Raw genomic sequence first — 57,034 nt, forward strand, 5'->3', positions numbered from 1 at the left:
CATCACCACGCCGGTCATCACGAAGAGCGGCACCGCCAGCAGCGGAAAGGAATGGGTCACTGCGACGATGCGCTGGACGAAGATCTCGGGCGGCATGGCCCCGGAGAACAGGAAGAATGACAGCGCCGCCATGCCGATGGCAAAGGCCACCGGAATGCCGATCGCGATGCCCAGCAGCAGGATGAGGATCGGCGCAAGGGTCACAGGATTTCCTCCCCGCCATCAAAGCCCGGCCGTTCGATCAACCCGACAAGCCGCAGCAGGGAAGTCACCGACATGCCCGCGAAACAGATCGTGGTCGCCAGATAGACATAGCTGAACGGGATATTGAGCACCGGCGATGGCCGCGAGGCCCCCTTGCCCATCATCACGACGCTCAGATAGGCGACATAGACGAAAAAGCCGAGCACCAGCAGATCGCCGACCTGAAGCGCACGGGTGCGCCAGCCGCGCGGCAGCAGATCGATCAGCAGGGTTACCCGGATATGACGCCCGTCGCGCAGCGCGGTCATCGCTCCGATGAACACCACCCAGGTGAACAGGATGCCCGACAGTTCGGTGGTCCACACGGCGGGTTTTTCGGTGACATAGCGGGTCATGACGCCCCACAGCACCGACAGGACCAGAAGTGTCAGGGCCGAAAAGGATATGGCATCCTCAAGCCGGCGAATGATCTTGCCCAGCGGTTTCATTGCGTTGTCCTCCCATGCTGCGCGAGTGGCCGCGGCAATCGCGCGGCCAGTCACCTGTTGCGGTCAGTTGTCGAGGATCGCGCGCACCTGCGCATAGAGCCCGTCCGACCAGTCGGGGAACTTGGTATAGACATCGGCGGTTGCGGCCTGGAACGCGGCAACATCCACATCGCGGTTGAAAGTGACCCCCTCGGCCTCGAGTTTGGCGATCCATTCCTCCTGGCTGTTCAGCATCAGGTCGGTCATGAAGGCCCCGGTCTGGTCGGCCTCTTCGAGCATGATGGTGCGGATATCCTCGGGCAGGTTGGCGAACTGGTCGGCATTCATCATCAGGCCGGTAAAGCCCTTGAAATGCCCGGTGAGGGAAATCACCTTTTTGGTTTCATGCAGCTTGGCCCCGTAGATCGAGGGCAGCGGTGCTTCCGCGCCATCGACGACACCCGAGGACAGCGCCGAATACACCTCGCCCCAGGCAACCTGGGTCGGGCGCGCGCCCATCGCGTTGAAGGTTTCCACCCACATGATGTTCGGCGGCGTGCGGAAGGTCATGCCGGCGGTGTCGTCCGGCGAACTGATCGGCTTGTCCGACAGCATGTGCCGCGACCCGAAGAGCCAGTTCAGCGACAGCAGCTCAAGACCGGATTCACTGCGCAGCCGGTCCTTCATGCCGGCATAGAGGTCGGAGTCGACGATTTTCTGGAAATCGCGCGGGTCCTCCATCAGGTAGGGGCCGCCCAGCACGCCGAAATCGGCCACGAAATCGCTCAGATAGCCGGGGTCCGAAATGGTGATGATCGGCGCGCCGGCGCGGACCTGTTCAAACACCTCGGGGTTGGAGCCCAGCTGGGCATTGGCGAAGATCTGGATCGCGACCCGGCCGTCGGTGCGCTCTTGCACGTTCTTGACGAACTCTTCCATCGCGTTCTGCAGCGGCTCCTTGTCCGACGTCACATGCGCCAGCCGAAAGGTGTAATCCTGGGCCGTTGCGGCCAGCGGCAGGATGGCGAGCGCCGCGGCGGCAGCAATGGAACGGCCAGCAAGGCCAAGGGTGAACGACATGTTTTTCTCCTCCGTGTTGATATGCCCCGGATTGCGCCGCGGCGGACGATGCGGAAGTGGCCGCACCGGTTGACGAGGGTGGCATAGCACGCCGCTTTCTAATTTGAAAGTAATTTTTATACTTGCAAAATGACAACGGATCATGTGACAACCTCCCCCACCGGCAGGGAGGAGCACGCAAATGCAGTTGAGGGGAATGACCTGGGATCACCCGAGGGGCTATGACCCGGTTGTGGCGGCGTCGCGGCAATATGCGCAAGACACCGGTGTCGAAATCCACTGGGACAAGCGCTCGCTTCAGGCTTTTGCCGACGCCCCGATTGCCGAACTGGCGGCGGCGTATGATTTCATCGTGCTGGATCACCCGCATGTGGGGCAGATCGCCGAGACCGGGGCGCTGCTCGCCCTGCCCGGCGATCTTGACCCTGGCGCATCGCTGGGCGGATCGGCGGAGAGCTATGTCTGGGGCGGTCAATGCTGGGCCTATGCGCTGGACGCGGCCTGCCAGATGGCGGTGCACCGTCCGGATCTGGGGGTGCCGGTCCCGGTGACATGGGAAGACCTCATGGCGCGCGATGCCGCGAAATACCGGGCCCTGACGCCGCTCTTGCCGGTGGATGCCTTTGACATGCTGATGACACTCGTGGCCGGTCGCGGGGAAGAGCGCTTGGCCGCCAACCCGGAACGGTTCCTGTCCGATCGCAACGGGGCCTATGCGCTCGGGGTGCTGCGGGCGCTATATCACCTTGGCCCGGATGCGCAGGTCGAGATGAACCCGATCGCGGTGCTCGAAACCCTGTCGGGCGAGGACGAGTTTGCCTGCTCGCCCTGCCTCTTTGGCTATGTCAACTATGCGCGCCCCGGATTCCGCCCGCATCCGCTGGAATATTTCGACCTGCCGCTCTGTGCCGGGCATGACCGGCCGCGCGGGATCCTGGGCGGGGCGGGTATCGGCGTGTCGGCGCAGACCCGCGCGCCGGATGCCGCCATCGCCTTTGCGCGCTGGATCACCTCGGCAGAGGTGCAGGCCGGGCTTTACCTCGGCAATAACGGCCAGCCGGCCAACCGCCACGCCTGGATCGCCCAGGCCGCCAGCCCCGACGTTGCCGGCTTTTTCCGGGGCGGCTTTCACACCATCGACAATGCCTGGACCCGTCCGCGCGATCCGTGGTTCCTCGGCTTTGTCGATGACATGTGTGAAATCATGCCGGATTTTTTTCGCAAGAACATACCGGTCGACAGCTTTCTTGACCGGATGAACGTGCTGTATCGCGACCACCTCAACAGGAGCTGACCATGCCAAACGCCATCATCACCGGGGGCAACAAGGGATTGGGCCTGAGCCAGTCGAAACGGTTTCTGGCCGCCGGGTACGACGTGTTCGTGGTGGCCCGCAGCCGGGGCGAGACCGATGCGCTTGGCAAGGGCGCGCGGTTCATCGAATGCGATGTTGCGGCGGATCGCGAGGCCACCTGGCTGGCAGAGCTCCACGCGGCGCATGGCCCGATTGCCGCGCTGGTGAACAATGCCGGGGTGCATCTCAAGAAACCGGTCTGGGACGTCGCCCCGGACGAGCTGGACAAGGTGCTGGATGTCAACCTGCGCGCCATGTTCGCCGCCTGTGGCCGCTATGTCGCGCTGCATCGTGACACCGGGGGCGCGATCGTCAATATCGCGTCGATGGGCGGGCTCATGGCGCTGCCCTCTGCCGCCGCCTATGTCACCGCCAAGACGGCGGTGGTGGGGCTGACCCGGTCGGTTGCGGTGGATGCGGCGCCGTTCGGGATCCGCTGCAACGCGGTCAGCCCCGGGTTCATCGATACCGACATGACGCGGGCGATCCTGGCAAAGGACCCGGCCCGCCGCGACAAGATCGAGGGGCGCATCCCCGGACACCGCTTCGGCACGCCCGAAGATGTCGCCAATGCCATCTTTTATCTCGCCTCCGATCAGGCGGCCTATGTCAACGGCGTCAACCTGCCGGTCGACGGCGGCTATGCCATCGGGTTCTGAAGGAGCCACCCCATGTCACCGATCCAGACCAGTCTGACCGCCGCCAAAGAGGTCGCCAGCGCCGCCCAGACCGCCGAGGGACCGATTGCCGGGGGGCATGTGCGTCTCAGGCTCGCCATGGCGAGCCTCTGCGGCACCGATCTGCACTATTACGCCCATTTCGCCAATGCCGGGTTCCTGTTGCAGAACCCGGTGACACTGGGCCACGAAGCCTGTGCCCGTGTGATCGACGCCAATGGTTCCGGCCTGCGTCCGGGTCAGCTCGTTGCGTTGAACCCGATCATGAACTGCCAGGTTTGCGAGGCCTGCGAGCGGGGCGAGGAAAACCTCTGCACCGCCAAGAAATTTCCCGGCTCGGCCACCACGGTTCCGCATCTGGACGGGTTCTTTCGCGACATCATCGACCATCCGGCGCGGTGCTGCCGGCCGGTGGGCGATGACGTCGATCCACGGCACCTGACCTTTGCCGAGCCGCTCGCCTGTGCCCTGCATGCCCTGAACAAGGGGGGCGTTGCCGAGGGGCAGGACGTGCTGGTCACGGGGTGCGGGCCGATGGGGTTGCTGGCGATTGCCGGGGCCGCGGCGCGCGGGGCGCGGGTGACGGCGCTGGACCTGCGGCCACAGGCGGTCGAGGTGGCCCGCAAGGCTGGCGCGGCAACCGGGCTTGTGGCCGGGCAATTCGACGATTCCGACATCGCCGGCCGGTTTGACGTGGTGGTCGAGGCCAGCGGTGCCATTCCCGCGTTCAACGCGGCGCTCAAGGCGGTGCGTCGCAAGGGGCGGGTGTCGATCCTGAGCAATATCCAGATGCGGGCCGCCGAGGTGATGCTGCATCTCATCATGCTCAAGGAAATCGAAATCGTCGGTTCGTTCCAGTTCAACCGCGAGTTCGAAGAGGCCGTCGGGCTGATCGAATCCGGGGCCATCGATTTCGACGTGTTGACGGCGCAGATCTTTCCGCTCGCCCGCGCGGGCGAGGCGCTGGAGCTGATGTCGTCGGGACAGGCCTATGGCAAGATCCTGTTGGCCGGAGAGGGCGCATAGCCGCCCGGCATATCGCGACAGACAGCGGAGAATCGTCATGTTCTACAAATGCTTTATCGATAACCAATGGATCGAGGCCTCGGACGGCGCAAAGATGGATGTGGTCAACCCGGCCACGGGCGAGACCTGGGCCGAGGTGCCGGCCTGTACCCCGGATGACGTGGCGCGGGCGCTGGAGAGTTCGCGGCTGGCCCAGCCCGGTTGGGCGCTGCTGCCGCCGGTCGAACGGGCCGGGCATATCACCGCGATTGCCGATGGTATCGCGCGCGAACGCGACCTGTTCGAAGACCTGCTCGTGCGCGAGCAGGGCAAGACCCGCGCCGAGGCCGCGGGCGAAGTGACCGACACGATCCGCTATCTGACCTATTCCGCCGAGGCGGCCCGTCGGCTGCGCGGTGACATCCTGCCATCGGACAACCCGCGCGAGCAGCTGTTCATCTACAAGGTGCCCTACGGCGTCACGCTGGGCCTGTGTGCCTATAACTATCCGCTGGCCCTGATCGGTCGCAAGATCGGCCCGGCGCTGGTGACCGGCAACACGATGATCCTCAAGCCGCACGAGGCGACGCCGGTGACGGCGTCGGTGTTCTGCCGCATCGTCCAGGAGGTCGGGCTGCCGCCGGGGGTCATCAACATGCTGACCGGCACCGGCCAGGCCGTGGGCGCGCCGCTGACGCAAAGCCCGGTGGTGCGGATGATCACCCTGACCGGTTCGATCCGCGCCGGTCAGAGGATCGCCGAGGCATCGGCGCGCAACATCACCGCGCTCTCGCTCGAACTGGGGGGCAGCGCGCCGTTCATCGTGCTCAGGGATGCGGATATCGACCGGGCGGCAGAGGCGGCGGTGGTCGCGCGGTTTGCCAATGCGGGCCAGGTCTGTATCTGCAATGAAACCGTGCTGGTGGAAGAGGCGGTTGCCGATGCGTTCACCGAACGGTTGCTGTACCACGCGGCCAGGATCCGCCCCGGCGATCCGGCCACCAACGCGGGCATGGGGCCGATCACCACGCCGGAGGCCCTGCGCCGGGTCGAGCGGATCGTCGCCGACAGCGTGGCCGAGGGTGCCACTGTCGCCCTGGGCGGCGGACGGCCCGAGGGCGCGGCATTTGCGCGGGGCAACTGGTTTGAACCGACGGTGCTGGTGAACGCGACCCCGGACAGCACGGCGGTGCGCGAAGAGATTTTCGGGCCGGTGCTGCCCATCGTGCGGGTTGCCGATTACGAAGCGGCGCTTGCCATCGCCAATGCCCGACCGGACGGGTTGTCGGCCTATCTCTGGACCCGCGATCCATCGGTCTACATGGATGCGATCCAACGGTTGGAAACCGGGACGATCTTTTTGAATACCGGCATCACCGGCTATGTCCAGGGCTATCACAACGGCCACAAGCTCAGCGGGCTGGGCGGAGAAGACGGGAGCCATGGGATCGAGGGTTACCTGCAAAAGCGCACGGTCTACATGGCCTATTGAGCGGCCTCGGGCCAAGCCGCGCGCAATGCCCTAACCGCGCAGCAGCAGCGTTGCGGCAAAGCCGTGATCGCGGCCACGCGCCTCGGGTTCCTGCCCGGTGATCATGTCGACCGTGCAATCGGCGAGCTCGTCCACCGGCACCCGGATCGTGGTCAGCCCGCCCCGGATCCAGGAATAGAACTCCGGATCGCCATATCCCACGAAAGCCAGCCGCGCGCCCAGGGCATCGCGTTGGATCAGCGCCTTGAGCGCGCCATTGGAGATTTCGAACCCGGCGCAGAGGATCGCGGTGGCGTCGGTCTGATCGAGGATATGCCGGGCCAGCCGGTCGCCCATTTCCAGCGAGGGCGGCTCGAGCAGGCAGAGTGCGGGGTCTTCGGCAATGCCGGCGGCGCGCAGGCCGGCCCGGTAGGCGGCGAAGCGTTCCCGTCCGGACGACAGGGTATCGGGCGCCCCGAGATAGGCAATGCGGCCATGCCCCTGCCGATGCAGGTGCAGCACCGCGTCTTGCAGGGCCCCGGCATCATCCACCAGCACCGCGCCCAGCACCCCGTCATGGTCGCGCCGGCGGATCAGCTGCACCATGTCGATCCCGTGATCGGCGATCTCGGCGGGCACGGCATTGGCATCGGGCAGCGGCGCGGGCACCGTGACCACGGCCCGTGCCTGAACCTCGCGCAGGCGGGTCATCGCCAGCCGTTCGGTATCGAAATCGTCCTTGGTCAGGTGAATGATCAGCTGCAACCCGTGGGCCTCGCAGGATTCAGCGAGCGAATTGGCAAACCGCGCGTAGAAATCATTGGTGATGTTGGGGATCAGCAGGCCGACAATCGGGCTCAGATCGCCGCGCATGGCGCTGGCGGCGGCGCTGCGCACATAACCCAGTTCCTGGGCGCGCCGGATCACCGTGTCCCGCGTCGCCTTGAGCACGTTGGGATTGCCCGACAGGGCCCGCGACACCGTCATGTGCGAAATCCCGAGATCCTCGGCGATGGATTTGATCGTGACGCGTTTGGACATGGCCTCTCTCCCAGGGTTGGCGACGCCGGGCGGCTGCCGCCGACAGGTTGCACTGTCTTGACAATTCATCGCCCGATGTGCATGTGTTCACGTGAACATTGCCACGGAGTCGCGCAAATGACCAGCGATATCGAAACCAGGTGCCGGGCCTTGGTCCGCGATCTTGAATTGGGCCAGCCCGAACAGGTCCGCAACGTGACACCGCTGACCGGCGGGGTTGCCTCGGACATTGCCCGGTTTGATCTGGCGGGCAAGACGATCTGCGCGAAATTCGCCCTGCCCAAACTCAAGGTCGCCGAAGACTGGCACGCACCTGTGCACCGAAACGCGGCGGAATATGCTTGGCTGCAATTTGCCGCGAATGTCAATCCGGCCGGTGCGGTGGCGCTGTTCGGCCGCTCGCCCGAACAGCACGGGTTTGCCATGGAGTTCATTGCCGGTGCCGATGTCTATCTGTGGAAGGACGCGCTGTTGCGGCAAGCGCCGGACCGGGACGAGGTGACGGCGGTTGGTGATCTGCTGGGCCGGTTGCAGGCCGCGTCCGCCGCGCCCGGTTTCGAGACCGCCGCCTTTCACAACCGCGATGATTTCCGCGCTCTGCGCATCGAGCCCTACCTGACCTTTACCGCGACGGTGCATCCGGATCTGGCCCCGGTCCTGAACGGGCTGGCGGAGATGCTCTATGCGGCGGATGCGGTGCTGGTGCATGGCGATGTCAGCCCCAAGAACATCCTGCTGCGCGGGTCCGGTCCGGTGTTTCTGGATGCCGAATGCGCGACGATGGGGGATGCGAGCTTTGATCCGGCCTTTTGTCTCAACCACCTGGTGCTCAAGGCGGTGCATCTGCCTGCCTCGCGCGACCGGCTGCTCGGGTCGGTCGAAACATTCCGCGCGGCCTTTGCCCGGCACCTGGACGCGGCAAGCGGTGCGGCGGTCGAGGCGCGGATCGCCCGGCTGCTCCCGGCGCTCATGCTGGCAAGGATCGATGGCAAATCGCCGGTGGAATACCTGTCAGAGGCCAGCCGCGCGATCGTGCGCGACATGGCGATCGACCTGTTGCAAACCCCCGAGACGCGGCTCGCGGAGCTGGTCGGCCGGGTGCGCGCGCGGCTGGATCAGCTCCAGCCGCCGTCCACCACAACCGCCTGATTGGTGATTGCCCGTGCCGCGTCCGAACACAGGAACACCACCACATCGGCGATATCCTCGGGCTGGGTGAACCGCTTGAGGCACTGGCGTTCCATCACCTGCGCATGCAGCTCGGGGGTCAGCCATTTCTCGACCTGCCGTTCGGTTTTGACAAAGCCCGGCAGCACACAATTGACCCGGATGCCATCCGGTCCCGCCTCGCGGGCAAGCGCATGGGTCAACCCTTCGATCCCGGCCTTGGCGGTAACATAGCCGACCGCATCCGCCAGCCCCTCGCGCCACGCGATCGAGCTGAAATTCAGGATGACCCCGTGGCCCCGCGCCCGCATTCCCGCAAGTACCGCCTGCGCGCAGAAGAACTGGTGATCAAGGTTGACCGCCAGCGTGGCACGCCAGCTTTCGGGGGTGACATCGGCGCTCTGGTGGCGGGTGTCATTGGCCGCCGAATTGACCAGCACGTCGATGCCCTCGTCGCGGCTGATCGCGGCCAGCAGATCCTGTACCGCCGCCAGGTCCGTCAGGTCAAGCGGGCGAAACCGCACCGCCGCGCCCAGCTCATCCGCCAACGCCGCACCGGCATCGGCATTGATGTCAAGGAACGTGACGCGCGCGCCCTGCCCCGCAAAGGCCCGGACAATCGCCGCGCCGATCCCGGTTGCCCCGCCGGTGATCAGCACATGCCGGCCCGCAAGACCGGTCGCCAGCCCCGCCGCGGCGGTCACAGCCGCGCCTCGGTTTTCGGATCGAACAGGCTGATCTTGCCCATGTCGATCTCGAACTCTACGGTCTCGCCCGGTTTGGGGGCCTCGTCGGGCTCGCAGACCGTGATCGCCTCCTGCCCGGCGATGCGGCACATCAGGATGGTTTCGGCGCCGGTGGGTTCGTCCATCTCGATGCTGACCGGAAGCCGCACCGATGCGTGCCCCTTGCGGGCCGCGCGTTGCGCATGGGCCGGGCTGAAATGTTCGGGCCGCACCCCGAGCGTCACCGGCTGCCCATCGCTCAGCGCCGTTTGGTGGCCGGTCGACAGCGGCAGCACATGCGGCCCGCCGCCATCCAGAACCACGCCCAACCCGGCGCCACTGGCCGTGACCTGCCCGGAAAAGAAATTCATGTTTGGCGACCCCATGAAGCCGGCGACAAAGGTATTGGCCGGGGTTTCATAGATCGCCTTGGGCGTATCATATTGCTGCAATACCCCCTGGTGCATCACCGCGATGCGGGTTGCCAGGGTCATGGCTTCGATCTGGTCATGGGTGACATAGACAGTGGTGCGCCCGACATTCTGGTGCAGTTTCTTGATTTCGCTCCGCATTTCCACGCGCAGCTTGGCGTCGAGATTGGATAGCGGCTCGTCGAACAGGAACAGCTTGGGATCGCGCACCAGCGCCCGCCCCATCGCCACCCGTTGCCGTTGACCGCCCGAAAGCTGGCCGGGCTTGCGGTTCAGCAGCGGCTCGATCTGCAACAGGGCGGCAACCCGCGCGATGGTCGCGTCCTGGGTGGCCTTGTCGATATTGCGGCACTCCATGCCAAAGGTCATGTTCTGGCGCACGGTCATCGTCGGATAGAGCGCGTAGGATTGGAACACCATGGCGATGTCGCGGTCCTTGGGGGCCTCGTGATTGACCACGCGGTCCCCGATCAGAACCTCGCCCGAGGTGACGCTTTCGAGCCCGGCGATGATCGACAGCAGCGTTGACTTGCCACAGCCCGATGGCCCCACCAGCGCGACGAACTCGCCGGATTCGGCCTGGAGGTTGATGTCCTTGAGGACTTCGACCGCGCCATAGCTCTTGCGCAGGTTCCGGATTTGCAGTGAAGACATTGCCCGATCTCCTTACTTGACCGCGCCCGAGGTCAGACCCCGCACGAAATATTTGCCGCCGATGACATAGATGAAGAGCGGCGGCAGGGCGGCAAAGATCACCGAGGCCGCCTCGATATTGTAATGCCGCTCGCCCGTGCCCGAGCCGGAAAACGCCACGATGGCGGAGGTGATCGGCTGGTTCGAGCCCGAGGTGAACACCGTGCCGAACAGGAATTCGTTCCAGATCCCGGTGAATTGCCAGATCACGCAAACAATCAGGATCGGCGGCGACAATGGCAGCATGATGCGCCAGAAAATCCGCCAGAACCCGGCCCCGTCGATCCGCGCCGCCTTGATGAGGTCATCCGGGACGGCGACGAAATAATTGCGGCAGAACAATGTGGTAAAGCTGATCCCTTGCACGGTATGCACCAAAACCAGCCCGCCGATCGTGTTCGACAGCCCGATCTTGCCCAGCACGAAGGCCCAGGGCAGCAATGTCATCTGCGCCGGCAGGAACACCCCCAGCGTGATCAGTCCGAACACCCAGGCATCCCCCCGGAACCGCCATTTGGACAGCGCATAGCCGTTCACCACGCCAAAGGCCGTGGACAGGATGGTGGCGGGCACGGTCATCAGCAGCGTATTGCCGAAATAGCGCGACACGCCTTCGCAGGTGCCGCCGATGCAAAAACTGCTCCACGCCTCGCCCCAATATGTCACCGACATCATCTCGGGCACCGAGATGAACCCCTGCCGCACGATCTCGTCGAGCGGGCGAAAGGTGTTCATCAGGATGATGAGCAGCGGCGACAGGTAGAGCAGCGCAAAGAATGCAAGCAGCCCATAGACGATCATCCGCGCGCGGAACTGGCGCGACCGGCTGCCGGTGGCGAGCGGGTCGAATTCCTGATGTGTGGTCTCAGCCATGCGACGATCCCTCCCTGCGGTTGCGCCAGTTGCTCCAGAGCAGATAGGGCACCAGCACAATCGCCAGCGCCAGCAGGATCATCACCGCGGCGGCGGCCCCCTGGGCGATCTGGCCGCGCTGGAACATCAGGTCATAGACCACCACCGCCGGCACCGTCGTGGCGACCCCCGGCCCGCCCTGGGTCAGCGCGACAACAAGGTCATAGGTCTTGATCGCGAATTGCAGCAGAACCACCGTCACGGCGACAAAGATCGGCCAGATCGTCGGCAGCACCACCCGCCGGTAGATGCGCGGCATCGACGCCCCGTCGATCTGGGCCGCCTTGATCAGGTCGCTGTCAACCGAGCGCAGCCCCGCGAGGCTCAGCGCCATGGCAAAGCCCGAGGCGTGCCAGATGCCGGTAAAGATCACCACGTAGAGCGCCATGTCGCGATCGGTGATCCAGTCGAATTTCGCGGCCAGCCAGCCAAGATCGCTCAGCGCCTTTTCCACACCGGTCTGGGGGTGGAAAATCCAGCGCCAGACCGTGCCCGTCACGATAAAGGAGATCGCCAGCGGATAGAGAAAGATGGTGCGCCACACCGACTCGAACCGCACCCTCTGGTCGATCAGGATGGCCAGCACCGTGCCCACCACAAGCGAGCCCAGCACATAGAGCGCGCCGAACAGGAACAGGTTCTGATAAGACACGATCCAGCGTTTGCTCTGCCACAGCTTGGCGTATTCGCCAAAGCCGCCATAAGCCATGTTGGGCAGCAACGTGGATTGCGAGACCGAGATCCACAGGGTCCAGAGCGAGAACACGATGACATAGACAAAGGCGGCGGCCAGGGTCGGCAACAGGACGATCTGGGGCGTCAACCCGGTCAGCCGGGCCATCAGGGTCGGACGGGGCGGGGATGTCATGAGCGGCCTTTCCATAGACGGTCACGATGCCCCGCGCCCGGTTCGCGGCGCGGGGCGGCTGGCATGGCTCAGCTTTGCAGCTCGACCGCGTCGGCCAGCTGGTTGGCGGCCTCTTCCGGCGAGATCGAGTCATCGGCGACGAACTCGGTGATGACTTCCATCATCGCGCCCCGGAATTTTTGCAGCACCGTCATGTTATGTGCCATCGACCGCACCAGCGTGCCCTCTTCGACCGATGCCTTGAGATCTTCGAGCCCCTGTTGCTGGCATCCGGTAAAGCCGCCGACCGACAGATCGACATCGGTGCGCGCGGGGATCGAGCCCTTGGCGACGTTGAAGGTGACCTGGAATTCGGGCGACATGATGGTGCTGGCCAGCAGTTTCTGGCCCTCGACATAATCCGGATCGTTCTGGTTGAAGAACACCACCGAATCCGCATTCAGGATGAAGCCGTTGCCACCCCAGTTCACCGGGGTCTGGTCACAGAGGTAATCCTCTCCCTCCTTGAACCCGGCGAGATTGGCCGAGGCCACGGTCCAGTCTCCCATCAGGAAAAACGCCGCCTCGCCGGTCATCGTCATGGTCATCGATTGTTCCCACGAGCGCCCGTTGATGCCATCATCCATATAGCCGACCATCTTGCGCAGCTGGGCAAAGGCGTCGATCATGCCCTGGCTGCGCAGCGCGTCGATATCGGCCTCTTGAAACGCCTTGCGATACAGGTCGACATCCATGCCATAGACCACGCTGTCAAAGGTGGTGGTGTCGGACCAGTCCGCCGCGCCATGGGCGATGCAGGTATGCCCGGCGGCGATGATCTTGTCACAGGCGGCGTTGAACTCCTCCCATGTCTTGGGCACCTCAAGCCCCAGTTCGCCAAGGATCTTGGGCGAGGAATAGAGCCAGTTGACCCGGTGGATGTTCATCGGGGCGGCGACCCAGCTGCCGGTGGGTTTCATCACCGCGACCAGCTCGGGGGCAACCACGTCGTCCCAGCCTTCTGCCGCCGCCACGTCATCAAGGCTGGCGGTGGTTCCGGTGGCGTTCCATTCGGCGATTTCCGGTCCCTTGAGCTGTACCGCCGCGGGCGCGTTGCCCGCCACCACGTCCGAACGCAGCTTGGCCAGCGTGTTCGAGGTATGGCCCGAGATCGCCGTCTGTTCCCATGTGCCGCCGGCGGCCTCGTACATCTCGCCCAGCTTGGCAATGGCCGCCGCTTCCGAGCCCTGCGCCCATTGGTGCATCATGTTGGTCTTGGGTTCCGCAAGCGCCGCGTGGCCCAGGGCTACGGCGAAAATCGGGGCCCCGGTGGTCAATGCGATGAATTTCCGTGCCATGTAAGTCTCCTCCTCTGCACATGGTCGTTCCTGCTGGCGGGCAAGGCGTCAGATCGATATGCCCCCATCGACGTTGATTGTCTGTCCTGTCACGAATGCACCGTCGCCCGAGGCCAGCCAGGCACAGGTGCCGGCGATCTCGTCCGGGGTTGCGAAACGCCCGGCGGGCTGGCGGTCGAGAAACCAGTTCTCGGCGGCGCTCAGGCTGCCCATTTCCTCGGCAAGGCTGGCGATCCGCGCGCGCAGCGATGGCGTGTCGACCACGCCGGGGCAGATCGCGTTGAAGCGGATACCGTGATCGAGGTAATCGGCGGCGCAGGCCTTCATCAGCCCGATCACACCGCCCTTTGCCGCCCCGTAGGCGGCGCGGAACGGATAGCCCTTGAGCGACGAGGCCAGCGACGCGATCAGCGTCACCGAACCGCCCCGTTGCTTCATCTGCGGCACGGCGGCCCGGATGACGTGAAACGCGCTGTCCAGGCAGATGGATTGCGTCTTGCGCCAGTCGGCGTTGCTGCAATGTTCCACCGTGCCGTGATGCACAAAGCCGACCGCGTGGGCAACCGTGTCGATCCGCCCGATACCCGCGATCCAGCCGGCGACCGCCTCGGGGTCGGTTGCATCCACCGCATGGCGGCTGGCGGCGGGCAGGTCGCCGATCAAGCCGCCGTCGATATCCGACGCGTGTACCGTGGCCCCGTCAGCGATCAGCCGCTCGGCGATGGCGCGCCCGATCCCCTGTCCGGCGGCAGTGACACAGGCCACCTGCCCCGCCAGCCGTCCGCCGCTCAATAGGTCGCCCTTCCGCCCGACAGGTCAAAGGCCGCGCCGGTGGTAAAGGAATTTTCGGCCGAGGCCATCCACAGCACCATGCTGGCGATCTCTTCGACCGTGACAAAGCGTTCGCGCGGGATCTTGGAGCGCATGTAGTCGATGAACTCCTGGCTGACCTGTTCGAGAATCCGCGTCTGGGCGGTGGCCGGGGTGATGCAGTTGACCGCGATGTCGCTCTTGGCGAGTTCCTTGCCCAGCGATTTGGTCAGCGCGATCACCGCCGCCTTGGACGCGGAATAGGCCGAGGCGTTGGGGTTGCCCTCCTTGCCGGCGATCGACGCCACGTTGACGATCCGGCCGTAATCGCGCGCGACCATGCCCGGCACCACGGCGCGGCAGCAATGAAACGTGCCGTCAAGATTGACCTGCTGAACCTTGCGCCACATGTCGGCGGGATAATCCGCCACCGTGGATGTAGGCCCGGCGATCCCGGCGCTGTTGACCAGCACATCCACCTGGCCAAACGCGGCCTTGGTCGCGGCAAGCGCGGCCTCGACACTGGCGAGGTCGCTGACATCGGTCTGCACCATCACGCAGACCGCGTCCGACAGGCTGGCCACCCGGCTTTCGGGGGCGGATATGTCCATGTCCCAGATCGCCACGCGCCCGCCCGAGGCGACGATGCGCTCGGCGATGGCGGCACCGATCCCGTTGGCGCCGCCGGTGATTGCCGCGACGCGCCCGTTGTAATCATAGCTGTTCATGCGGCACCCCCGGTCTTGACCACGGTTTGCCGCTGCTCGCCCAGCCCGTCGATGCCCAGCGTGACCACGTCACCGACACCCAGCCAGACCGGCGGCGTCATCCCGGCCCCGACGCCCGGCGGCGTGCCGGTACAGATCAGGTCGCCCGGCTCAAGCTGGCAGAATTCGCTCATGTAGGACACGATGGTTGCGACGTCGAAGATCATCTTGGCGGTGGTGCCGGTCTGCATCCGCTTGCCGTTCACGTCCAGCCACATGCCAAGCGCCTGCACATCCGCCACCTCGTCGGGCGTGACCAGCACCGGGCCGGTCGGGCAGAAATTGGGATAGCTCTTGCCCTTGACCCACTGGCCGCCGCGCTCAAGTTGCCAGGCGCGTTCCGAGACATCGTTGACCAGCGTGAAACCCGCCACATGATCGAGCGCCGCGTCGCGGGTGATGCCCAGCGTGCGCTTGCCGATCACGATGCCCAGCTCGACCTCCCAGTCCAGCTTGGTCATCTGCGGCGAATAGAGAATGTCGTCATCCGGGCCGCAATAGGTGGCCGAGGATTTGTTGAACAGGATCGGCTCGTCAGGGATCGCCATGCCCGCCTCGGCGGCATGATCGGAATAGTTCAGCCCGATACACCAGATATTGCGCGGCTGCGCCACCGGCGGGGCCACGCGCCGTCCCTGGGTGCTGATCTCGGGCAAGGCGGCGATATCCGCCGATGCCAGCCGCGCCAGCGCTCCGTCGCCCAGGGTTTCGGGGTTGAAATCCGCCACCACCGAAGAGGCGTCGCGCAGCGTGCCGTCGGTCGCGACGACACAGGGGGTTTTCTGCCCATAGCGGTCGCCCAATCGCATGAGTTTCATTTCAGGCTGCTCCTTTTGCCTTATGTGCCCACGTGGTGGTGGCGAGCGGTTGTCCGGCGACAAAGCTGCCGGCCCCCAACATGTCGCCGATGCGCAGGCATTCATTCCATTTCGCCATTCGTTCCGAGCGGGTGAAAGACCCGACCTTGAGCTGTGCCGCCCCGAACCCGACCGCCATGTGGCTGATCGAGACATCCTCGGTCTCGCCCGAGCGGGCGGACACGATGGTGCCATAGCCCGCGGATTTGGCCGCCCGCAGGCAGTCGAGCGATTCCGTCACCGTGCCCGCCTGGTTCACCTTGATCAGCACCGCGTTGCAGGCCCGGTCCGCCACCGCCTCTTCGAGCAGGGTCGCGTTGGTCACCAGGTAATCGTCGCCGATGATCTGCACGCGGTTGCCGAATTCGCGGGTAAAGGCCTGCATCCCGTCGCGGTCATCCTCGGCAAGCGGGTCCTCGATGCTCATGATCGGGTAATCGTCGAGCCAGCGGCCCAAAAGGCGGATCAGCTCGTCACGACCCAGTTCGCGATCTTCCAGGGCAAGGCGATAGCGGCCCTGGCTGCCGAATTCCGATGCCGCCACGTCGAGCGAGATCACCACCCGGTCGCCCGGTGTTTCACCGGCTAGTTCAATCGCCCTGACCAGGGTTTCAAGCGCCTCTTCGTTGTGGTCGAAGATCGGCCACCAGCCCCCCTCGTCCGCCACCCCGGCAAGATTGCCCTTCTGCCCCATCAGGCTGCCGGCGGCGCGATAGACTTCCGAGGTGATTTCCATCACCTCGTCAAAGCTGGTCGCGCCGGGCACCATCACCATGAAATCCTGGATGTCGACCCGCCGCCCCGCATGGGCACCACCGCCGAAAATCTGGATCTCGGGCAAGGGCAGGCTCGGCTCTGCGCCGGCAAGATCGGCGCAATGCCGCCAGAGCGGCACCGATTTGGCGGCAGCCCCGGCATGCATCACCGCCAGCGAGGCGGCGACCGTGGCGTTGCCGCCAAGCCGGTCCTTGAGCGCGCTGTCATCCAGCGCCAGGATCGCCCGGTCGGCGGCGGTCTGGTCGGTGGCGTCGAGACCCACGAGCGCCGGGGCAATGAGTTCGCGCACATTCGCCACCGCGTGCTGCACATCCATTCCGGACAGTTTGTCACCGCCATCGCGCAGGTCGATGGCTTCTCGGGTGCCGCGCGAGGCACCGGCCGGTGCAATGGCCCGGCCACGGGCACCGCCGGCGGTTGCGATCTCGACCTCGACGGTCGGATTGCCGCGGCTGTCCCAGACCCGGCGTGCGGTAATGTCGCTGATTGAGCCGGTCACTCTATCCTCCAAATCTCATGTGTTCACGTGAACATTTCCCAATTTGGCGACTCGGTCAAGGGAAAAATCGTCACCGGACCCTGAGAGACAGCGCCGCAAGGTGTCAGGATGATAGCGGTATCAGGGCGATTTCACCGGGCCGGCGCGCGCACCCGCATTGCGGGGCCGGGTGAAGCCGGGCTTGGCGGGGCCTGTTCGAATCGGGCCTGCTCGCCCCATCCGGCCCCCAATATCGGGATCAGGGCCGTGGCGCCGCGATCCGTTCGCGCGCGTCGGCCATTTCCCGCAGGTGGATGCCCAGCAGGACAAGGCAGGGCCAGAGCATGTAGGCCTCGATTTCCAGGTTCTCGCCAAAGGACAAGAGGACAAAGGTCATCAGGATGCCGAGCGGCAGCCGGCCACGCGGATGGCGCGCGGCATCGACCATGACCACCCCGATATGCCACAGCAATGGCACAAGCAGCGCCAGGAATCCCACCAACCCCTTGACGAACAACAGCCCGTACCACGTGTGATGGCTGCCGATGGGCATGTATTCGACCGCGTGCGACCCCGGATGCACGGTGCCATGACCAAACCAGACGGCTTCGTTCTGCCAGCGTTCCCAGGCGATGCGTTGCAGGGTTTCGCGCACCCGCGTGCTGTCGGCGCGGGCGTTTTTAAAGGTGGAGACCGCATCGCCCAGAAAGGTCACCACCGCCGTGCCGATCACCGCGAGCGACGCGGTCAGCGCCGCGACCATGTACCAGGCCCATCCGCGCAGGATAAGCGGCAACATGCGCGGCCCGATGGTGCAGGCCACCAGCCCCACCAGCCCCATGCGGGACTTCGACGCGAAGATCATCAGGATACCCGCGCCGATGCCCGCCGCTTTCCATTTGTTGTCCTTTTCCTCGAGCGCGAACAGCACCATGATCACGCCCAGCAGCGCGGCAAAGGGCGACCACGGGGCATAGAACTGCCAGCGTGGGGTCCAGCTGGCGGGGTCGAAGGTAAAGAAATAGACGGTGAAATATTCCGGACCCGGCCCGCCCACGGCCTTGAGCGGCGAGGTGAAAATGCGTTCCGGCAGGCCGATATAGGGTGCGGCCAGCAGGATCGGGGCCAGCGCCAGGGTCCAGGCGCCCACCACGCATTGCCCCCGGATCAGGACCGAGCGGCGGATCGGCAGCACCGCCCCGACCAGCGGAAAGAGCGCCAGAAGCGCCCAGCCCTTGGCCCAGCCGATCGAGGATTTGATGGTCTTCTTGAGGCCCAGCCCCCAGTCAAGATGCCCGAGCCACAGCGTCACAAGCATGACGAACATGCCCAGGAACCATGCCCAGACCAGCGGCGGAACCGGCCCCGTGGCGCGCAGATCGTCGCGCATGGCGGGGCCGAGATAGAGAGAGAGCGCCGCCATCGCCCCCATGATCCAAGCCAGCACCGGACCCACCACATAGAGCGCGCCCAGGAAATAGAACGGCCAGGTCCAGATCAGCGTCTTGTACAGCCATCGTTCCGCGGGGTTCTCGGGGGTCATGACGGGGTCTTGGGCCTTGCGACGATGCGGCTGATCAGGGCGGACCGGATCCAGCCAAGCGCGAGACCAATCAACAGCATGAAAGTCGCGGCACCGCCAGCGGCAATCGCCAGCTTGCGGTTCGGTGATGACGGGCGGTCGGGCAGTGACGGGTTCTCAAGCACCTGCACCAGCGGGTAGGAGGCGTAGACATCGGATTTGGTCGATTGGGTGCGGGCGATGGCGCTGGCGAAAACCGCTTCCGCAACGGTGAAATCGCGTTGCAAATCCTGGAGCCGGGCCGCCGCCGGGGCAATGTCGAGCAGCGCCGCCTGTTCCGATTGCAGGCGCGACGACAGGGTTTCAAACTGGCGCGCGGCCCCTGCCCGGTCGGCATCCATGCGCACGAGGTCGGCCAGAAGCTGGGCGCGTGCGCCTTCGGGCGCAAGGTCGAGCGCCGCGAGCTGTGCCAGTGCCAGCCCGGTGACACGGGCGGCCCGCGCCAGCGCGGCATTGGCCGACACCGCATGGGCGGAGCGTGCCTCCTGAACCTTGGGATGCCCCTCGCCATATTGGCCGCGCGCCTCGGCAAGGGCGGCGGCGTGCAGGCCGATTTCATCGGTCAGCGCCAGGAATTCGGCATCGGCAAACAGTTTGAGCGTCGCCGCCGCCGCGCTGGCCGGAATGCCCAGCGTGGCCTCCAGGGTGGCGACGTTCTGGCGTTTCTCTTCGAGCGCCGCCGCCAGGTCGCGTACCCGGCTTTCCAGCAGCCGCGTGCTCTCGACCATCGCGTCGAACTGGTCCGCCGACATCAGCCCGGTCTCGGCCTGAAGCGCGGCAATGTCGTTGCGTGTCACCGCCACAGACTCGCGATAATCGGCGATTGCGGCAAGGCCGCTGTCCTCGCGGGTGTCCTGTTCGTCGGCGCGCAGGGCATCGAGCTCGGCAAAGAACGCATCCAGCAACGCATTGCCCCGCGCCTGGGCGTTTTCCGGGGTGCCGCCGGTCATTTCCACATGGATCAGGCTGGTCTGGTCAACCAGCTCAATGCGCGGCTTGCCGAAATCGGCCAGCGTCATGTCCAGCGACGTCGCGGCGGCGTCCAGGATACGTTCGGCCCCGATCAGGCGCTTATAGGTCTCGGTGGGGCTGACCGAGTTGCTGGAAAACGCGGAATTGGCATAGGAAGATGCCTGGCCGATCCCGTTCAGGTTCATTGACGCCGACGCGCCCGAGCCGGGCAGGATGAGCGATACCGACGATTTGTAGCTGAGCGGCGCGGTGCGCAGATAGCCCACGATGGGCGCCCAGATCAGGGTGGCACCCAGCAGCGCAAAGGCGGCATAGCGCGGGAACCGGCCCAGGTCGCTGACGGCGCCGCCGACCAGGATACGGCCAAGCGAAATCCGGCGGCGCGGGGGGGCGGTCAGTGTCTCTTGCATGGTCATCGGGCATCTCCTTTGACCCCTGCATACAAGGCGGGCGCGCGCAATTCGCCTCCGCACGCGGGTAGCCCGGCGGGCATCCGGGATATCCGCCTATCCTTTCGGACAGGGCAATCAGAAAAGCCCGGCCTCGCGCGCGATCAGCGCCGCCTGCGTGCGGTTTGAGGCGTCGATCTTGCGATACAGTGTTTTCATATGCAGCTTGACCGTGGGTTCGCTGATGTCGAAATCGCGGGCGATTTCCTTGTTCGACTTGCCTTCGGTCAGCCCCTTGAGCATCTGAAGCTCGCGCTCCGACAGCTTGTCGGCCAGCGGATGCGACGGCCCGGTCTCTTCCGCGGTCATGAAATCGAGCGGGGCGTATTGTTCCCCCATCGCCATGAACTTGACGGCGTTGACCATGGATTTTGCCGGCAGGGTCTTGGGCACGAACCCGGCGGCACCGGCATCCAGTGCCTGTTGCGCGATCTCCTTGGTGGCCTCTCCGGACATCAGCGCGACCCGCTGCCCGCCTTCGAATTCCAGCGCGCGGGACAGGCCCGATAGCCCGTTCATCCCCGGCATGTTCAGGTCCAGCAGGACCAGGTCAAAGGGGCCATCACTCTGGATAAGGGCACAGGCGGCGTCGAAATCCGCCGCGGTGGCGGTTTCGAATCCCCCCTGCCCCTCGAGAAACAGAACCAGCGTGTCACGCAGCAGATCGTGGTCATCCGCGATCAGTATTTTCATGTTCGGAAACCCTTTTTTGAATCATTGGTAGCCAGTTCACGCAGGGATTGCATCAAAAACCCGTGCGCGTCTGGTCAGGAACCTATCCCGAACGGATAGGACGGTGCGCGCCCGGATGGCCGGGCTTGTCCGCCCGCATGGTTGGCCAGACCAACGCCCCCCTCAACTGTCCGTCCGCCACGTTGAGATGAAACCGGCAATCGATCACCAATTGGTCAAGTCACCGAAACGAGGATCGACGCCATGAAACATACTGATTTCCAAACCGAATTTGCTCTGTCCGCTCCGGTCGTCGCAGCGTGTGTGAACACCCGGCGCATCTCGGCTCTTGGTCTCGACCTGGTGGATGACACGGCGGAACAGACCATCGCGGCGGTGCTGGCTCCGGGCCGTCGCCGGGTGTTTTTCATGAACGCGCATTGCTGCAATATTCAGCACCGCAATGCCGAATATGACCGCGCGGTGGCCCGGGCCGACCTGCTGCTGCCCGATGGGATCGGTGTCGAACTGGCCGGCAAGATGCGCGGCGAGCAACTGAGCAGCAACCTGAACGGTACGGATTTTGTGCCCCGTATGCTGATCCGGGCGGCGCAGATGGGCAAATCGGTGTTCCTGTTCGGGGGCAAGCCGGGCACCGCCGAGGCCGCCGCCCGCCGGTTGCTGATCGATACGCCCGGTCTGCGTGTCGCCGGCACCCGCGATGGATATGACGGGGCCGCGAATACCGAGGCCGCAATTGCCGAGATCAACGCCAGCGGCGCGGATATCGTTCTGGTCGCGCTCGGGGTTCCGACACAGGAACTGTGGCTGCACCGCAATGCCGACAGGCTGACCGCCAGCCTGACCATGGGGGTCGGCGCGCTGTTCGATTTCCTGGCGGGCAATGTGGCACGGGCGCCCCGGCTGGTGCGCAAGGCGCGGATGGAATGGGGCTGGCGGCTGGCGATGGAGCCGCGCCGGATGGCGCGTCGCTATCTGCTGGGCAATCTGGAATTCATGGCCCGCGCGGCATGGCGCGCGGTGGCGATCGACAAGGGGGCGGCCCTGCAACAACGTCTGCTCGATCTTGTCGTGTCCTGCGTCGCGCTGATCCTGCTGGCCCCGGTCCTGTTGCTGACCATGCTGGCGGTGCGGCTGGACAGCCGTGGCCCCGCGCTGTTCGCGCAGACCCGCGTGGGCCGCGACGGCAGGCTGTTCACGCTATACAAGTTCCGTTCGATGCATATCGACGCCGAGGACCGCCGCGCCGCCTTGCTGTCGACATCGGATCGCGAGGGCATTTGCTTCAAGTCGCGCAACGACCCGCGTATCACCCGCGTCGGTCGGTTCATCCGCCGTTTTTCCATCGACGAACTGCCGCAGATCATCAACGTGTTCAAAGGTGAAATGTCGATCGTCGGCCCGCGCCCCGCGCTGCCTTCGGAAGTCGCCGCCTATCCGCCGCGCGCCCTTGGCCGGCTCGCCGTCAAGCCCGGCATCACCGGTGTCTGGCAGGTTTCGGGCCGTGCCGACATCCCGTTCGACCGGATGATCGAAATGGATATCGAATATGCCGGCACCCGCAACCTGGTCATGGATATCTTGTTGATCCTGATGACTTTTCGCGCGGTTGTTTCGGGTCGCGGCGCATATTGAGTTACGACCGGGCGGTTCTTTTTCTCTCTTGTTCCCTCTCACACGGGAATCGCCTGGTCGGGAATGGGCCTATCCGAACGGATAGGCCCATATCCGTCGTCGCCGTGGAGGCAACCGCCGAAACATGCAAGAACGGGGCATCATCAAATCGCGAGGTAAACCATGCGGATCACCACCATTGCCGCCTCTCTGTTCTCTCTTGCCATTGCCGGATCGGTCTGGGCAGAGGACCTCCCGGTGCCAACCGGTGACATCGTGCTGACGGTCTCGGGCAAGCTGGCGCATTCCAATGTTGACGACACCGCGCAATTCGATCTGGAATTGCTTGAAGAAATGCCGGTAACGCGTTTTGAAACATCGACAATATGGACAGAGGGCACGCAGGTTTTCGAAGGTGTCGAACTGGCCGATCTGGTCGAGCGCCTGGGGCTTGAGGGCGAGACGCTGTTTGCCAGCGCGATCAATGATTACACCGTTGAAATCCCGCTCAGCGACGCGGCCGAGGGTGGCCCGATCATCGCCTACCGGATTGATGGCAAGGAAATGTCGGTGCGCGAAAAAGGGCCGTTGTGGGTGATCTATCCCTATGACAAAAGTTCTGACTATCAGACCGAGGTGATCTATTCTCGCAGCATCTGGCAGCTTGACCGGATCGAAAGCCGTTAGGGCCTGACACCATCCGGGCCGCTGTTGCCCGGCCAGACCGGAGCCCGAGAGTGCCGCTGAGACGCCTGCCCCTTCGTATCCAGTATGTCGGTATGGTTTCGCTGGTCGTTCTGGGCATGGCGGTGTCGGTGTACCTGTCGCTGAACGTGGTGCGCGATCTCAGGCTGCTTGACGCGGCGCAATCGGACAATGTGCAATGGAGCCTGTCGCAGGCCGAGGTCGAGGCGCTGCGCTATCAGCAGGCGGTGGGCAAGAGCCTGGATGACCCCGGGGCCGACCTTCAGGACCTGCGCCGGGCCTTTGACATTTTCTATAGCCGGATCAACACGATCAAGACCGCGTCGATCTATGCCACCCTGCGCGAGGATGACATGCTGGCGCGGGATCTGGCGGTGGTCAGGGGGTTCCTGGATGACACGATTCCGCTGATCGACGGGTCGGACGAAACGCTGCGATGGGCGTTGCCGGGGCTTGAGGCCGAGGTCGCGGAGCTGCCGGTGCTGGTGCGGGCAATGTCGACGCGCGGGCTCAAGTATTTCGCGGAATGGGCCGATGAACAGCGCGAAACCGTGTCGCGCACCCTGTTGCAGCTCGGAGCGGCGGTTGCGGTTCTGATGCTGACGCTGATCTTTCTGGCGCTCAACCTTGGGTCGCTGAACCGGGCCAATGTGCGGCGTCGCCGGCAGGTCAAAGAGGCATCGCAACGCATGGAGGTCGTGATCGACACCGCGCTGGACGCGGTGATCGTCAGCGACATCAATGGCCAGGTGCTCGAATTCAATGCCGCGGCGGAACAGATTTTCGGCTATGATGCCGGCTATGCCATCGGCCGCAGCCTGGAGCAGCTGATCATCCCCGACAAGTACCGCGACGCGCATGTGGCGGGCATGAAGCGGATGCGCGAAAAGGGCGAAAAGCGGGTGGTCGGCAAGGGGCGCATCCGGCTCGAAGGCCGGCGCGCCAATGGCGAGGTGTTCCCGCTGGAATTCGCGATCCAGACCGCCGAAACCCGCAACGGACAGCTTTTTGTTGCCTTCCTGCGCGATATCACCGGGCTGGTCGAGGCCGAGAACGAACTGGTGGCGGCACGGGATCAGGCGCTGGCGAACGAACGGGCCAAGACCGAGTTCCTTGCCACCATGAGCCACGAGATCCGTACCCCGCTGAACGGGTTGCTGGGCAACCTGTCCTTGCTGGAAGAAACCCGCCTGGGCGAGCGCCAGCAGCTCTATGTGCAGAACATGAACACCTCGGGCGAATTGCTGCTGCGCCACGTGTCGGACGTGCTGGACATCACCAAATACGATGCGGGCAAGCTGCAATTGCACTTGGCTCCGATGAACCTGGGCAAGCTTGTACAGGATATCATCGACAACCAGGGCGGCGCGGCGGCGGCGAATGGGACCGACCTGAGCTGGGGCTGGGACGGGGCGGCGCAGGATTGGATCGTGTCCGATTCCGATCGTCTCCAGCACGTGCTGATGAATATCATCGGCAACGCGGTCAAGTTCACCCGCGCGGGCAGGGTCCGGGTCGATCTGCACCTGGCCGACAACGCGCCGCTGCTGTCAGAGCTTCGGATCGAGGTGCGCGATACCGGCATCGGCATGAGCGACGAGCTGCGCGCGCGCATCTTTGACGATTTCACCACCGGCGACAGCTCGTATGACCGGGCGGTGGGTGGCACCGGGCTCGGGCTGGGGATTGCCAAACGCTTTGTCGACGCGATGAAGGGCGAGATCGAGGTTGACAGCCGCCGGGGCGAAGGCAGCCGGTTTACCATCCGCCTGCCGGTACAGACCATCGACCCGCCAGAGGACGCAACGCCGGTCGAGCCCGCGCAGACCGAACGTGTTACGGGCGCGCGGATCCTGCTGGTCGAGGACAATGCGATCAACCGTTTCGTGGCCGGAGAGATGCTGGCGGCTGGCGGCCACACGGTCGAAGAGGCGCATGACGGCCAGCAGGCGGTCGAGATGGCGGCGCGGTCGCGCTATGACCTGATCCTGATGGATATCAGCATGCCGGTGATGGACGGGCGCACCGCCACGCGAACCATTCGCGGCGGCGCGGGCCTGTCGTCCGGGGTGCCGATCGTGGCCCTGACCGCCAATGCCATGGAGAGCGAGCAGAAGGCGTTCATCGCGGACGGCATGAATGACGTGTTGATCAAGCCCTTGTCCCGCGACACCATGCTGCGGGTGATCTCGGACCAGGTCGGCCCGTTTTTCGGGGGCGGTGCCGAACCCGGACCGCAGGATGACGCCGGGGCGGTGGACCTGTCCTATATCGATGATCTGCGCGAGACCCTGGGGGCCGAGGCGGTCAACCGGTTGCTGACCTCCTTTGCGACCGAGGCGCAGGGGCTGCTGGACTGGCTTGCCGACGCGGCCACGCTGCCGCTGGACGAGATCGGCCAGCGCACCCATGCGATTGCGGGCAATGCCGCGATGCTGGGCACCCAGGAGCTTCACGCCGCCCTGCTGAACCTGGAAAACGCCGCCAAGGCCGGGGACCGGGCCGACGTGATCGACGGTTGCGGCGACCTGCAAGAGGCGTGGGAGCGGACCCGTCCGGCGCTTACTTGACCACCGCCGCCACCACCGCCGCGAGGCCGAGAACCCGGCCCAGCTCGGCAATGTTGGTGACCGTGCTGTCATAACAGACCAGTGCGTCGTCGGGCAGCAGGTAGGGATCGAAATCGTCCCGGTCCGCGCGCCGCAGCAGGTCTTCGATATTGCGTTCGATGACGATCGAGACATCGGTCACCGGATCGCGTGACACCAGCACCGATGAGCGGTCGGCGCTGGTCGAGCGCGCGCCGCCGACACAGTTGGTGTCGATCACCGCCTGCAGATAGCGTGTGCCATAGGGCACCTGGCGCACCTCCTGGCCGACCGCGGCAATGGCGTTGCCCGCCGCCGGCTGGGTCAGGTTGGACAGGTAGAGCGACACGCCCGGCGGGCTGATCGGGCTGGGCTGCATCAGGTCTTCCTGGAAACACCCACGGCTGGGCACGTCGATCTCATCGCCGGCAATCAGCATGACATCGGTGACGTTGCGCCCCTCAAGCACGCCGCGCATGTCGACCTCGTACAGGGTGCCGCCGCGCCGCAGCTGTACCGCCGAAAGATCGGCATCGGGTCGCACGCCCCCCGCCGCGCGCAGCGCCACGGACAGGTTGCGCCCTTCGGTCGATGCGCCAAGCGCCGCTTGCCGCAGGCTGTCGACCTGATCGCCCTGGATGCCGCCGATTTCAACCGCGTGCGGTTCGAAAACCGCGCCCGACACGCCGACCAGGACCGAGGCGAAATCGGCAACCCGCACCGAGATGCGGGGCGCATCGACAAAGAAATCACCGGCCAGAAGCTCTTGGGCTATGTCGCTCTCGATCTCGTCGGTCGAGCGCCCCTGGGCGCGGACCGGCGACAGGAATGGCAGTTTCAGCGTGCCGTCACGGGACACCACGTAATTGCCGTTAAACGTGTCGTCATCGCCAATACGGATATCCACCAGATCGTTGCGCGACAGGCGTTCGCCGCGCAGCGCATAGGCCACCGCGCCGGTTCCCTTGCCGCCGCTGCCGCCGCGTGGCGGTTTGCAGCGCGAGGCGTTGATCTCGCTGGAGCGCAGGAAGCCGGCATTCGCGCGGCTGACATCGGGTGTGCGGTATTGTGCCTGATACCCCTCGCCGGTGCCGATCGCCGCGATGTTGTCGGGCGTGTCATAGGTGGCACAGCTTGTCAGGGCGACAACTGCAAGCAGGCAGGAACCATTCTTGAAAGGCATCATCCGGGACTGTCTCGATCTTGCCTGTGTTTTCCTTTTGATAGGCAATTTGCGCGCGCGGGTCGAGAAAACCTTGCGCGCTGGCAACTATCCGTTCGGATATGTGCTTGTCCGGTTGCACCAATCGACTGTCCGCCGGCGCGCGCGACAGGTGGTGGCCCCTGCCTTAGAACAGGGACAACCCAAGCAACGGAGCGGCCCATGCCCCTCAGCGCCTCGAATTTCGGATTTGCCCGCAACGTATTGGCCTATGGCGCGTCGGAAGTTGCCGCCAAGCTGTCGCGTCTCTTTGTGGTGATTGCCGTGGCGCGCACGCTGGATCTCGACCAGATCGGCATGGCGGCGGCGGCGCTGGCGGCGGCGGACATCCTGAAATCGCTCACTGAAAACGGCGTCAACCAGCGGATCATCTCGGCCAGCGAGGCCGATCTGGCCGCGACCTGCGCCACCGCGCATCGCATTTTCTGGACCTGGTGCGTCGGCCTGTTCCTGGCGCAATCGCTGATCGGGCTGGTCATCTATGCCGCCGGCGGCAGCTTGCTGCTGCTGGTGATGATCCTGCTGCTGGCTGGCGAATACCTGTTCATGCCCGCCGGCCTGGTGCAGGCGGCGCTGGCCATGCGCAATGGCAAGCTGAACCAGACCGCGGCCATCGCCGGGGCCCAGGTCGTCGGCGCGAACCTGATGTCGGTGGCGCTGGTCATGGCGTGGCCTTCGGCGCTGGCGCTGATCCTGCCGCGGCTGCTGACCGCGCCGTTCTGGCTGGTGTCGATGCGTCGCCTGAACCCTTGGCAGATCGACCTGTCGCAAGGCCGCGCGCCACTGCGCCCGTTCCTGCGCTATGGTGCATCGGTGCTGGGGGTCGAGCTGGTCAAGGCGCTGCGCCTTCAGGCGGACAAGCTGATTGTCGGGGCGATGATGGGGGCCGAGGCGCTCGGGCTGTATTTCATGGCCTTCAACGCTGGCCTCAGCCTCGCGAACTCATTCTCGGTTGCCTTTTCGACCGTGCTTTTCCCGCATCTCTGCGCCCATGAGAACAAGCGCGTCGCCCTGCGTCAGGGGGCCACCGTGGCCATGGCGATGATCGCGCCCGCCGTGGTCCTGCAGGCGATCATGGCACCCTATTACGTGCCGGTGCTTTTCGGCGCGGGCTATGAGGGGCTGCACCAGATCGTGTCGATCCTTTGCCTCGTGGCGATCCCCTCTACCCTGTGGTCGGCGGCGGCGGGGTGGCTGCGCGCCACCAACCGTCCGCAGGTCGAACTGCTGGTGACCATCGTTCTGACCATCGCCCTGATGGCCAATACCGCCCTGCTCGCCCCGTTTGGCCTGGTCCCGGTGGCCACCGGATATGCCGTCATCGCGGCGATCGTGATGGTCGGTGCCGCGCTTCCCGTCTTTCTCCCGGCCTTTGGCCTGAAACTTGCAAAGGTCTGATCCATGCCACGTTTTTCGATCATCATCCCCTGTTACAACGCCGCCGCCACCTTGCCCGCAACGCTGGCGAGCCTCGTGGCCCAGACCGACAGCGACTGGGAAGCGATCTGTGTGGATGACGGTTCGTCCGACGACACCCGGCGCATCGTGCGCGAAGCCGCCGCCGATGATCGTCGCATCCACCTGGTGCGCAACACCGGCAAAGGCCCCAGCATGGCGCGCAATCTTGGCGCGATCGCCATGGCATCCGGCGAGATCGTCGCCTTTTGCGATGCCGATGACCTGTGGGTCAAAGACAAGCTGGCCCAGCTGCGCGTCGCCCTTGCCGATGATGCCATTGACGGCGTGTTTGGCCGGATCGGCTTTTTCCGCGACACGCCGCGCGATGCCAAGGTGTTTTCCACGGTGCCCAGCGGGGATCTGACCATCGACATGCTGCTGGGCGAGAACCCGGTCTGCACTATGTCAAACCTCGCGATCCGCCACGAGGCGGTGGTGGCCAGCGGAGGGTTTGACACGGAAATGGTGCATAACGAAGACTTGGAATGGCTGATCCGCCTGGTCGGCGGCGGCGCGCGCCTGGTCGGGGTCGATGCGCTGCACACCTGGTATCGCACCAGCGACAGCGGCCTTTCCGCCAACCTGCCCGCGATGCTGGCCGGGCGCGAACAGGCGCTGGCCACCGCGCTGCGATTTGGTGTCGAACCCAGCCGGGCCAGCCACGCGGTGCATCACCGGTATCTGGCCCGCCGGGCGCTGCGCCTGTCACATGGCCGCATTGCGCCGCTGCGCCACGCGCTCTCGGGCCTCGCCCACAGCCCCGCCGGGTTCATGACCCCCCTGCATCGCGGCGGCCTGACGCTGGCCGGCAGCCTCGCGGCGACGTTTCTCCCTCAGGGTGTGTCGCGCAAGTTGTTTTCCCGCTGATCCGAGTTTGTACTGATATACAGGAACCGAATCCCATGACCTTTGCCTCGATCGTCGTCCCCGCCTACAACGTGCAGAAAACCCTGGCCGAAACCCTGATTTCGCTGCTGGCGCAGACCCATCAGGCATTCGAGATCGTGCTGGTCAATGACGGTTCCACCGATGGAACGCTCGACATCGCCCGGCAATTTGCCACCGACCCGCGCCTGCGTATCATCACCCAGGCCAATCGCGGTCTGGCGGGTGCGCGCAACACCGGGATCGCGGCGGCGCGCGGCGAGGTGATCGGGTTTTGCGATTCCGACGACCTGTGGGACCCGAGAAAGCTCGCGGCCCACGTGGCGCACCTGGCGGCCAACCCGCATGTCGGTGTCAGCTATAGCGGTTCGGCGCTGATCGATGACGACAGCAACTCGCTGGGCCAGGCACAGCGCCCGCGACTGGCCGATGTGGACGCCGCGCATGTCTTTGCCCGCAATCCGATCGGCAACGGCTCGGCCCCGGTGATCCGCCGCGCGGTGTTCGACGACATCGCCTATCGCCCGGCACATGAAACCGGGCGTGACTGGTATTTCGACGAAACCTTTCGCCAGTCCGAAGACATCGAATGCTGGATGCGCATCGCGTTGAACACCAGTTGGGCTTTTGCGGGCGTCCCCGGCCTGCTCACGCTGTATCGCATCAACAATGGCGGCTTGTCGGCGGCAACGGACAAACAGCTGCAATCCTGGGAGCGTATGGTGACCAAGCTGGCGACAGGGCATCCCGGCTTCGTCGCCACCCACGCCCCGCGCGCCCGCGCCTACCAGTATCGCTATCTGGCGCGTCGCGCGATCAGCGACCTGGACACCGCGCGCGCCCTGCAACTGAGCCGCGCCTGGATCGCCGAATCCCGCGCGCCGCTGATCGAAGAGCCGGCGAAATCAGCCGTGACGCTGGCCGCGGCGGGGGTGCTGTCGCTGTTTGGTGGCGGCGTTCTGGGTGATGCGATCGTTGCATGGTCGCGGCTTGTGCGCCGCGAGGCCCGGTCGTGATGCGCCCGCGTGTGGTACACCTGGTCGACGATACCACCGCCGGCGGGGTCATGCGCGTGCTCGATTTCCTGTCCTCTTCCGCCGCCCTCGCCGAGGTCGCGGATCACGAGATCAGGACGATAGACCGGGGTCGCGCCTTGCCCGGGCGGATCGGCGCCGACATCATCGTGTCGCATCTGGCGATCAGCTGGCGGGCGCTGCCGATGCTGCTGGCGCTGCGGATGGGGCATGTCTATACTCCGCTGATCCATGTCGAACACAGCTATACCGAGAGGTTCGTCGCGCTGAACGTGCCGCGCAAACGCCGGTTCGCGACACTGCTCAAGACCAGCTATGCCCTGTTCAACCGCGTCGTCGCGGTCAGCAACGGCCAACGCGACTGGCTGTTGCGCCAAGGGCATGTGCGGGCCGACCGGGCAGTGACGATCCAGTCCTGCGTCGACCTGTCCGGCTTTCGCGCGGTTCCGGCAACCGGCAAGCCGCTGCGCGTGCTGGGGGCGATCGGACGGCTCGACCGGCAAAAGGGATTCGACCTGGCCATCCGGGCGCTGCGCCAGATGCCCAGCCTGCCCGTCGAACTGCATTTTTACGGGCAGGGCGATCAAGAGCCGCTCTTGCGCGAACTGGCCGATGGCGATGGGCGCATCCGCTTCATGGGGTTTGCCCCCGATCCCGTCGCCGCCATGGCCAGCGTCGATGCGGTGGTGATGCCCTCGAACTGGGAAGCCTACGGGCTGGTCGCCATCGAGGCGCTGAGCGCGCGCCGCCCAGTGCTGGTCAATGCCATCGACGGGCTGCTGGATCACCGGCAACATGGCGCGCGGGTGGTGCCCGAGATGACGGTCGCGGCATGGTCCAAGGCCATTCGTGAAATGGCCTTTGGGTCGCTCACCTTGCCGCAACCGGATGCGCCGCCCGATCTCGAACGGGTTTTCGAGCGCAAATGGAACGACCTGATCCGCGACCTCCACGGCCATGCGGGCTGAGGCCGCGCGGCGCGGGATCAGTGGCGGAACACGTCGCTCGATGTCACATCTGCCACGTCGGTGCGCCCGGCCAGGCCCATGGTGGTTCTGAGCTCTTTTTCCAGGATGCCCAGCAGCGTGGTGATGCCGTCTTCGCCCATCGCGCCAAGCGCATAGACCATCGCCCGGCCCAGCATCGTGCCCGAGGCCCCCATCGCCAGCGCGCGGAACATGTCCTGGCCGCTGCGCACGCCGCTGTCGATCACCAGCTCCATCCGGTCGCCCACGGCGTCGGCGATTTTCGGCAGGTAGGCGATCGAGCTTGACGCCCCGTCCTGCTGGCGGCCACCGTGATTGGACACGATGATGCCGTCGACACCCAGGCCGGCGGCGATCTGGGCGTCTTCCACGTCCATGATGCCTTTCAGGATCAGCGGGCCGTCCCATTCCTTGCGGAAGGTCTCGATATCCGCCCAGGTCAGCGACGGGTCAACCTGTTCCGAGGCCCAGGTCAGCAGGCTGTTCAGATCGTCCACCCCCTTGGCATGGCCGATGACATTGCCAAACGACTTGTAAGGCGTGCGCGCCATCCGCAGGCCCCAGCCCGGCTTGGTTGCGAGATCGACCAGGTTGGCGAGCGTCGGGCGGATCTTGATCGACAGCCCGTTCTTGATGTCCTTGTGGCGCTGGCCCAGCATCGGCAGGTCCATCGTCACCACCAGCGCCGAACAGCCCGCCGCCTTGGCTCGCCGGATCAGGTCGATGTTGAATGCGCGATCCTTGACCACGTAAAGCTGGAACCAGAACGGCGTGTTGGTTGCCCCGGCCACGTCCTCGATGGAACAGATCGACATGGTCGACAGGGTGAATGGCACCCCATAGGCCTCGGCGGCGCGGGCCACCTTGATCTCGCCTGCCGCATGCTGGATGCCCAACATGCCGACCGGGGCGAAACAGACGGGCAGCCTGGCCTTTTGCCCGAACAGCGTGGTATTCATCCGCACGTCCGAGATGTCGATGCCGACCCGCTGGCGGATCAGCAGGTCGCCGAAATCCGCCTCGTTGGCGCGGTAGGTCGATTCCGAGTATGACCCGGCATCCGCATAGTCGCAGAACATCTTGGGCACGCGGCGTTTATAGAGCTGGCGAAAATCCTCAACACAGGTGATCGTGGTCATGTCGTGCTCCTATGCCATGCCGACCTGAACGCCGTTCGGACGCATGTCGTCGGGGCGGGTCATCAGGATCGCGGTCAACTCTTCGCGCATCGCCGCATGGTCCGGGTCGTCAAACAGGTTGGTCAGCTCGTCGGGGTCGGCGGCGAGGTCATACATCTCGCCCGCGCCGGATTTCAGGTCCATGGTCAGCTTGGTGGTCCGGGTGCGCACCGTGCGCAGGCTGAGCCCGACACCGACACGACCGGGCAGCAATTCCCATTCGCTGAACGCCGCGTCGCGCTCGGCTTCGTCGCTGATCACGTCACGCATGGATACGCCATGCAGGTCCATCAGGCTTTCGGCACCGGCCCAGTCCAGGAAGGTCGCGCCAAGATCCAGGGTCGACAGCGGCTGGTCGCTGGTCTTGCCGACCGGCACATCCGGCCCCTTGACGATCGCCTTGACGTTCAGCAGCCCCTCGAACGGCATCGGCCCCTTCAGAACCATGCCATGATCGCCCAGCCAGTCGCCGTGGTCGGCGGTGTAGACGATATAGGTATTGTCGGCCAGGCCCTGTGCCTCAAGCTCGGTCAGGATGCGCCCGACCGAATGGTCGATCAGCGCCAGCTGTCCATAGGTGTTGGCAATCACCTCGCGCAGGTGTTCGTCCGACAGTTCCGGCATCCGCGAATAGGCCTCGCGGATCGAGCGGTGCTCTTCGGGGATCTCGGATTCCAGCGCCGCCTTGTGCCACCACGGGCGGCCTTCGAAATTCCGTTTGCGGTGCTCGGGCAGATCCACGTCCTCGGGCCGGTGCAGCGAGGCCCAGGGCTCGGGCGCGTCGAACGGGTGATGCGGATCGGGAAACGACACCCACAGGCAGAACGGCGCGTCGCGCTCCTGGCGCAGATAGTCGATGGTGCGGTCGGCGATCCAGGTCGAATTGTGCCAGGCCACCGGCAGCTTGGACGACCAGGTCTGCGGCGCGCCCTTGTGGTCGCGATTGCTCTCCCACAGCAGCTTGTTCTTGAGATCGCCGCGCCCGTCGCCGTAATACCATTCCTCATAGGCCAGCCCCGCGGGCGGCTTCTCGGGCAGCCACCAGTTGTGGCCGATATGGGTCAGCTCGACGTGATCAAAGCCCATATAGGGTCCGCGCCAGCCTTCGGGAATGTCACGGGTGCCCGGAATGCTCTCGGGGGTGCGGTGATCGCCGAACACGTGATAGGTCGAGAAATGCGCCTTGCCGATGATCCCGGTATCATAGCCCGCCGCCGACAGCGAACCGGCAAAGCCCTTTTCGCCCAGCTCGGGGTCAAGGTCGATGCCGTTGTCATGCACGCCATGGGTGCGCGGCAACAACCCGGTCAGGATCGAGGCGCGCGCCGGCTGGCAGACCACACAGGGCGTGACCACGGTTTCCAGGCTGGTGCCTTCGCTGGCGAGGATGTCCAGATGCGGAGTCTGCACCTTGCGACCGCGAAAGCCATAGCAATCCCCGCGTTGCTGATCCGAGGTGATAAAGAGGATGTTCGGTCTGTCGGTCGATCCGGTCACGATATCTGATCCCTTGCTTATTTGTCTGAAATGCTTGAGTCTTTGCGGTCCTGAAGGCGTCCCGACATGGCGAGCATCACCATTGACAGGGCCAGGAAGGTCAGCCCCACCGGGCTTTGCAGCATGAACCACGGGTCCGATCCGCTTGCCTCGAACGCATTGCGGACGGCGTTTTCCAGCGGTGCGGCCAGGATAAAGGCGATCACCATCGGCAGGATCGGCACATTCGCCAGCCGCATCAGGTAGCCGATGATGCCAAAGCCCAGGGTGACATAGATGCCGAACATCGAACCGACCTGCACATAGGTCGATGTCAGCGTCAGCAGCAGCACCGTGGGCAGCAGAATCTGCGCGGGGATCCTGATCAACCCGCCCAGCAACCGCATGAATGAGGCCCCGGTGAACCAGTTCACGATATTCGCGGTCATCATCAGGGTGAACAGGCCAAAGGCGATGACCAGTTCGCTGTTCACCGCGTCGGTGGTGAATTTAAAGACCGAGGGGCCGGGGTTGAAACCGCCGATCGTGTCGGCGGCCAGGATGATGAACACCGCCGCGACGTTGCCCGGAATGCCAAGCGACAGCGCCGGGATCAGGTTCGACCCGGACACAGCCGAGTTGGCGGCCTCGGTTGCGGCGATCCCCTGGGGCGCGCCTTCGCCGAATTTCACCTCACCCTTGTGCATCTTGCGGCCCGCCGTATAGCCAAGCGCGGCGGCGAGGGTCGAGCCGATGCCCGGCAGCGAACCGATGACCGAGCCGATCACCATCGACACGCCGATGAACGGCATCAGCATCCGGCGTTCCTTCCAGCTCAGCGACCGGTCGCCCAGTTCCACGCGGGGCACAGCCTTGCCGCCGATCCGGTTGCGCCACAGGGTATCAAAGCTGGCAAAGACCTCGCCGATGATCAGCACGCCGACAAACACCGCGATGGTCGGGAACCCGCTGGCCAAATCGTCGATGCCCAGGGTCAGACGCGGATAGGAATCCGCCCCGGTGCCGATGGCGGCGACCACAAAGCCAAAGCTGGCGGCGAGAATGCCCTTGGCCGGGTGCTTGCCCACGACGGCGGCCACAAAGGACAGCGACAGCACCATCAACGCGGCCTTTTCCGGCAGGCCGAGGAATTTCTCGATGGTGATGGCCAGGAACGGCGCGCAGGTGAACAGGACGAGATCGGAGAAGGTATCGCCCGACACCGACGAGAACTGGGCCACGCGCAGCGCCTTGCCCCCCTGCCCGTTGCGGGCCATCGGGTGCCCGTCAAGCGCCGTCATGAAGGCATCCGGCGTGCCCGGCGTGTTGAACAGGATCGCCGGAACCGCGCCGCCAAGCGTGGCGCCTTTCATGATCCCGACAAGGAACCCCATCACCGGCAGCAGCGCGTCCGGGGTAAAGCCGAAGGCCGAGATCAGGATCGGCAGCGCCATCGCCATGCCGAACGGTCCCGAGAGACCGGGGGTGGCGCCGATGATGACCCCGGCAAAGAACCCGGCAACCACCATCAGAACCGCCCAGGAAATCACCACCGGTCCAATCGTCAGGGCGGGGTTTGCCAGGAAGGCTTCGGCAATCCCGGCGAGAACGTATTCAAGCGGACCCATCAGAAATCTCCGTTTGGCGGCAGCAGCATGTTGTCGAAGGGCACGTCGTAGAGAAACGCCATCACGGCCGTTGCGAGAAAGGCGATTCCCAGGCTGCGCAGGGTGAAGGAGCGTTCAAGCAGCGATTTGAGCGCAAAGATCATGAACGTCCCCCCGGCCAGGAAGCCGGTGTATTTCCACGGAACGCTGTCGAGCTTGAGGCGGTAGGTCACCCCCTCATCGGCGAACAGCGCGATCAGGACCGGACCAACCCAGAGCATCAGCACGAAGGACACCAGCTGGATGCCCAGCACCAGCACAAGCAGCGGTGCCGAGAATTCCGCGCCGGCCTCGTTGTCGGGCCACAGATAGGCCGAGAGCCCGATCCAGAGCGCCGAACCCAGAACGCCGATCGCCCCGATTGTCGGCAGCAGCGCGTCACCGATCCGGATGGTGCGCCGCCATTCGTCGATCAGGCCGGTTTCAATGTCCAGCCTGATCCAGACCAGCAGCAGGATGAGGCTGAGAACCACCCCTATGATTGCCACGCTCAGATCGCGAATTAGGTTTGGTCTCGTCATGGCCACCTCCCCAGGGACTGCCGAAACTTGTGGAACTCAGTCTGCGGTTGCCTCCAGCAGCGCCTCGGAGTCCTTGCTTTCCTGTGCCACATAGGCATCGGCCGCGTCGCCGGAATTGATCTTGAGCACAAAGACCCGGTTGATGAATTCGTTGGACTTGGAGCCGTCTTTCTGGATCACCGTGGTGATCGCATCGGTCAGCGCGGTCTTGGCATCGTCCGGCAGGCCGGCGGGGGCCATCATGATGAAGGTCGCGCCAAAGAAGAAATCGACGCCCACGTCCTTGAGCGGTTCGGAATCGGGCGATACGTTGAGCGGCTGATCCTCGGCATTGGCGAGGTTCACCAGTTCGCCGGCGGCAACGCCCTTGGCCTGCGGCCCGGCCACCCAGCCGATATCGACATCATCGGCATTGATCGCATTGAGCACGCCGCGCCCGCCCTTGTAGCCGGAAACGATGTTGAAATTCACGTCATTGACCTTGCCGATGTAATAGGCCCCGTCGGCCAGGCGTGCGGTCATCGTGCCAAAGGAAATCTCTTCCCCGCCCTTCGCGGCGGCGATCACGTCCGACAGGTTGCTCCAGCCGCGCGACGCCTTGGCCACGACACCCATCTGGGTTCCGGCGATGGTGGTCAGAAAGTCGAAATCCTCCAGAGCATAGCCCGGATCCCGCGCCGCCAGGCGGTCATAGGCAAAGGTGTCGGTCACCCCCATGCCCAGGGTCAGCCCGTCTGCCGGGGCGTCCTTGAGCGAGCGCGCCATCACCGAGCCACCGCCGCCATCGACGTTCTCGGGAATGATGTTCCAGCCGTATTCCGCCGACAGGTCCTCGGCGATCAGGCGGGCCAGCGTATCCGCGCCGCCACCGGCCTTGAAGCCGATTTCGATCTTGATCGGGCCCGAGGGGGTCCATTCGGCCCAGGCGGGAACAGCGCTCATTGCGGCAATCACGGCCGCGGTCATAAGATGTTTCATGTATCCTCCCTTGCTCGCCGGATTGCAGGCGATGATCAAACATAGCAGCGGGGGAGTAGACACAGAAATACTATATCAGTATCACTCATATAATCTTTTGGTTATGGCGGAGGCGGCAATGACACCGAAGCTCCTGGCGCAATTTCTCGCGGTTTGCCGGCACGGTTCGGTTTCGGCGGCGGCAAAAGAGCTGCATATCGCCCAGCCCGCGCTCAGCAAGCAGATCGCCTTTCTTGAGCATTCGCTGGATGTGCAGTTGTTCCGGCGGCATTCCCGTGGCGTGACGCTGACCGAGTCGGGGGCGCTGTTGCGGGTGGATGCCGCCGAGATCATCCGCAAGATCGACTCGCTCAGGGAAAACCTGCACGGGCGCGGCACCCATGTGTCTGGCGAGGTTTCGGTGGCGATCATCACCTCGCTTGCCCCGGTCTTGGCGGTGGATGTCTATCAGCGCATCGACCGGGATTACCCCGACATCAAGCTGAACATCACGGCCATGCCCTCGGACCTGGTGAGCATGGCGCTGTTGCGGCAGGAGGTTGACCTGGCGATCCTGCCCAATGCCGCCACCGACCTGCCCAAGGCGCAGTCGCTGCCGCTGCTGGAGGAAGAGTTCTTTCTGATGGGTCCGCCCGGCTTTGCGCCGCCGTCCCAGACCATCGCCTTTTCCGCCATCGGCGATCGCCCGCTTGCCCTGCCCCGTGTCGGGCATGACATGCGCCGCCGGATCGAAGAGGTGGCGCGCAACGCCGGCACCGCGCTGAACGTGAAATACGAATCCGAGAACATCAACCTGCTCGGCGCGCTGGTGCGTGCCGGTCTGGCCAGCGGCATTCAACCGATCTCCTACTGGCTCGACCCGATTGCAGCGGGCCGGCTGGTGGCGCAAAAGATCGTTTCCCCGACGATCACCCGGGTTCATTCGCTGTGCTGGCTGCCCGAGCTTGCCCTGTCCCCGGCGGCCGAGGCGATCCGCGACATCCTGTTGGCCGAAGTGGCCAAGATGATCTCTGGGGGCAAGCTGTCGGGTCGGCAGCCGCGCACCATCGCGTCCTGATCTCGGCACATCGCGGTGTGGCTTGACTGTCGCGGGCGTTTTCGGCACCTGTTCGCCCGGTGGGGTTGCGACGGCACCGCGCGGCGCAACAGTGACGGAACATCCCGTGGATACAGCAATCAGGACCGGTAAAAACGCCAACCTGACAGGCGGCCTCTGGATGTTTGCCGCGATGGGGGCCTTTGCCATCGAGGATGCCTTTGTCAAGGCGGCCTCGGTCACCATCCCGGTGGGACAGATCCTGATCCTGTTCGGTCTGGGCGGGGCGCTGGTTTTCGCGGCGCTGGCGCTGGCCAATCGCGAGCCGCTTTTCGTGCGCGACGTGCTGTCGCCGCGGATGCTGCTGCGCATCCTGTTCGAGATCACCGGCCGGTTGTTCTATGTGCTGGCGGTGGCGCTGATCCCGTTGTCGGCGGCGACGGTGATCCTTCAGGCCACGCCGCTGGTGGTGGTCGCCTGGGCGGCGCTGTTCATGGGGGAACAGGTCGGCTGGCGTCGCTGGGTTGCGATTTTCATGGGTCTGGCCGGGGTGATCGTCATCGTTCAGCCGGGGTCCGACGGGTTTTCGGCGCTGTCGCTGCTGGCGGTGATCGGGATGCTGGGCTTTGCCGGGCGCGATCTGGCCAGCCGCGCCGCGCCGGCCACGATCAGCACGGTTCTTCTGGGTCTTTACGGGTTCCTGTCGGTTGTCATCGCCGGGGGACTCTATTCGGTATGGCAGGGCGTCCCGCCGGTGGTTCCGGATGGCCCCACCGCGCTCTGCCTGCTGGGGGCGGTGCTGGGCGGGGTTGCGGCCTATACCTGCCTGATGAAGGCCATGCGCACAGGAGATGTCTCGGCAGTCACCCCGTTCCGCTATACCCGCCTGCTCTTTGGGGTGGCGCTTGGCGTGCTGGTCTTTGGCGAGGCGCTCGGGGTCTCGATCCTGATCGGATCGGGGCTGATCGTGGCGTCGGGCCTGTTCATCCTGTGGCGCGGCAGGCAATCCGACGACAGCGGCGCCTGAGCCGGGCCAACAGATCGCCTCACGTCGCGCCCATCGCCGCCGCCCCACGCGCCGCCTTGCGCAGCAGGTCCGACAGGTGTCGACGCTCGTCCGGGTTCAGATGTGCCAGAACCTGATCCTGGTGAGCCGTCAGATAGCGCGCGGCGCGGGCCTGAAGGTCGCGCCCGGCCCCGGTGATCCTGAGCCGCGCCTGCCGCCCGTCCTCGGCATCCGGGGCGCGTTCGATGTAACCTTCGGCAACCATGCGGTGAACCGCGCGCGACACGGTGTTGCGCGGACGCTGTGACACCCGGGCCACGTCCTGCGCCGTCATCTCCGGGAAATGCGCCAGGCAGGCGAGCAAAACGAACTCGGCCCGGATCAGCCCCAGGTCGCGCTTGATATCCGCATAGGCGGGGATGGCGATCGACCCGGCCAGATAGGTTATCCGATACGCCTCGGGAAAGGCGATCATGTCGAACAACCCGGTGAAATCGCGCGTATGTCGCGGTTTCCGCTCGCGTGCCATGTTCGGTGCCCCTGCCGGTTGCGAAATTTGACTTGCCAGATCGGCGCGTCCCGCCCATATTGTTCCAATCGGAACAAGTTGTGCAAGCAAAAAACCTGCACGTCCTTTGGGGGAGGATTGCTTATGTCCAGCGCGCGCAAACGCCTGACGATCCCGGATCTGGCGGCGAAAAAGGCGGCGGGCGAGCGGTTGGTCATGGTGGCGGTGGGCGAGGTTCTGACCGCCGCCTGGGCCGAGCGCGCCGGCGTCGATATCGTCGGGGTCGGCGACAGTCTCGGGATGACGCTGCACGGGCATGAAAATACGCTGGCGATGACGGTCGGGCAGATGATCGACCATTGCAAGGCGGTGCGCCGGGGCGCGCCCAACACGATGTCGCTGGTGTCGATGCCCTATGGATCATATGCGACCCCCGACATCGCCATCCACAACGCGCTGCGCCTGATGAAAGAGGGCGGCGCGGATGCGGTCAAGCTGCAAACCGGGCGCGAGGGGTTCGACATCATCAAAGCGGTGGCGGATGCGGGCGTGCCGGTGATGAGCCATGTGGGCCTGTTGCCGCATCGGGTTCACATGCTTGGCGGCTTCCGGATGCAGGGCCGCACCGCGGATGAGGCAATGACCATCATCGACAATGCCCGCGCCATACAGGAGGCCGGCGCCATCGGGCTGGAGATCGAGGCGATGCCCTATGAGGTCGGCAAGGCGGTGGACGACGCGGTGTCGATCTTTACCTTTTCCATCGGCGCGGGCGCGGCGGGTACCTGCCAGCTCCTGAACGGCTATGACCTGCTCGGGGCCTTTGACACGTTCAAGCCGAAATTCGCCAAGCGCTATGCCAATATCGCCGAAACCGCGACGCGGGCCTTTGCCGATTACGCCGCGGATGTGCGGGCCGGAACCTTTCCCGACGCCGAACACAGCTACCGGATGAAACCCCAAGAAGCAGAGCGCCTTGCCGCCCTGCTCGCCAAAGGAGGATGACATGGACGGAAATGAGCCAATCCAAGCCAATGGTCAGCGCATCCCCAACGGGATGCTTCAGGACAATGGTCCGCGCAACATGTGGTGGGTCGCCGCCCATCGCCGCGAGGTCACGGACAAGCCGCTGGCGCGGTGGATCCTGGAAACCCCGGTGGTGCTCTACCGGCTTGCCGATGGCACGCCGGCGGCACTGTATGACCGTTGCCCGCATCGCTGGGCGCCGCTGTCACAGGGGCATGTGGACGGCGACAGGATCGTCTGCCCCTATCACGGGATGGAATTCAACACCGAGGGTCTCTGTACCAAGGCCCCGACCCAGCACATGAAGCCCAAACGCGCCGAGATCCCCTCCTATGCGGTGCGCGAGGCCGGGGCCTTTGTCTGGATCTGGATGGGCGATCAGGACGCGATCGATTGCGATCCGCCCGAGGTGGGCTATCAGACCGATCCCGGCTGGTCGTTTATCGACGGCTATTACGAGGTGGCGGCGAACTGGGTTCTGATCCGCGAAAACGTCATGGATCTGACCCATATCGCCTTTCTGCATCAGAACACCTTCAAGCAGAACGACTGGATCACCCCGCCCGATCACTACATGGAGGATGGGGTGGTCTGCTATGAGCAGGAGTTCGATCTCGCGCCGCTGTCGCCCTTGTTCTGCGCCGGGATGGGCCTGCCCGAGGACAAGCCGATCAAGCGCACGCAAAAGGGCCGGATGCCCAGCCTAGCGATCTCGTTCTCGGACTGGTGCGTGCATGACCCCGCCCCCGAACCCGGGCGGCGCTCGGATTTCGTGATGCGGGGCTGTCATATCGTGACCCCGGCTCAGCGCGGCCGGACGCATTATTTCTGGGGGGCCGCCTTTGACGTGCCGGAAATCACCGAGGATGTTGCCGAAAAGACCAAGGCCAGCATCGTCGCCGCCTTTGACGAGGACAAGAACCTGCTCGAACGCATGCAGTCCCAGATCGCGGCCGATCCCCGCGGGCTTGATTTTCTCGAAGTGACCTTGGGCGCGGACGGGGCCGGCATCTTTGTGCGGCAAATCCTGAACAGGAAACTGGCCGCCGAGGGGCGCAAGCTCTGACAACGACATGGCGCGGCGCAAAGCCCCGCCGACAGGGAGAGACCGCGATGACCGACCGCAGACCGCGCCCGCGCCGCAGCTTTATCTTTACGCCGGGATTGCGCCCCGACATGTATCCCAAGGCGCTGGCCTGCGGCACCGATATCGTCTGTGTCGAACTCGAAGACGGCATTGCGCCCAAGGACAAGGCCGAAGCCCGCCAGAAGGCGCTCGCGCTGTTCGCCGAGCCGCAGGCCGATGATGGTGTCGAACGGATCCTGCGCATCAATTCCATGCGCGAGCGGTTCGGGATCGAGGACATACAGGCGGTGCTGGCCACCCCGACCCCGCCGCCGGCCCTGATGATGCCCAAGGTGCGCACCCCGGACGAGGTGGTGATGCTCGACCAGCTGCTGGGCGAGGCCGGGCACGACACCCGCCTGCATGTCATCATCGAAACCAATGCGGGGCTGGAGGCGGCCCATGACATCGCCCATTGCTCGTCCCGGATCGACGCGATGTTCTTTGGCGGCGTCGACATGGCCGCCGAGCTGCGGTGTCGCAACGCGTGGGAGCCGCTGCTGCATGCCCGCGCGCGGGTGGTACATGCGGCCGCCAGTGCCGGGCTCGACGTGATCGACGTGCCCTATCTCGATCTGCAAGACCCTGACGGTATGCGCGTGGCCGCCGAACAGGCACGCGATCTTGGCTTTTCCGGCAAGGGCGCGGTTCACCCGAAACAGATCGCGGCGCTGAACGCGGTGTTCTCGCCGACCCCCGAGCAGATCGCCCGCGCCCGTCGCATCATTGCCGAGTTCGAGGCCGCCGATACCGGGCTGGTGGTGATTGACGGCAAGCTGATCGAAAAGCCGGTGCTGCGCGACATGCACCGTATCGTGGCCGTCGCCGCGCGCATGGAGGAACGGCAGCCGGCGTGACCCGCGGGTAGACGAAGCATTACATCTGACATATTTTTTGACACTTGTAAGGGGCGCTGAACCCCCGTATACTGCCGCCGAACAATCTCGGATGGGGTGCTGCTATGAATATCATTCTCGTGCTGGTCGACAGCCTGACGCGCAACTGCCTGCGGGCCTATGATCCGTCCAGCCCCTGTGAGACCCCCAATATCGACCGCTTTGCCAAACGCGCGGCGATCTTTGACAACCATTTCGTCGGCAGCCTGCCCTGCATGCCCGCGCGGCGCGAATTGATCGCCGGGCGCAAGGAATTCATGTGGCGCCCCTGGGGGTCGCTCGAAGTATTCGACCCACGCCTGCCGTCTGAAGTACGCAAGGGCGGTTATCACACCCATGTCGTCACCGACCACTACCATTACTGGGAAGAAGAGGCGAACGGCTATATCCAGAGCTATGACACCACCGAGATGATCCGCGGCTATGAGGTCGATCGCTGGCAGGCCCAGGATCCGACCGAGGACAAGCCCGCCTGGGTCAGGAATGTCGAGAAGTTCCGCGCCCCCGAGCATATCGGCCAGTATTACGCCAATACCAAGGATTTCGACGGCGAAGAGGATTATTTCTCGGCCAAGACCTTTGGCAGCGCCTGTGACTGGCTGGATCGCAATGGCGACAAGGGCAAGTTCTTTCTGCATGTCGAAACCTTTGACGTGCATGAGCCGTTCCACATCCCCGAACCCTACGAGAGCATGTATGCCGAGGGCGCGACCAAGAACGAGTTCAACGTGTGGCCGCCCTACCAGGTCTACAAGGATCTTGAGAATTTCATGGACCAGACCTCGCCCGAGGAGCTGAAATTCCTGCGCTCGCAATTCATGGGCAAGGTCACCATGATGGACAAGTGGTTCGGCACCCTGCTCGACAAGCTGGATGAACAGGGCCTGTGGGAGGACACGATGGTGATCCTGACCACCGATCACGGGCATGACATGGGGGAACGCCGCGCCTTTGGCAAGCAGCACCCGCATTACGACAGCCACGCGAATATCCCGCTGATGGTCTGGCACCCGCAAAACCCCGGCAATGGCAAGCGCATGGCCGGGCTGACCCAGACCGTCGACCTGTTTGCCACGATCATCGATGCGGCGGGGGTCGACGTGACCGAGGCGAACCGGCACAGCCGCTCGCTGCTGCCGATGATCGTTGATGATGCGCCCTCGCCGCGCGACGCGGTGCTGTACGGCACGTTCGGACAAGGGATCTGTGCCACCGACGGGACCTGGACCATCATGAAGGCCCCCGACCCGGACAAGCCGCTATTTCTGTATTCGACCGCGATCTTCCGTCCGCTGATCGTGGACAACCCGGTTGACGGGCGTCTGGCCAAGGCACCGAACAAGCCGGTTGACCAGGGTTACTTCGATCCTTCGGTGGACCTGCCCATGTGGCAGATCCCGATCAAGATCGACCCGCGCACCGAAGAGAACCTGCTTTACAACCGGGCGCAGGATCCGCAACAGGCGAAAAACCTGTGGGACGCGGCCCCGGAGGAACGCGCCCGGATGCTCGACCTTGTGCGCGCGCTGATGGAAGACGAAGGCTGTCCGCCCGAGCAATATGACCGCCTTGGCCTGAAAGACCCCGTTCCCGCCTGATGCGGGGGCGGCGGGGCGCGCTCACACGTCCCAGACGACGCGGAATCCCGTATGGGTCGTGGTGCTGTCCGGCGAATTGCCGGTGCGCGCGGCAATGCGGTAGCGATAGCAATAGCTCTTGTGGCACAGGAACGAGCCGCCCTTGGCCAGCTTGAAGCCCTTCATCGCCGCCTGCCGCGCCTTGGCCCCGCGTTTCAGCGAGCGGATGCGGAACGGCTCGGCGGTCCATTCCCAGACATTGCCCACGAGGCTGTAAAGGCCATAGCCATTGGGCGCATAGGACCGGGCCGGCGCGGTTGTGACATACCCGTCGCGGCCAAGGTTGGTTTCCGGAAAGCGACCCTGCCAGATGTTGCAGGGGAAATGTTCGGTGTCGTCAGGTTCTTGATCGCCCCAGGGAAAGCGCACATCGCCCAGCCCGCCGCGCGCGGCATGTTCCCATTCGGCCTCGGTCGGCAGGCGGCCCCCCACCCATTCGGCATAGGCACGCGCGTCATTCCAGCTGACCTGCACCACCGGATGATCCGGGTGCCAGGCCGCGTCGGCGGTGCCGGGGCCATTGATGTCGCGCCAGGTGGCGCCGTCGATCCGCCGCCACCATTCGACATCGACAACGCCACGGGTCGGGCCGACATGATCGGGCACCTGCGCCCAGAACACGAAGGACCAGCCATAGCGCTCGGCTTCGGTGACATAGCCGGTGGCGGTGATGAATTCGGCAAACTCGGCATTGGTGATCGTGGTGACGCCGATCCGGAACGGTGCGATGGGACGGCGGCGCAGCGGTCCCTCTGCATCCTCGATCAGCATCGGCTCATCCGTTCCCACCAGCGCCTTGCCGCCGGGAATTTCGACCGATGGCGGCCGCGCCCCGCCCCCCTGTGCAACCGGCGCGGCGGCGGGCAGCGCGTCGCGCCCGGCGGCGGGGGTACAGCACCCCGCCTTGGTCGGTGCCTCGCCCGGTTCAGCCATCGAGCAGCGCCAGCGCCAGCGGTTTGTCCACCACGAGATGCGTGGCCAGCCCGCCGCGAATGCAGGCAAGCGTCGCCTCGGCCCGGTCGGTGCCGCAGACCACCAGCAGCTTCTTGCGCGCACTTCTGAGGTCGGCGACATTGGCCGCGATCAGCCGGTCATGCGGCGGCAGGTCAATCTGTGCCCCCTCTTCGGACAGGTAGCGGCAACACAGGATACCCACCGCCCCGGCGTCAACCGCATCGGCCAGCGCCGCCTCCGATGTCATGCCGGCGGCCACCAGATGGGTCTGCGCGGTCACGTTGCCCACGGCATAGATCGCCAGGTCGAGCGATTGCAGCCGCTCCATCTGCATCTGGATGGTGGGTTCCGCACATATCTGCCGCGCCAGTTCGGCGCTGGAAATCAGGCCCGGCGCGTGCAGCGTATAACACCGCGCGCCCAGCTTGTTGGCGATCTGGATGGTACAGTTTTCCGACGCCGGCACCCGGTCCGAGATCATCGACCCGATCAGCTGGCAGACCTCGATATCCGCCACCGCATTGCGCGGCATGGCATCGGCCACCGCCATGATGGTTTCCCCCCAAGCCACCCCAAGCCGGTCGCCGGGTTCCACCACGTCAAGCACCGCCATCGCCGCCACGCGGGCGAGTTGGTCAAGGCTCTCGGCGCGTGACATCTTCACGCTTTCCGAGGCCGGTTGCGCCACGTAGACATCTTCGAGCGCGTATTTCTCGCGCAGTTCCCGCGCCAGGCTCGACCCGGTGAGGAACTGACCGTCCACCCGGATTTCCACCACGCCCAGCTCGCGGCTTTCGCGCAGCATGTTGACGATGGTGGCGCGGCTGACCTTCATGCGCTTGGCGATTTCGCCCTGGGTCAGCCCCTCGCCATAGTAGAGCAGCGCCACGTTTGACAGCAGCGCTTCCTTTTCACCCGAACTGCGTTGCGGAGCGGTTGTTTTGTTCATGCTCAAGCATTTACCCGCTTTGCCCCCGCTTGGCCATAGTTCTGACGGAACCATGCGTAACACCGGTCGATCTCTTCCTGCGGCAATTCCTCGACCGGCCCGCGCAGCATCGCCAGGTGGGTCGTCATCGCCGCCTCTTCGAGATACATGGCGATCGACGTGGCCTCGGTCGCGGATTTACCCATGGTAAACACCCCATGCGCCTTGACCAGCGCCGCCATGCCGCCATCCGCCGCCTCGAGGATCGCCTTGCCGGTATCGACCTCGCCGGGCGTGGCATAGCGCGAACAGGGCACGTCACGGCCCAGCATATGGGTGATCGGGGTCAGCACCGCCGGGATCCGCTCGCCCCGCGCGGCAAAGCTCGACGCATAGGGGGAATGGGTGTGGCACATGCCGCGCACGTCATCGCGGTGGCGATAGATATAGAGGTGAATGCCGGTATCCACCGACGGTTTCATCTCGCCCTCGATCACGTTGCCGTCGAGATCGACGACCACCATGGTGTCGGGTGTCAACTTGGCGAATTTCACGCCCGATGGCTTGATCACCACCAGCCCGGTTTCCGGGTCGCGCCCCGACACGTTGCCGCCCGAGCCCACTACCAGCCCGTTGCGGGGCAGCTCGTGATTCTGTTCGCAGACTTCCTCTTTCAGCGCTTCGAGCATTATGCGGCCTCCTGCTTTTCTGAGGGAATGCCATGGGGATAGACGACGATCTTGAGGCTCTTTTCGGCCTCGACCAGCATCCGGAACGCCTCGGGCGTGTCGGCGATGTCAAAGCGATGCGAGATCGCCGCCTCGGCATTGATCCGCCCCGCTTCCAGCAGCCGGATATAGCTGTAGGTATCGGTGTGATCCGAGGAATAGCGCGAGGTCACGGTGATCTGGTCGAAATAGGCGGCATTGCCGTCGCGCGCCCATTGCTCGCCCGGCGGCATCGGCGCGCCCAGATGCAGGCAGCCCCCCACCTCGGTCAGCGCCAGCGCCTGTTCCCAGGCGGCGGCAAAGGGTGCGATGACGATGACCGTATCCGCCAGCCGTCCGTTGTTGAGCGCGCGCATCGCCTCGACCGCGTCTTCGGTTTTCGGGTTGATCGTATGGGTCGCGCCGAATTCGCGCGCCTTGGCCAGCCGCCAGTCCGAGAAGTCCAGCGCCACGACCTTGCCCGCGCCAAACAGCGGCGCGAGATGGACAAAGCCCTGCCCCATGAAACCGGCCCCGACCACGGCCACGGTATCGCCGGGCTGGATGTTGCAGACCTTGAGCCCCGACAACACGCAGGACCACGGCTCGATGGTGACGGCGGCCTCGGTGGAAATCGACTCGGGCAGCTTGTGCGTGTCCATCGCCAGGTGTTGCGCGGTCACGCGGTAGTAATCACAGACCCCGCCGGGATCGAGCTTCATCGACTTGTAGAACGGATCGCGGGTAAAGTGGCCGCGCCGCGACAGGTGCGAATTGACCCGCCCCACATGGTGATTGACAAACAGCCGGTCGCCGATCTTGTAATCGGTGACACCGGCCCCGACCTCGACCACCTCGCCCACCGGCTCGTGGCCCAGGACCTTGGGCTCGGTCTTGTACCAGGCCATGGTTTCGCCGCCGCACAGGCCACAGGCCAGGGTCTTGAGCAGCAATTCCCCCGGCCCGATCTCGGGGACGGGCCGGTCTTCGATGCGAATGTCGTCAATCGCATATTGAACGGCGGTGGTCATCATGTTGGTCATGTCGTGGTCTCCCGCAAGGTGTTGAGTTCGGCCTGCAAGGCGCGGTGCGAACGCGAAATCATGGCGTAGCGCGCATATACCGGGCCATAGGCGGCGTGGTTCTGGGGGGTGTAGCTCTGCAAGTCCTCGTCGCGGCTGGCCAGCGCCACCGCCTCGCCCAGGCCGGAGGCCGACGCGCCAAGCGCCGCCGCCCCCCAGAGCCCGTGATCCGATGCGGCGCTGACCAGAACCGGCTGGCCCACCACATCGGCGATGATCTGGCACCAGACCGGGTTTTTCGACCCGCCCCCGGTGAGCTGTACCGGCGTCGTGGGCAGGCCGGTTTCCTCTTCAAAGCAATGCCGCAGGCTGAGCGCCGCGCCCTCCATCACGGCGCGGCCCATGTCCCCGGTGGTGCTGGCCGAGGACAGGCCGTGAAACGCGCCACGCAGGTTGGGCGCGACAAAGGGCGCGCGTTCGCCATTCAGATAGGGCAGGAACGTCACGCCATTGGCACCGGGCGGCACATCCCTGACCAGCGCGTTCATCCGCGCCGCGACCTCGCCCGCCGATGCGCCGCCAAGGCTCTGGGGATGCAACGCCGCGAACCAGTCAAAGGCCGCCGCCCCGGTGGTCGGGGCCAGCACGCGGATGGTGACCGGGGCGGTCGGATGCAGACAGCTCGCCCCCACCGGCGCGTTGGCGGGCTCGATCCGGTCGGTCAGGATGTTGACCACCGCCGTTGTGCCCATGATCATCATGGTCTCGCCCGCACGGTGCAGCCCCATGCCCACCAGCATCGCCGACAGATCGAGCGTGCCGACCGAAACCATCAGCCCGGCGGGCAGCCCGGTGGCCTGTGCCGCGGCCTCGGTGACCTGGCCCAGCACGCTGTCGGCGCTGCGCGGTTCGATCAGCTTGTCGGCCAGATCGGCGCAATCCAGCGCGTCAAGCTGTGCGCGGGCATAGCTGCGGCTGGCAATGTCGAGAAACGGGATGGTGGCGTCGGAAAAATCGGTGGCCAGTGCCCCGGTCAGGTTCAGCCCGATCCAGTCGACACAGGTCATCACATGGGCGGTGCTTGCCGCCATCTCGGGCCGGTTCGCGCGCACCCATCGCCACAACATGCCGGATGTGCCCGACCAGAGCGAGGTGTTGCAGCCACGCCCGATCACCGCCGCCGCGCCGCTGGCGTCCAGTGTATCAAGGTCATCCGCGGTGCGCGTGTCGTTCCACAGCATCGCCGGCCCGGCAGGCGCGCCATCGGCGGTCACACACCACAACCCGTCGCCCTGCGCGGCAATGCCCAGCGATTGAAACACGGCCCCGTCACATTGCGCCACCAGGTCCGACAGCACCCCGGTCACGGTCTGCCAGACCTGCGCCATGTCCTGTTCATTGCCGCCGCCGGGCACCTGTGTCACCTTGCTTGGTGCTTCGGACAGGGCAACCTGCCGGCCATCCGGCGTATAGGCGGCGGCCTTGACGGCGGTGGTGCCGACATCCAGTCCCAACCAGAGTTTTGTCATGGCCTCCTCCTTCACGAGCTGTGTCCCGAATGGATGCGCGGCGGGCGATCAACGCTCAGCGGCGGCACGGGGGCGGTCCATTTCTCGATCCTGACCAGCGCCGTATGGGCGCAATTGCCCTGGCTGAGTTCGGAACAGCCCTTGTCCAGCGTCAGCACGTTCGGGTTGCCATGCACCTCGAGCTGAGCGCCATTCACCACTTGCGGATCGAACCACGCGCCGGTTGGCAGGGCAACACAATCGCGCCGCAGCAGCGGTTCGAGCCGCACCCCGGCCAGACAGGCCCCCCGCGCGTTCCACAACCGCATGACATCGCCCTGGGCCAGGCCGAACCGCGCCGCCGTCTCTGGGTGCAGGCTGGCGGCTTCCCGGCCCGCGATCTTGTCGGACTGTGCCTCGCTGCCGCGGTCGTTCTGGGAATGCAGCCGGGTGTCGGGCTGGCCGGAGACAAGATGCAGCTCGTCCGCTTGCGCCTGCAACAGGGTTTCGGCGGGCATCAGCCAGCGGGGCTGGCCGGGACAATCGGGCAGGTCGAGACCGGCAATGGTCTGGTTGGTCAGGGTGATCCGCCCGCTTTCGGTCGCGAGCGGATGCGCCTCGGGGTCGGCCACGAAATGATCAAGGGCGACCTTTTCCTCGAAGGCGTCCGGCACGTCGAACCGGCCGCTCTCGCGGAAGCTGTCATATTCGGGCAAGGCAAAGCCGTTCTCCTGCGCCACGCCCTGCGCCCGCGCCCAGAGATGACGCAGCCAGCTTTCGGGATCGCGCCCTTCGGTGAATGCTTCTTCGACCCCGAAATGCCGCGACAGGCGGCGAAAGATCTCGTGATCGTCCAGCGCCTGGCCCATCGGTTCATGCATCTTGGACATATAGATCAGGCTGGGATCGCGCCGGTTGATCATCAGGTCGTCGCGCTCGAACGGAGTGGTTGCCGGCAGCACGATATCCGCGTGCCGCGCCGTCGCGGTCCAGGAATGATCCTGTACGATCACCGTATCGGGCCGTGTCCACGCCTTGCGCAGCCGGTTCAGGTCCTGATGGTGGTGGAACGGGTTGCCGCCACACCAATAGACCAGCCGAATGTCCGGATAGCGCCGGTTTTCGCCGTTGAACCGATAGGGCGCTCCGGGGTTCAGCAGCATGTCGGCAATGCGTGCGACCGGGATCGCGTCGCGGATCGGGTTCCGGCCCTGCGACACCGAGGGCCAGCCGATCCAGCGCATCGGCCGCCCCACAGGGGTTGTCGAGCCATAGCCGAACCCGAACCCGGTGCCCGGCTTGCCGATCTGTCCGAGAATACAGGCCAGCCCGAGCGCCGCCCAGATCACCTGTTCCCCGTGATCGCTGCGTTGCAGGCCCCAGTTTACCGTGACCATGCTGCGGCTCTCGCTCAGGGCGCGGGCCAGGGCGCGGATGTCATCGGCGGGAATGTCGCACAGCGGCGCGGCCCAGTCGGCGGTTTTCGCCGCGCCATCGGTCTCGCCCAGCAGGTAGGCGCGCCATTCGGGCCAGCCGCTGGTGCGGGTGGCAAGAAAATCCTCGTCCGCCCGGCCGGTGACGACCAGCTCATGCGCCAGCGCCAGCAGCAGGGCCGCGTCGGTGCCGGGCCGGATCGACAGCCATTCGGCGCCGGGCAGGTCGCTGCCGCGGGGCGACACGTTCACGATCCGCCCGCCGCGTTCGCGCATCCGGTCCAGCGGTGCGCCGATATCGTGCCGGGTGACGCCGGAGGATGAAATCTGGGCGGTGCGTTCGGAAATGCCGCCAAAGGCCAGCAACAGATCGCAATGTTTGCCCACCAGGCTGAGGCTGGTCATCGCGTCGAACATGCCGCGATTGGTTAGCCCGAGAACATGCGGAAACAGCACCTCGGCCCCGGCATGGGAATAGGTCTCGTGCGCGCCGACATAGCCGCCGACAAGGTTCAGGAACCGCCGCAGCTGGCTCTGGGCATGGTGGAACCGCCCGGCGCTGGCCCAGCCGTAAGAGCCGCCAAAGATCGCCTGGTTGCCATGGGATTTGCGAACGCAGCGGATTTCGCGCGCGACCAGCGCGGTGGCCTCGTCCCAGGTCAGTTCACGATAACCGTCGCGCCCGCGCCCTGCCCCGTTGTCACCGTCAAGCCAGCCTTCGCGCACCATCGGCGCATGGACACGGCTGGCGGGATCGCGTGCCGCCGACAGCCAGCCGCGCCCGATGCGCGACGGGCGCGGATCGTCCTCGACCGGCCGCAATTCATCGCCCTCGATCCGATAGGCTCCCCAATGTGCTGCGGTGTACTTCATCTGTCGCCCTTTCCGCCCGCTGCCCCGTGACTTTCCCGTGATGCTTGACTTTTACATATGATCGATCTAGTAACATTTGTAAAGCGTCAAATCAGAGGAAGCTCAGAGGAAGCCATGCAGAATGAAAGAACCACGGAAGACATCGCGCTCGGGATCCGGCGTCGCGTCTTTGAGCACACGATTCGCAACAATGGTGGCTATCTGAGCCAGGCGTGCTCTGCCGCCGAGCAATTGGCATGGCTCTATAACGAAGAGCTCACGCTGGGCAATCCGACCCTGCCGATGATCCCCAAGCCGTTTGAGGGCGTGCCGTCGCCGTCCAACCCTGACTATCACACCGGTGCCGGGTATAATGGCCCCGCCGCCCCGGAATTCGACCGGCTGTTCATCGCGCCCGCACATTACGCTCTGGTTGCCTATGCCACGCTGATCGAGGTTGGCCGCATGGCCCCCGAAGGGCTCGAGATGTTCAACCAGGACGGCTCGTCGGTCGAGATGATCGGGGCGGAACATTCGCCCGGCATGGAGGTGCATAACGGCACGCTCGGCATCGGGTTGTCCACCGGCGCGGGGCTGGCCTATGGTCGCAAGCTGCGCGGCGAGCCGGGGCGCACATGGGTGTTCATGTCGGATGGCGAAGTGCAGGAAGGCCAGACCTGGGAGGCGGTGCAGGCCGCGCGCTTCCACGGGATCGACAACCTGTGCGCCATCATGGACGTCAACGACCAGCAATGCGACGGTGCCATGGACAGCGTGATGGAAGTCGGCGACATCCGCCGCAAGTTCATCGAATTCGGGGCCGCCTGTGTCGAGATCGACGGCCATGACGTGCAGGCCATGCGCGACGCCAAGAACGAACCGCATGATGGCCGGCCGCTGATCATCCTCGCGCGGACATCGCCCTATCAGACGATGCCGATCCTCGAGGAACGTTTTCCGCGGCTGCACTATGTACGCTTTAAATCCGAGGATGAACGCGCCCGGTTCAACACGTCGATTGCCGCCGACCTGGGCGTCGACCCCATCGATTACGCGCATTAAGGAGACCTGCACATGGTTGAAATGGTATCCCGCCCCTACGCGTCGGCCTTTGAGAAATTCGCCGCCGGCAATCCCGACATCCTCTGCCTGTCCGCCGACCTGACCTCGTCCTGCGAGATCGACGGGTTCCGCGACCGGCACCCGGACCAGTTCCTGTCGCTGGGCATGGCGGAACAGAACATGCTGAGCTTTGCCGGCGGCCTTGGCCTTGCCGGGTATCGCCCGTTCATTCACACGTTCGGCGTGTTCATGTATCGCCGCCCCTATGACCAGCTGATGGCCTCGATCGCCTATCCCCGCCGCAAGGTGCGGCTGATGGGGTTCCTGCCGGGCGTGACCACGCCGGGCGGCATGACCCACCAGTCGATCGAGGATATCTCGGTCATGCGGTCGATCCCCAACATGACCATCCTGGAAACCGGCGACGCCACCGAGGTCGAGAGCATCTGCGAAGCCGCCGACAGCATCGACGGGCCGGTCTGGTGCCGGGTGCTGCGCGGATCGGTGCCGCGCCTGTTCGACACGCCGATCAAGGTCGGCGAGATGCGGGTACTGTCCGAAGGCGATGACATCCTGGTCGTGACCTCGGGCATCAGCACCGAAGAGGCAATGCGCGCCCGCTCGGCGCTGGCCAATGCCGGGCTGTCCATCCGCCACATCCACCTGCATACGATCAAACCCTTTGATCACAAGCAGTTGCTGGACCATATCGGGTCGGTGAAACACGGGGTTGTGACGCTGGAAAACCACGTTACCGAAGGCGGTATCGGCAGCCTTGTGGCCGAAACCATGGCCGATGCGGGTGTCGGCAAGCGGCTGGTGCGGCTGGGGTTGAAAGACACCTATGCCCATGGCGGATCGCGCGCCTATCTGATGCGCTATTACGGTCTGGACGCGCTGGCGCTGGTCGGCGGGATCGAAGACCTGATGGGCCAGAAATTCGGCATCAGCGAAGCCGACCTGGCCGAGGCCCGGGTGGACGACGTGCACTCGCTGGTCAAGGCAGAGGCCCTGTAAACCAACCACTCACGCAGCAAGACCAGAGCGCCCCGCGACAGCGGGGCGTTTTTTCGTGTCTTCGATGTTTGGCGGTTCCTCGGAAAGGTCGGGTACCCTGCCTTGCGTCGGGCAAGCCAAGACTGATGCGCAAACGCGGTTCGACCTCCGGCGATTGCCCAGCAGCGCCGCGGGCAAGGCCGGTTCCGGCCTAGGGGTAAACGCGCCGGTTGGCGCGGTATCACGTCCTTTCGGGCGACATGGAGTAAATTGGGGTGTGCACGTAAAAAAGCGCGCCGGTCATAGGGATCGACGCGCTTCAGGTGCCCCGCGAGGGGTCAGGGAGGTTAGTGGTCGAGCATCCCCCACAGGCGACGCTTGATCTCGAGGAACTCATCGGTCAGGCGCATCTCGTCGGTGCGCGGACGCGGCAGGCTGACCTCTTCGATGTGGTGTACCCGGCCCGGGCGCGAGGACAGCACGATGATCTTGTCGGACAGAAAGATCGCTTCTTCGATGTCGTGGGTCACGAAAACCACGGTCTTTTTCGATTTCTGCCAGGTCGCCAGCAGGTCGGATTGCATCCGTTCCTTGGTCTGGGCGTCCAGCGCGCCAAAGGGCTCGTCCATCAGCAGCACATCGGGATCGTTGGCATAGACACGGCCGATATCGACCCGTTTGCGCATCCCTCCTGACAGCTCGCGCGGCCAGCGGTTTTCGAACCCCTTGAGGCCGACCATCTCGGTCCATTTGGCTTCGATCTGCGATTGCTCGCGGGCCGAGGCCCCGCGCAGGCGCGGCCCGTATGAGATGTTCTTGGCCACGGTCATCCAGGGGAACACCGCGTCCTGCTGAAACACCATGCCGCGGCGGCGGTCGGTGCCTTCGATCACCTCGCCATCCAGCGTCATCTTGCCGTCGGACGGGGCGAACAGCCCGGCCATCATCTTGAGCAGCGTGGATTTCCCACAGCCCGAGGTGCCGATGATCGAGTTGAAAGACCCGGATTCAAAGGTCAGGTTGATTTTGTCGAGAACGGTCAGGGCGTTGGGTCCGCCCTTGCCGAAGGTATGTGTCAGGTTGTCGACGTCGATCTGGGGCATTACTCGCGGGCCTCCGACCATTGCATGAGGTAAGCTTGGATTTTGCGGAAGATGCGATCCATGATGAAGGCACAACCGCCGATGATGACGATGATCATCATGACCTGGTCGGTCAGGAAATACCGCCGCCCTTCCTGCAACAGGAAGCCCAGCCCGTTCTGTGCCGCCAGCAGCTCCGAGGCCACAAGCGTGGTCCATGCCGCCGCCAGCGCGATCCGATAGCCGGTGATGATGAACGGGGTCGCCGCCGGCACCGCAACGGTGCGGAACACCTGGAAGCGGTTGGCCCCCATGGTCGAGGCCGCGTCCACATAGACCTGCGGCACGTTCTTCATGCCGGCGATCACGTTGACCACGCAGACCATGAAACAGGCGATGGTGATGATCAGGACGCGGCTGAACTCGCCGATGCCGAACCAGATGATGATGATCGGGATATAGGCCAGTGGCGGGATCGGGCGCAGCGCCTCGATCAGCGGGTCGAACAGGTATTCAACGATCTTGTACCAGCCGATCAGGCAGCCAATCACCAGCGCCAGGGTGGTTCCGATGAAAAATCCCATCGCGATGCGGAACAGGCTGGCCCCCAACGCGGTCAGCAGGCTGCCGCTGGTGAGGTTGGTGTGAAACGACGTGAGGATGTCGGAAATCGGCGGCAACAGCGCCGGGTTGTTGTCGGGCTGGTTCGTGATCCAGATATAGATCGCGAACACGGTGGCGATCGACAAGGCACCCAACCAAAGGCGCCTTGATTTCAGGGTTTGCAACAGGTCCATGGCGATCAGAGCTGCGCGACGATCTGGTCAGAGACCAATGCATCAAGGTCGGGCATGTTGCGAATGCGGTCATTCTCGACCAGGAATTCCGACTGCACGCGCAACGCGTTTTGCAGGATGCCATCGGCATAGACCGCCTTGATCTCGGGGACGTCGAAATAGAAATACCCGTTCAACAGCGGTTCGACCTCTTCCGCGGTGACGCCGGCGCGACCGATGCCGCTTTGCCATGCGATCATCCGTTGTACCACCTCGGCATTGTCCTCGCGCAGCATCGCGACGCCCTGTTCATGGAAGGCGCGGACCACTTCGGTCAGGGCGTCCTGCTTGGCGTCAACCGTCTGTTGGGTTGTCATGAACACGTCCATGATCGAGGGGCGCTTGTCGATCGGCATCGCCGCCCCTTCGGCCAACATGCTGGCACCGGGCAGTTTTTCAAAGATCAGCTGGCGCGACGTGGCCAACGGCACCGTGGCATCCACCGCCCCGGCAATCAGCGCCGCCTGCGCGTCGATCGGCTCCATGTTGATCCGGGTCAGCGGCATCTCGGCAAGCCCGGCCTGTTCGAGCGCGACGCCCAGGAAGAAATCGAAATTCGAGCCCGAGGTGACGGCGATCCGCTTGCCTTCCAGATCGGCCAGCCCCTGCATGCCGGGCTTGCCGACGATGGTGAACAGGCCCGAGGCATCGCCACAGACCGAAATCTCGCGGAAATCGGCGACGTTGCGCGCCATCGCCGCCAGCGGCGGCACCGACCCGACGGTGATCGCATCGACCGAGCCGCCAACCATCGCCTCGATGGCCGGGGGGCCCGAGGGGAATACGCTGAAATCCATCTCGACGCCCGGCGCGAACCCCTGGTCCTGGACAAGCCAGTAGATACCAAAGGAATAGGCCGGAATGATTCCGACGCTCAGCTTTTCGGTGGCCGCGTGCGCCTTGCCGACAAAGAATGTCGGAGCCGCCAGCGCCGCCCCCATCGCGGCCCCGCCCTGCAGCAGCGTGCGGCGTGAAACATAGCTGGTTTTCGAGTTTGCCATCTTGTCCTCCCTCGTGGCAGACCACAGAGCCTGGTCAACAGGTTCCCTATCCCGCCCTACTATTCCCATAGTTTTTACTTTTGTCAATTTATTTCTCATATGACAAGGCGAGCGGCGCAGCCCCGTCGCACCGGGGCAGAGCCGCTGGCGCCTGGTTGCGGGGTGTCCCGCCCGACTGGCGACACGGGTCCGGCCCATGGGCCGCCGGGACCTACGGTGATACGATATCCGAGCGTGGAATGTGAAGTTCGGATTGCAAGTTCCTGAAAAAAGACGACCGTGTGCCAGG

The 57,034-nt window shown here is 64.8% G+C and carries 52 protein-coding genes (1 of these 52 running past the window's edge); 20 read left to right on the forward strand and 32 right to left on the reverse strand.

Annotated elements, in window-relative coordinates; translation table 11 throughout:
• The 3 genes from ACP15R_RS13700 to ACP15R_RS13710 all read right to left on the reverse strand — a co-directional run.
• Positions 1-204, reverse strand: the start of a protein-coding gene (locus ACP15R_RS13700; RefSeq protein WP_424986986.1) for a TRAP transporter large permease. The gene continues 1,077 nt to the left of window position 1, outside the view; the window shows 204 of its 1,281 coding nt (coding positions 1-204); the start codon lies at positions 202-204; its stop codon lies off the left edge, out of view.
• Positions 201-692, reverse strand: a complete 492-nt coding sequence (locus ACP15R_RS13705; RefSeq protein WP_424986987.1) for a TRAP transporter small permease — start codon at positions 690-692, stop codon at positions 201-203. The genes ACP15R_RS13700 and ACP15R_RS13705 overlap by 4 nt, the downstream gene beginning before the upstream one ends.
• Before the next feature lie 63 nt (positions 693-755).
• Complete coding sequence (locus ACP15R_RS13710) at positions 756-1,751, reverse strand: C4-dicarboxylate TRAP transporter substrate-binding protein (protein WP_424986988.1); 996 nt, start codon at positions 1,749-1,751, stop codon at positions 756-758.
• A gap of 181 nt (positions 1,752-1,932) precedes the next feature.
• Here ACP15R_RS13710 and ACP15R_RS13715 point away from each other — a divergent pair, with 181 nt between their 5' ends.
• The 4 genes from ACP15R_RS13715 to ACP15R_RS13730 are packed head-to-tail and all read left to right on the forward strand — an operon-like array spanning position 1,933 to position 6,279.
• A complete protein-coding gene (locus ACP15R_RS13715) occupies positions 1,933-3,045 on the forward strand; it encodes an extracellular solute-binding protein (RefSeq protein WP_424986989.1) in 1,113 nt (370 codons plus the stop codon).
• Positions 3,046-3,047: 2 nt separating this feature from the next.
• Positions 3,048-3,764 (forward strand): SDR family NAD(P)-dependent oxidoreductase, encoded by a 717-nt coding sequence (locus ACP15R_RS13720; RefSeq protein WP_424986990.1) that lies wholly within the window; start codon positions 3,048-3,050, stop codon positions 3,762-3,764.
• 12 nt (positions 3,765-3,776) lie between these two features.
• Positions 3,777-4,808 carry a zinc-binding dehydrogenase gene (locus ACP15R_RS13725; protein ID WP_424986991.1) on the forward strand — a complete coding sequence of 344 codons (1,032 nt, stop codon included), beginning with the start codon at positions 3,777-3,779 and terminating at the stop codon, positions 4,806-4,808.
• A gap of 37 nt (positions 4,809-4,845) precedes the next feature.
• Positions 4,846-6,279, forward strand: a complete 1,434-nt coding sequence (locus ACP15R_RS13730) for an aldehyde dehydrogenase family protein (protein WP_424986992.1) — start codon at positions 4,846-4,848, stop codon at positions 6,277-6,279.
• Positions 6,280-6,309: 30 nt separating this feature from the next.
• Here the strand turns inward: ACP15R_RS13730 and ACP15R_RS13735 are convergent, their stop codons facing one another.
• Complete coding sequence (locus ACP15R_RS13735) at positions 6,310-7,299, reverse strand: LacI family DNA-binding transcriptional regulator (protein WP_424986993.1); 990 nt, start codon at positions 7,297-7,299, stop codon at positions 6,310-6,312.
• A 117-nt stretch (positions 7,300-7,416) separates the two neighbouring features.
• Between ACP15R_RS13735 and ACP15R_RS13740 the strand changes: the two genes are divergently transcribed.
• On the forward strand, positions 7,417-8,448 hold the full coding sequence (locus tag ACP15R_RS13740; protein ID WP_424986994.1) for a phosphotransferase family protein: 1,032 nt from the start codon (positions 7,417-7,419) through the stop codon (positions 8,446-8,448).
• Here the strand turns inward: ACP15R_RS13740 and ACP15R_RS13745 are convergent.
• From ACP15R_RS13745 to ACP15R_RS13800, 12 genes are all read right to left on the reverse strand, one after another.
• Positions 8,415-9,170 carry an SDR family NAD(P)-dependent oxidoreductase gene (locus ACP15R_RS13745; protein WP_424986995.1) on the reverse strand — a complete coding sequence of 252 codons (756 nt, stop codon included), beginning with the start codon at positions 9,168-9,170 and terminating at the stop codon, positions 8,415-8,417. The two genes, ACP15R_RS13740 and ACP15R_RS13745, sit on opposite strands and share 34 nt — an antisense overlap.
• Complete coding sequence (locus ACP15R_RS13750) at positions 9,167-10,276, reverse strand: ABC transporter ATP-binding protein (RefSeq protein ID WP_424986996.1); 1,110 nt, start codon at positions 10,274-10,276, stop codon at positions 9,167-9,169. The genes ACP15R_RS13745 and ACP15R_RS13750 overlap by 4 nt, the downstream gene beginning before the upstream one ends.
• A 12-nt stretch (positions 10,277-10,288) precedes the next feature.
• Positions 10,289-11,188 (reverse strand): carbohydrate ABC transporter permease, encoded by a 900-nt coding sequence (locus tag ACP15R_RS13755; RefSeq protein WP_424986997.1) that lies wholly within the window; start codon positions 11,186-11,188, stop codon positions 10,289-10,291.
• On the reverse strand, positions 11,181-12,095 hold the full coding sequence (locus tag ACP15R_RS13760; protein WP_424986998.1) for a carbohydrate ABC transporter permease: 915 nt from the start codon (positions 12,093-12,095) through the stop codon (positions 11,181-11,183). The genes ACP15R_RS13755 and ACP15R_RS13760 overlap by 8 nt, the downstream gene beginning before the upstream one ends.
• Positions 12,096-12,163: 68 nt before the next feature.
• A complete protein-coding gene (locus ACP15R_RS13765) occupies positions 12,164-13,432 on the reverse strand; it encodes an ABC transporter substrate-binding protein (RefSeq protein ID WP_424986999.1) in 1,269 nt (422 codons plus the stop codon).
• 48 nt (positions 13,433-13,480) lie between these two features.
• Positions 13,481-14,224 (reverse strand): SDR family oxidoreductase, encoded by a 744-nt coding sequence (locus ACP15R_RS13770; RefSeq protein ID WP_424987000.1) that lies wholly within the window; start codon positions 14,222-14,224, stop codon positions 13,481-13,483.
• Complete coding sequence (locus ACP15R_RS13775) at positions 14,221-14,970, reverse strand: SDR family NAD(P)-dependent oxidoreductase (protein ID WP_424987001.1); 750 nt, start codon at positions 14,968-14,970, stop codon at positions 14,221-14,223. The genes ACP15R_RS13770 and ACP15R_RS13775 overlap by 4 nt, the downstream gene beginning before the upstream one ends.
• On the reverse strand, positions 14,967-15,827 hold the full coding sequence (locus tag ACP15R_RS13780) for a fumarylacetoacetate hydrolase family protein (RefSeq protein WP_424987002.1): 861 nt from the start codon (positions 15,825-15,827) through the stop codon (positions 14,967-14,969). The genes ACP15R_RS13775 and ACP15R_RS13780 overlap by 4 nt, the downstream gene beginning before the upstream one ends.
• Before the next feature lies 1 nt (position 15,828).
• Positions 15,829-17,142 (reverse strand): phosphopyruvate hydratase, encoded by a 1,314-nt coding sequence (gene eno / locus ACP15R_RS13785; RefSeq protein ID WP_424987003.1) that lies wholly within the window; start codon positions 17,140-17,142, stop codon positions 15,829-15,831.
• Positions 17,143-17,380: 238 nt separating this feature from the next.
• Positions 17,381-18,664 (reverse strand): O-antigen ligase family protein, encoded by a 1,284-nt coding sequence (locus tag ACP15R_RS13790; protein ID WP_424987004.1) that lies wholly within the window; start codon positions 18,662-18,664, stop codon positions 17,381-17,383.
• Complete coding sequence (locus ACP15R_RS13795; protein WP_424987005.1) at positions 18,661-20,091, reverse strand: GumC family protein; 1,431 nt, start codon at positions 20,089-20,091, stop codon at positions 18,661-18,663. Before ACP15R_RS13795 ends, ACP15R_RS13790 begins: the two co-directional genes overlap by 4 nt.
• Before the next feature lie 111 nt (positions 20,092-20,202).
• Positions 20,203-20,817, reverse strand: a complete 615-nt coding sequence (locus ACP15R_RS13800; protein ID WP_424987006.1) for a response regulator transcription factor — start codon at positions 20,815-20,817, stop codon at positions 20,203-20,205.
• 243 nt (positions 20,818-21,060) lie between these two features.
• Between ACP15R_RS13800 and ACP15R_RS13805 the strand changes: the two genes are divergently transcribed.
• The 3 genes from ACP15R_RS13805 to ACP15R_RS13815 all read left to right on the forward strand — a co-directional run bounded on the left by ACP15R_RS13805 (position 21,061) and on the right by ACP15R_RS13815 (position 25,706).
• Positions 21,061-22,452, forward strand: a complete 1,392-nt coding sequence (locus ACP15R_RS13805; RefSeq protein WP_424987007.1) for a WecB/TagA/CpsF family glycosyltransferase — start codon at positions 21,061-21,063, stop codon at positions 22,450-22,452.
• A 162-nt stretch (positions 22,453-22,614) separates the two neighbouring features.
• Positions 22,615-23,118, forward strand: coding sequence for a molybdopterin-dependent oxidoreductase (locus ACP15R_RS13810; RefSeq protein WP_424987008.1), 504 nt, complete (start codon positions 22,615-22,617; stop codon positions 23,116-23,118).
• 50 nt (positions 23,119-23,168) lie between these two features.
• Positions 23,169-25,706 (forward strand): ATP-binding protein, encoded by a 2,538-nt coding sequence (locus ACP15R_RS13815; RefSeq protein WP_424987009.1) that lies wholly within the window; start codon positions 23,169-23,171, stop codon positions 25,704-25,706.
• Here the strand turns inward: ACP15R_RS13815 and ACP15R_RS13820 are convergent.
• Positions 25,699-26,910, reverse strand: coding sequence for a polysaccharide biosynthesis/export family protein (locus ACP15R_RS13820; protein WP_424987010.1), 1,212 nt, complete (start codon positions 26,908-26,910; stop codon positions 25,699-25,701). The two genes, ACP15R_RS13815 and ACP15R_RS13820, sit on opposite strands and share 8 nt — an antisense overlap.
• A 198-nt stretch (positions 26,911-27,108) precedes the next feature.
• On the opposite strand from ACP15R_RS13820, the gene ACP15R_RS13825 reads away from it, so the two are divergent.
• The 4 genes from ACP15R_RS13825 to ACP15R_RS13840 are packed head-to-tail and all read left to right on the forward strand — an operon-like array spanning position 27,109 to position 31,291.
• Complete coding sequence (locus ACP15R_RS13825) at positions 27,109-28,344, forward strand: oligosaccharide flippase family protein (protein WP_424987011.1); 1,236 nt, start codon at positions 27,109-27,111, stop codon at positions 28,342-28,344.
• A 3-nt stretch (positions 28,345-28,347) separates the two neighbouring features.
• Positions 28,348-29,271, forward strand: a complete 924-nt coding sequence (locus tag ACP15R_RS13830) for a glycosyltransferase family 2 protein (RefSeq protein ID WP_424987012.1) — start codon at positions 28,348-28,350, stop codon at positions 29,269-29,271.
• Positions 29,272-29,306: 35 nt separating this feature from the next.
• A complete protein-coding gene (locus ACP15R_RS13835) occupies positions 29,307-30,305 on the forward strand; it encodes a glycosyltransferase family 2 protein (protein ID WP_424987013.1) in 999 nt (332 codons plus the stop codon).
• Positions 30,305-31,291 (forward strand): glycosyltransferase family 4 protein, encoded by a 987-nt coding sequence (locus ACP15R_RS13840; RefSeq protein WP_424987224.1) that lies wholly within the window; start codon positions 30,305-30,307, stop codon positions 31,289-31,291. Before ACP15R_RS13835 ends, ACP15R_RS13840 begins: the two co-directional genes overlap by 1 nt.
• A gap of 17 nt (positions 31,292-31,308) precedes the next feature.
• Here ACP15R_RS13840 and ACP15R_RS13845 read toward each other — a convergent pair whose 3' ends face one another.
• The 5 genes from ACP15R_RS13845 to ACP15R_RS13865 are packed head-to-tail and all read right to left on the reverse strand — an operon-like array spanning position 31,309 to position 37,129.
• Positions 31,309-32,448, reverse strand: a complete 1,140-nt coding sequence (locus tag ACP15R_RS13845) for an alpha-hydroxy acid oxidase (RefSeq protein WP_424987014.1) — start codon at positions 32,446-32,448, stop codon at positions 31,309-31,311.
• 9 nt (positions 32,449-32,457) lie between these two features.
• Positions 32,458-33,984, reverse strand: coding sequence for a sulfatase-like hydrolase/transferase (locus ACP15R_RS13850; protein ID WP_424987015.1), 1,527 nt, complete (start codon positions 33,982-33,984; stop codon positions 32,458-32,460).
• Positions 33,985-34,001: 17 nt separating this feature from the next.
• Positions 34,002-35,591, reverse strand: a complete 1,590-nt coding sequence (locus ACP15R_RS13855; protein WP_424987016.1) for a tripartite tricarboxylate transporter permease — start codon at positions 35,589-35,591, stop codon at positions 34,002-34,004.
• Entirely contained in the window at positions 35,591-36,151 is a 561-nt protein-coding gene (locus ACP15R_RS13860; RefSeq protein WP_424987017.1) for a hypothetical protein, read from the reverse strand. The genes ACP15R_RS13855 and ACP15R_RS13860 overlap by 1 nt, the downstream gene beginning before the upstream one ends.
• A 36-nt stretch (positions 36,152-36,187) precedes the next feature.
• On the reverse strand, positions 36,188-37,129 hold the full coding sequence (locus ACP15R_RS13865; RefSeq protein WP_424987018.1) for a tripartite tricarboxylate transporter substrate-binding protein: 942 nt from the start codon (positions 37,127-37,129) through the stop codon (positions 36,188-36,190).
• A 118-nt stretch (positions 37,130-37,247) separates the two neighbouring features.
• Here ACP15R_RS13865 and ACP15R_RS13870 point away from each other — a divergent pair, with 118 nt between their 5' ends.
• Complete coding sequence (locus ACP15R_RS13870; protein ID WP_424987019.1) at positions 37,248-38,186, forward strand: LysR family transcriptional regulator; 939 nt, start codon at positions 37,248-37,250, stop codon at positions 38,184-38,186.
• Positions 38,187-38,292: 106 nt separating this feature from the next.
• On the forward strand, positions 38,293-39,192 hold the full coding sequence (locus ACP15R_RS13875) for a DMT family transporter (protein ID WP_424987020.1): 900 nt from the start codon (positions 38,293-38,295) through the stop codon (positions 39,190-39,192).
• 19 nt (positions 39,193-39,211) lie between these two features.
• On the opposite strand, the gene ACP15R_RS13880 is transcribed toward ACP15R_RS13875, so the two are convergent.
• Positions 39,212-39,700 carry a MarR family winged helix-turn-helix transcriptional regulator gene (locus tag ACP15R_RS13880; RefSeq protein WP_424987021.1) on the reverse strand — a complete coding sequence of 163 codons (489 nt, stop codon included), beginning with the start codon at positions 39,698-39,700 and terminating at the stop codon, positions 39,212-39,214.
• Positions 39,701-39,823: 123 nt separating this feature from the next.
• Here ACP15R_RS13880 and panB point away from each other — a divergent pair, with 123 nt between their 5' ends.
• The 4 genes from panB (at position 39,824) to ACP15R_RS13900 (ending at position 44,325) form a co-directional block, all read left to right on the forward strand.
• Positions 39,824-40,684 (forward strand): 3-methyl-2-oxobutanoate hydroxymethyltransferase, encoded by an 861-nt coding sequence (panB, locus tag ACP15R_RS13885; RefSeq protein ID WP_424987022.1) that lies wholly within the window; start codon positions 39,824-39,826, stop codon positions 40,682-40,684.
• A 1-nt stretch (position 40,685) separates the two neighbouring features.
• Positions 40,686-41,771: a Rieske 2Fe-2S domain-containing protein gene (locus ACP15R_RS13890; RefSeq protein ID WP_424987023.1), complete on the forward strand. Its 1,086-nt coding sequence runs from the start codon at positions 40,686-40,688 to the stop codon at positions 41,769-41,771.
• Between the two features lie 47 nt (positions 41,772-41,818).
• Positions 41,819-42,688 (forward strand): HpcH/HpaI aldolase/citrate lyase family protein, encoded by an 870-nt coding sequence (locus ACP15R_RS13895; RefSeq protein ID WP_424987024.1) that lies wholly within the window; start codon positions 41,819-41,821, stop codon positions 42,686-42,688.
• A gap of 104 nt (positions 42,689-42,792) precedes the next feature.
• Positions 42,793-44,325 (forward strand): sulfatase, encoded by a 1,533-nt coding sequence (locus ACP15R_RS13900; RefSeq protein WP_424987025.1) that lies wholly within the window; start codon positions 42,793-42,795, stop codon positions 44,323-44,325.
• 21 nt (positions 44,326-44,346) lie between these two features.
• Here the strand turns inward: ACP15R_RS13900 and ACP15R_RS13905 are convergent, their stop codons facing one another.
• From ACP15R_RS13905 to ACP15R_RS13930, 6 genes are read right to left on the reverse strand one after another with little or no spacing between them, the layout of a single operon-like run.
• On the reverse strand, positions 44,347-45,297 hold the full coding sequence (locus ACP15R_RS13905) for a formylglycine-generating enzyme family protein (RefSeq protein ID WP_424987026.1): 951 nt from the start codon (positions 45,295-45,297) through the stop codon (positions 44,347-44,349).
• The gene (locus tag ACP15R_RS13910) at positions 45,290-46,267 is read right to left on the reverse strand and encodes a sugar-binding transcriptional regulator (protein WP_424987027.1); all 978 of its coding nucleotides are present in this window, start codon (positions 46,265-46,267) and stop codon (positions 45,290-45,292) included. The genes ACP15R_RS13905 and ACP15R_RS13910 overlap by 8 nt, the downstream gene beginning before the upstream one ends.
• Before the next feature lie 2 nt (positions 46,268-46,269).
• Positions 46,270-46,935: a class II aldolase/adducin family protein gene (locus ACP15R_RS13915; RefSeq protein WP_424987028.1), complete on the reverse strand. Its 666-nt coding sequence runs from the start codon at positions 46,933-46,935 to the stop codon at positions 46,270-46,272.
• Entirely contained in the window at positions 46,935-47,996 is a 1,062-nt protein-coding gene (locus ACP15R_RS13920) for a zinc-binding dehydrogenase (protein ID WP_424987029.1), read from the reverse strand. Before ACP15R_RS13920 ends, ACP15R_RS13915 begins: the two co-directional genes overlap by 1 nt.
• Positions 47,993-49,504, reverse strand: coding sequence for an FGGY-family carbohydrate kinase (locus ACP15R_RS13925; protein WP_424987030.1), 1,512 nt, complete (start codon positions 49,502-49,504; stop codon positions 47,993-47,995). The genes ACP15R_RS13920 and ACP15R_RS13925 overlap by 4 nt, the downstream gene beginning before the upstream one ends.
• An 11-nt stretch (positions 49,505-49,515) precedes the next feature.
• Positions 49,516-51,789: a molybdopterin-dependent oxidoreductase gene (locus tag ACP15R_RS13930; RefSeq protein ID WP_424987031.1), complete on the reverse strand. Its 2,274-nt coding sequence runs from the start codon at positions 51,787-51,789 to the stop codon at positions 49,516-49,518.
• A gap of 114 nt (positions 51,790-51,903) precedes the next feature.
• Here ACP15R_RS13930 and ACP15R_RS13935 point away from each other — a divergent pair, with 114 nt between their 5' ends.
• Together ACP15R_RS13935 and ACP15R_RS13940 are read left to right on the forward strand one after the other, a co-directional pair.
• Positions 51,904-52,830 (forward strand): transketolase, encoded by a 927-nt coding sequence (locus ACP15R_RS13935; protein ID WP_424987032.1) that lies wholly within the window; start codon positions 51,904-51,906, stop codon positions 52,828-52,830.
• A gap of 12 nt (positions 52,831-52,842) precedes the next feature.
• Positions 52,843-53,847, forward strand: coding sequence for a transketolase family protein (locus ACP15R_RS13940; protein ID WP_424987033.1), 1,005 nt, complete (start codon positions 52,843-52,845; stop codon positions 53,845-53,847).
• A 326-nt stretch (positions 53,848-54,173) separates the two neighbouring features.
• Here ACP15R_RS13940 and ACP15R_RS13945 read toward each other — a convergent pair whose 3' ends face one another.
• From ACP15R_RS13945 to ACP15R_RS13955, 3 genes are read right to left on the reverse strand one after another with little or no spacing between them, the layout of a single operon-like run.
• Positions 54,174-54,929, reverse strand: coding sequence for an ABC transporter ATP-binding protein (locus ACP15R_RS13945; RefSeq protein WP_424987034.1), 756 nt, complete (start codon positions 54,927-54,929; stop codon positions 54,174-54,176).
• A complete protein-coding gene (locus ACP15R_RS13950) occupies positions 54,929-55,657 on the reverse strand; it encodes an ABC transporter permease (protein ID WP_424987035.1) in 729 nt (242 codons plus the stop codon). The genes ACP15R_RS13945 and ACP15R_RS13950 overlap by 1 nt, the downstream gene beginning before the upstream one ends.
• 53 nt (positions 55,658-55,710) lie before the next feature.
• On the reverse strand, positions 55,711-56,745 hold the full coding sequence (locus tag ACP15R_RS13955; protein ID WP_424987036.1) for an ABC transporter substrate-binding protein: 1,035 nt from the start codon (positions 56,743-56,745) through the stop codon (positions 55,711-55,713).
• Positions 56,746-57,034: the final 289 nt, after the last annotated feature.

Source organism: Microbulbifer sp. S227A (assembly GCF_049800935.1).

Excerpts from the sequence above, each read along its gene's own strand:
- ACP15R_RS13935 (WP_424987032.1), top strand. The coding sequence starts at position 51,904 with ATGCAGAATGAAAGAACCACGGAAGACATCGCGCTCGGGATCCGGCGT.
- ACP15R_RS13780 (WP_424987002.1), bottom strand. The coding sequence starts at position 15,827 with ATGAAACTCATGCGATTGGGCGACCGCTATGGGCAGAAAACCCCCTGT.
- ACP15R_RS13945 (WP_424987034.1), bottom strand. The coding sequence starts at position 54,929 with ATGCCCCAGATCGACGTCGACAACCTGACACATACCTTCGGCAAGGGC.
- ACP15R_RS13725 (WP_424986991.1), top strand. The coding sequence starts at position 3,777 with ATGTCACCGATCCAGACCAGTCTGACCGCCGCCAAAGAGGTCGCCAGC.
- ACP15R_RS13940 (WP_424987033.1), top strand. The coding sequence starts at position 52,843 with ATGGTTGAAATGGTATCCCGCCCCTACGCGTCGGCCTTTGAGAAATTC.
- ACP15R_RS13800 (WP_424987006.1), bottom strand. The coding sequence starts at position 20,817 with ATGAAAATACTGATCGCGGATGACCACGATCTGCTGCGTGACACGCTG.
- ACP15R_RS13920 (WP_424987029.1), bottom strand. The coding sequence starts at position 47,996 with ATGACCAACATGATGACCACCGCCGTTCAATATGCGATTGACGACATT.
- ACP15R_RS13710 (WP_424986988.1), bottom strand. The coding sequence starts at position 1,751 with ATGTCGTTCACCCTTGGCCTTGCTGGCCGTTCCATTGCTGCCGCCGCG.
- ACP15R_RS13740 (WP_424986994.1), top strand. The coding sequence starts at position 7,417 with ATGACCAGCGATATCGAAACCAGGTGCCGGGCCTTGGTCCGCGATCTT.
- ACP15R_RS13900 (WP_424987025.1), top strand. The coding sequence starts at position 42,793 with ATGAATATCATTCTCGTGCTGGTCGACAGCCTGACGCGCAACTGCCTG.
- ACP15R_RS13765 (WP_424986999.1), bottom strand. The coding sequence starts at position 13,432 with ATGGCACGGAAATTCATCGCATTGACCACCGGGGCCCCGATTTTCGCC.
- ACP15R_RS13760 (WP_424986998.1), bottom strand. The coding sequence starts at position 12,095 with ATGACATCCCCGCCCCGTCCGACCCTGATGGCCCGGCTGACCGGGTTG.
- ACP15R_RS13905 (WP_424987026.1), bottom strand. The coding sequence starts at position 45,297 with ATGGCTGAACCGGGCGAGGCACCGACCAAGGCGGGGTGCTGTACCCCC.
- ACP15R_RS13825 (WP_424987011.1), top strand. The coding sequence starts at position 27,109 with ATGCCCCTCAGCGCCTCGAATTTCGGATTTGCCCGCAACGTATTGGCC.
- ACP15R_RS13910 (WP_424987027.1), bottom strand. The coding sequence starts at position 46,267 with ATGAACAAAACAACCGCTCCGCAACGCAGTTCGGGTGAAAAGGAAGCG.
- ACP15R_RS13720 (WP_424986990.1), top strand. The coding sequence starts at position 3,048 with ATGCCAAACGCCATCATCACCGGGGGCAACAAGGGATTGGGCCTGAGC.
- ACP15R_RS13750 (WP_424986996.1), bottom strand. The coding sequence starts at position 10,276 with ATGTCTTCACTGCAAATCCGGAACCTGCGCAAGAGCTATGGCGCGGTC.
- panB (WP_424987022.1), top strand. The coding sequence starts at position 39,824 with ATGTCCAGCGCGCGCAAACGCCTGACGATCCCGGATCTGGCGGCGAAA.
- ACP15R_RS13790 (WP_424987004.1), bottom strand. The coding sequence starts at position 18,664 with ATGACCCCCGAGAACCCCGCGGAACGATGGCTGTACAAGACGCTGATC.
- ACP15R_RS13895 (WP_424987024.1), top strand. The coding sequence starts at position 41,819 with ATGACCGACCGCAGACCGCGCCCGCGCCGCAGCTTTATCTTTACGCCG.
- ACP15R_RS13805 (WP_424987007.1), top strand. The coding sequence starts at position 21,061 with ATGAAACATACTGATTTCCAAACCGAATTTGCTCTGTCCGCTCCGGTC.
- ACP15R_RS13730 (WP_424986992.1), top strand. The coding sequence starts at position 4,846 with ATGTTCTACAAATGCTTTATCGATAACCAATGGATCGAGGCCTCGGAC.
- ACP15R_RS13870 (WP_424987019.1), top strand. The coding sequence starts at position 37,248 with ATGACACCGAAGCTCCTGGCGCAATTTCTCGCGGTTTGCCGGCACGGT.
- ACP15R_RS13890 (WP_424987023.1), top strand. The coding sequence starts at position 40,686 with ATGGACGGAAATGAGCCAATCCAAGCCAATGGTCAGCGCATCCCCAAC.
- ACP15R_RS13775 (WP_424987001.1), bottom strand. The coding sequence starts at position 14,970 with ATGAACAGCTATGATTACAACGGGCGCGTCGCGGCAATCACCGGCGGC.
- ACP15R_RS13930 (WP_424987031.1), bottom strand. The coding sequence starts at position 51,789 with ATGAAGTACACCGCAGCACATTGGGGAGCCTATCGGATCGAGGGCGAT.
- ACP15R_RS13840 (WP_424987224.1), top strand. The coding sequence starts at position 30,305 with ATGCGCCCGCGTGTGGTACACCTGGTCGACGATACCACCGCCGGCGGG.
- ACP15R_RS13855 (WP_424987016.1), bottom strand. The coding sequence starts at position 35,591 with ATGGGTCCGCTTGAATACGTTCTCGCCGGGATTGCCGAAGCCTTCCTG.
- ACP15R_RS13955 (WP_424987036.1), bottom strand. The coding sequence starts at position 56,745 with ATGGCAAACTCGAAAACCAGCTATGTTTCACGCCGCACGCTGCTGCAG.
- ACP15R_RS13835 (WP_424987013.1), top strand. The coding sequence starts at position 29,307 with ATGACCTTTGCCTCGATCGTCGTCCCCGCCTACAACGTGCAGAAAACC.
- ACP15R_RS13735 (WP_424986993.1), bottom strand. The coding sequence starts at position 7,299 with ATGTCCAAACGCGTCACGATCAAATCCATCGCCGAGGATCTCGGGATT.
- ACP15R_RS13925 (WP_424987030.1), bottom strand. The coding sequence starts at position 49,504 with ATGACAAAACTCTGGTTGGGACTGGATGTCGGCACCACCGCCGTCAAG.
- ACP15R_RS13865 (WP_424987018.1), bottom strand. The coding sequence starts at position 37,129 with ATGAAACATCTTATGACCGCGGCCGTGATTGCCGCAATGAGCGCTGTT.
- ACP15R_RS13705 (WP_424986987.1), bottom strand. The coding sequence starts at position 692 with ATGAAACCGCTGGGCAAGATCATTCGCCGGCTTGAGGATGCCATATCC.
- ACP15R_RS13795 (WP_424987005.1), bottom strand. The coding sequence starts at position 20,091 with ATGACCATGCAAGAGACACTGACCGCCCCCCCGCGCCGCCGGATTTCG.
- ACP15R_RS13715 (WP_424986989.1), top strand. The coding sequence starts at position 1,933 with ATGCAGTTGAGGGGAATGACCTGGGATCACCCGAGGGGCTATGACCCG.
- ACP15R_RS13820 (WP_424987010.1), bottom strand. The coding sequence starts at position 26,910 with ATGATGCCTTTCAAGAATGGTTCCTGCCTGCTTGCAGTTGTCGCCCTG.
- ACP15R_RS13755 (WP_424986997.1), bottom strand. The coding sequence starts at position 11,188 with ATGGCTGAGACCACACATCAGGAATTCGACCCGCTCGCCACCGGCAGC.
- ACP15R_RS13845 (WP_424987014.1), bottom strand. The coding sequence starts at position 32,448 with ATGACCACGATCACCTGTGTTGAGGATTTTCGCCAGCTCTATAAACGC.
- ACP15R_RS13880 (WP_424987021.1), bottom strand. The coding sequence starts at position 39,700 with ATGGCACGCGAGCGGAAACCGCGACATACGCGCGATTTCACCGGGTTG.
- ACP15R_RS13830 (WP_424987012.1), top strand. The coding sequence starts at position 28,348 with ATGCCACGTTTTTCGATCATCATCCCCTGTTACAACGCCGCCGCCACC.
- ACP15R_RS13915 (WP_424987028.1), bottom strand. The coding sequence starts at position 46,935 with ATGCTCGAAGCGCTGAAAGAGGAAGTCTGCGAACAGAATCACGAGCTG.
- ACP15R_RS13860 (WP_424987017.1), bottom strand. The coding sequence starts at position 36,151 with ATGACGAGACCAAACCTAATTCGCGATCTGAGCGTGGCAATCATAGGG.
- ACP15R_RS13810 (WP_424987008.1), top strand. The coding sequence starts at position 22,615 with ATGCGGATCACCACCATTGCCGCCTCTCTGTTCTCTCTTGCCATTGCC.